The 57,671-nt window shown below is 68.4% G+C and carries 45 protein-coding genes and 2 pseudogenes (1 of these 47 running past the window's edge); 25 read left to right on the forward strand and 22 right to left on the reverse strand.

Annotation, left to right across the window (positions count from 1 at the left end; translation table 11 throughout):
* Nucleotides 1–113: 113 nt before the first annotated feature.
* The 4 genes from C8D87_RS14890 (at nt 114) to C8D87_RS48865 (ending at nt 3,119) form a co-directional block, all read left to right on the forward strand.
* Complete coding sequence (locus C8D87_RS14890; protein WP_267899870.1) at nt 114–683, forward strand: sensor histidine kinase; 570 nt, start codon at nt 114–116, stop codon at nt 681–683.
* The gene (locus tag C8D87_RS14895) at nt 680–1,333 is read left to right on the forward strand and encodes a response regulator (RefSeq protein ID WP_112227098.1); all 654 of its coding nucleotides are present in this window, start codon (nt 680–682) and stop codon (nt 1,331–1,333) included. The genes C8D87_RS14890 and C8D87_RS14895 overlap by 4 nt, the downstream gene beginning before the upstream one ends.
* 62 nt (nt 1,334–1,395) lie before the next feature.
* A complete protein-coding gene (locus tag C8D87_RS14900) occupies nt 1,396–2,100 on the forward strand; it encodes an alpha/beta hydrolase (RefSeq protein ID WP_112227099.1) in 705 nt (234 codons plus the stop codon).
* Nucleotides 2,097–3,119: an acyltransferase family protein gene (locus C8D87_RS48865; protein ID WP_325049672.1), complete on the forward strand. Its 1,023-nt coding sequence runs from the start codon at nt 2,097–2,099 to the stop codon at nt 3,117–3,119. The genes C8D87_RS14900 and C8D87_RS48865 overlap by 4 nt, the downstream gene beginning before the upstream one ends.
* 1,363 nt (nt 3,120–4,482) lie before the next feature.
* On the opposite strand, the pseudogene C8D87_RS48870 reads toward C8D87_RS48865, so the two are convergent.
* Nucleotides 4,483–4,947, reverse strand: a pseudogene (locus tag C8D87_RS48870) (hypothetical protein); the annotation flags it as partial.
* Between the two features lie 60 nt (nt 4,948–5,007).
* Nucleotides 5,008–5,580, reverse strand: a complete 573-nt coding sequence (locus tag C8D87_RS14910) for an SACE_7040 family transcriptional regulator (protein ID WP_109639318.1) — start codon at nt 5,578–5,580, stop codon at nt 5,008–5,010.
* A 165-nt stretch (nt 5,581–5,745) separates the two neighbouring features.
* Between C8D87_RS14910 and C8D87_RS14915 the strand changes: the two genes are divergently transcribed.
* The 4 genes from C8D87_RS14915 to C8D87_RS14930 all read left to right on the forward strand — a co-directional run bounded on the left by C8D87_RS14915 (nt 5,746) and on the right by C8D87_RS14930 (nt 11,329).
* Nucleotides 5,746–6,531, forward strand: coding sequence for an SGNH/GDSL hydrolase family protein (locus tag C8D87_RS14915; protein ID WP_112227101.1), 786 nt, complete (start codon nt 5,746–5,748; stop codon nt 6,529–6,531).
* Nucleotides 6,532–6,666: 135 nt separating this feature from the next.
* The gene (locus C8D87_RS14920) at nt 6,667–8,256 is read left to right on the forward strand and encodes a carboxyl transferase domain-containing protein (RefSeq protein WP_109639320.1); all 1,590 of its coding nucleotides are present in this window, start codon (nt 6,667–6,669) and stop codon (nt 8,254–8,256) included.
* Nucleotides 8,257–8,258: 2 nt separating this feature from the next.
* Nucleotides 8,259–10,172, forward strand: a complete 1,914-nt coding sequence (locus tag C8D87_RS14925; RefSeq protein WP_109639379.1) for an acetyl/propionyl/methylcrotonyl-CoA carboxylase subunit alpha — start codon at nt 8,259–8,261, stop codon at nt 10,170–10,172.
* A 5-nt stretch (nt 10,173–10,177) separates the two neighbouring features.
* Entirely contained in the window at nt 10,178–11,329 is a 1,152-nt protein-coding gene (locus C8D87_RS14930) for an acyl-CoA dehydrogenase family protein (RefSeq protein ID WP_109639380.1), read from the forward strand.
* A 35-nt stretch (nt 11,330–11,364) separates the two neighbouring features.
* On the opposite strand, the gene C8D87_RS14935 is transcribed toward C8D87_RS14930, so the two are convergent.
* Together C8D87_RS14935 and C8D87_RS14940 are read right to left on the reverse strand one after the other, a co-directional pair.
* A complete protein-coding gene (locus C8D87_RS14935) occupies nt 11,365–11,838 on the reverse strand; it encodes a hypothetical protein (protein WP_109639321.1) in 474 nt (157 codons plus the stop codon).
* 102 nt (nt 11,839–11,940) lie between these two features.
* Nucleotides 11,941–13,476 (reverse strand): acyl-CoA dehydrogenase family protein, encoded by a 1,536-nt coding sequence (locus C8D87_RS14940; RefSeq protein WP_112227102.1) that lies wholly within the window; start codon nt 13,474–13,476, stop codon nt 11,941–11,943.
* Between the two features lie 170 nt (nt 13,477–13,646).
* On the opposite strand from C8D87_RS14940, the gene C8D87_RS14945 reads away from it, so the two are divergent.
* Both C8D87_RS14945 and C8D87_RS14950 read left to right on the forward strand, forming a co-directional pair.
* The gene (locus tag C8D87_RS14945; protein ID WP_109639381.1) at nt 13,647–14,897 is read left to right on the forward strand and encodes an FAD-binding oxidoreductase; all 1,251 of its coding nucleotides are present in this window, start codon (nt 13,647–13,649) and stop codon (nt 14,895–14,897) included.
* Nucleotides 14,898–16,130 carry a class I SAM-dependent methyltransferase gene (locus C8D87_RS14950; protein WP_112227103.1) on the forward strand — a complete coding sequence of 411 codons (1,233 nt, stop codon included), beginning with the start codon at nt 14,898–14,900 and terminating at the stop codon, nt 16,128–16,130. It begins immediately after the preceding gene.
* 95 nt (nt 16,131–16,225) lie between these two features.
* Here C8D87_RS14950 and C8D87_RS14955 read toward each other — a convergent pair whose 3' ends face one another.
* From C8D87_RS14955 to C8D87_RS14975, 5 genes are all read right to left on the reverse strand, one after another.
* Nucleotides 16,226–17,581 (reverse strand): M20/M25/M40 family metallo-hydrolase, encoded by a 1,356-nt coding sequence (locus C8D87_RS14955; RefSeq protein WP_112227104.1) that lies wholly within the window; start codon nt 17,579–17,581, stop codon nt 16,226–16,228.
* 39 nt (nt 17,582–17,620) lie between these two features.
* Entirely contained in the window at nt 17,621–18,457 is an 837-nt protein-coding gene (locus C8D87_RS14960; RefSeq protein WP_112227105.1) for a S1C family serine protease, read from the reverse strand.
* Nucleotides 18,458–18,523: 66 nt separating this feature from the next.
* On the reverse strand, nt 18,524–20,563 hold the full coding sequence (locus C8D87_RS14965; protein ID WP_112227106.1) for a putative bifunctional diguanylate cyclase/phosphodiesterase: 2,040 nt from the start codon (nt 20,561–20,563) through the stop codon (nt 18,524–18,526).
* Nucleotides 20,564–20,832: 269 nt separating this feature from the next.
* Nucleotides 20,833–21,633 carry a S1 family peptidase gene (locus tag C8D87_RS14970; RefSeq protein WP_112227107.1) on the reverse strand — a complete coding sequence of 267 codons (801 nt, stop codon included), beginning with the start codon at nt 21,631–21,633 and terminating at the stop codon, nt 20,833–20,835.
* Between the two features lie 77 nt (nt 21,634–21,710).
* Nucleotides 21,711–23,366 (reverse strand): FAD-binding dehydrogenase, encoded by a 1,656-nt coding sequence (locus C8D87_RS14975; protein ID WP_112227108.1) that lies wholly within the window; start codon nt 23,364–23,366, stop codon nt 21,711–21,713.
* Between the two features lie 74 nt (nt 23,367–23,440).
* Between C8D87_RS14975 and C8D87_RS14980 the strand changes: the two genes are divergently transcribed.
* Nucleotides 23,441–23,866, forward strand: a complete 426-nt coding sequence (locus tag C8D87_RS14980) for a cupin domain-containing protein (protein WP_109641815.1) — start codon at nt 23,441–23,443, stop codon at nt 23,864–23,866.
* A 265-nt stretch (nt 23,867–24,131) separates the two neighbouring features.
* On the forward strand, nt 24,132–24,575 hold the full coding sequence (locus tag C8D87_RS14985; RefSeq protein ID WP_233440236.1) for a DUF6098 family protein: 444 nt from the start codon (nt 24,132–24,134) through the stop codon (nt 24,573–24,575).
* Here the strand turns inward: C8D87_RS14985 and C8D87_RS14990 are convergent.
* On the reverse strand, nt 24,559–25,254 hold the full coding sequence (locus tag C8D87_RS14990) for a hypothetical protein (protein ID WP_109641819.1): 696 nt from the start codon (nt 25,252–25,254) through the stop codon (nt 24,559–24,561). The genes C8D87_RS14985 and C8D87_RS14990 overlap by 17 nt on opposite strands.
* 381 nt (nt 25,255–25,635) lie before the next feature.
* On the opposite strand from C8D87_RS14990, the gene C8D87_RS14995 reads away from it, so the two are divergent.
* Both C8D87_RS14995 and C8D87_RS15000 read left to right on the forward strand, forming a co-directional pair.
* Entirely contained in the window at nt 25,636–26,109 is a 474-nt protein-coding gene (locus C8D87_RS14995; RefSeq protein WP_146231879.1) for a PH domain-containing protein, read from the forward strand.
* A 251-nt stretch (nt 26,110–26,360) separates the two neighbouring features.
* A complete protein-coding gene (locus C8D87_RS15000; protein WP_233440238.1) occupies nt 26,361–29,600 on the forward strand; it encodes a S8 family serine peptidase in 3,240 nt (1,079 codons plus the stop codon).
* Nucleotides 29,601–29,653: 53 nt separating this feature from the next.
* On the opposite strand, the gene C8D87_RS15005 is transcribed toward C8D87_RS15000, so the two are convergent.
* From C8D87_RS15005 to C8D87_RS15015, 3 genes are all read right to left on the reverse strand, one after another.
* Nucleotides 29,654–29,929, reverse strand: coding sequence for a hypothetical protein (locus tag C8D87_RS15005; RefSeq protein ID WP_146231880.1), 276 nt, complete (start codon nt 29,927–29,929; stop codon nt 29,654–29,656).
* A 100-nt stretch (nt 29,930–30,029) separates the two neighbouring features.
* Nucleotides 30,030–31,376 carry an MFS transporter gene (locus C8D87_RS15010; RefSeq protein ID WP_112227109.1) on the reverse strand — a complete coding sequence of 449 codons (1,347 nt, stop codon included), beginning with the start codon at nt 31,374–31,376 and terminating at the stop codon, nt 30,030–30,032.
* Nucleotides 31,373–32,053, reverse strand: coding sequence for an alpha/beta fold hydrolase (locus C8D87_RS15015; protein ID WP_170166432.1), 681 nt, complete (start codon nt 32,051–32,053; stop codon nt 31,373–31,375). The genes C8D87_RS15010 and C8D87_RS15015 overlap by 4 nt, the downstream gene beginning before the upstream one ends.
* Nucleotides 32,054–32,095: 42 nt before the next feature.
* On the opposite strand from C8D87_RS15015, the gene C8D87_RS15020 reads away from it, so the two are divergent.
* Nucleotides 32,096–32,443: a MerR family transcriptional regulator gene (locus C8D87_RS15020; RefSeq protein WP_109641831.1), complete on the forward strand. Its 348-nt coding sequence runs from the start codon at nt 32,096–32,098 to the stop codon at nt 32,441–32,443.
* Here C8D87_RS15020 and C8D87_RS15025 read toward each other — a convergent pair.
* Complete coding sequence (locus C8D87_RS15025) at nt 32,436–33,515, reverse strand: mechanosensitive ion channel family protein (RefSeq protein WP_233442105.1); 1,080 nt, start codon at nt 33,513–33,515, stop codon at nt 32,436–32,438. The genes C8D87_RS15020 and C8D87_RS15025 overlap by 8 nt on opposite strands.
* Nucleotides 33,516–33,614: 99 nt before the next feature.
* Between C8D87_RS15025 and C8D87_RS48560 the strand changes: the two genes are divergently transcribed.
* Nucleotides 33,615–33,740: a hypothetical protein gene (locus tag C8D87_RS48560; RefSeq protein ID WP_267899862.1), complete on the forward strand. Its 126-nt coding sequence runs from the start codon at nt 33,615–33,617 to the stop codon at nt 33,738–33,740.
* Nucleotides 33,741–33,771: 31 nt separating this feature from the next.
* Here C8D87_RS48560 and C8D87_RS15030 read toward each other — a convergent pair whose 3' ends face one another.
* The 5 genes from C8D87_RS15030 to C8D87_RS15050 all read right to left on the reverse strand — a co-directional run bounded on the left by C8D87_RS15030 (nt 33,772) and on the right by C8D87_RS15050 (nt 42,316).
* Nucleotides 33,772–34,968 (reverse strand): M1 family metallopeptidase, encoded by a 1,197-nt coding sequence (locus tag C8D87_RS15030; RefSeq protein WP_109641995.1) that lies wholly within the window; start codon nt 34,966–34,968, stop codon nt 33,772–33,774.
* Nucleotides 34,965–38,702, reverse strand: coding sequence for a Pls/PosA family non-ribosomal peptide synthetase (locus tag C8D87_RS15035; RefSeq protein WP_233442106.1), 3,738 nt, complete (start codon nt 38,700–38,702; stop codon nt 34,965–34,967). The genes C8D87_RS15030 and C8D87_RS15035 overlap by 4 nt, the downstream gene beginning before the upstream one ends.
* 100 nt (nt 38,703–38,802) lie before the next feature.
* Entirely contained in the window at nt 38,803–40,422 is a 1,620-nt protein-coding gene (locus C8D87_RS15040) for a DUF4153 domain-containing protein (protein ID WP_112227112.1), read from the reverse strand.
* Between the two features lie 224 nt (nt 40,423–40,646).
* Complete coding sequence (locus C8D87_RS15045; RefSeq protein ID WP_109641997.1) at nt 40,647–41,618, reverse strand: HAMP domain-containing sensor histidine kinase; 972 nt, start codon at nt 41,616–41,618, stop codon at nt 40,647–40,649.
* Between the two features lie 23 nt (nt 41,619–41,641).
* Complete coding sequence (locus C8D87_RS15050; protein ID WP_112227113.1) at nt 41,642–42,316, reverse strand: response regulator transcription factor; 675 nt, start codon at nt 42,314–42,316, stop codon at nt 41,642–41,644.
* An 86-nt stretch (nt 42,317–42,402) separates the two neighbouring features.
* Between C8D87_RS15050 and recD2 the strand changes: the two genes are divergently transcribed.
* Nucleotides 42,403–44,583 (forward strand): SF1B family DNA helicase RecD2, encoded by a 2,181-nt coding sequence (gene recD2 / locus C8D87_RS15055; RefSeq protein WP_109641999.1) that lies wholly within the window; start codon nt 42,403–42,405, stop codon nt 44,581–44,583.
* 303 nt (nt 44,584–44,886) lie between these two features.
* Here recD2 and C8D87_RS49145 read toward each other — a convergent pair whose 3' ends face one another.
* A complete protein-coding gene (locus tag C8D87_RS49145; protein WP_112227115.1) occupies nt 44,887–45,342 on the reverse strand; it encodes an alpha/beta fold hydrolase in 456 nt (151 codons plus the stop codon).
* Nucleotides 45,343–45,682: 340 nt separating this feature from the next.
* Between C8D87_RS49145 and C8D87_RS15070 the strand changes: the two genes are divergently transcribed.
* The 6 genes and pseudogenes from C8D87_RS15070 to C8D87_RS15095 all read left to right on the forward strand — a co-directional run bounded on the left by C8D87_RS15070 (nt 45,683) and on the right by C8D87_RS15095 (nt 51,800).
* Nucleotides 45,683–46,963, forward strand: a complete 1,281-nt coding sequence (locus C8D87_RS15070; RefSeq protein ID WP_112227116.1) for a M14 family zinc carboxypeptidase — start codon at nt 45,683–45,685, stop codon at nt 46,961–46,963.
* Nucleotides 46,964–47,091: 128 nt separating this feature from the next.
* Nucleotides 47,092–47,783 (forward strand): annotated as a pseudogene (locus C8D87_RS15075) (serine hydrolase domain-containing protein).
* A gap of 154 nt (nt 47,784–47,937) precedes the next feature.
* On the forward strand, nt 47,938–48,291 hold the full coding sequence (locus C8D87_RS45110) for a hypothetical protein (protein WP_146771714.1): 354 nt from the start codon (nt 47,938–47,940) through the stop codon (nt 48,289–48,291).
* Nucleotides 48,291–49,370 carry a serine hydrolase domain-containing protein gene (locus tag C8D87_RS15085; protein WP_112227118.1) on the forward strand — a complete coding sequence of 360 codons (1,080 nt, stop codon included), beginning with the start codon at nt 48,291–48,293 and terminating at the stop codon, nt 49,368–49,370. The genes C8D87_RS45110 and C8D87_RS15085 overlap by 1 nt, the downstream gene beginning before the upstream one ends.
* 77 nt (nt 49,371–49,447) lie before the next feature.
* Nucleotides 49,448–50,536 carry a serine hydrolase domain-containing protein gene (locus C8D87_RS15090; protein WP_170155343.1) on the forward strand — a complete coding sequence of 363 codons (1,089 nt, stop codon included), beginning with the start codon at nt 49,448–49,450 and terminating at the stop codon, nt 50,534–50,536.
* A 193-nt stretch (nt 50,537–50,729) separates the two neighbouring features.
* Nucleotides 50,730–51,800 (forward strand): serine hydrolase domain-containing protein, encoded by a 1,071-nt coding sequence (locus C8D87_RS15095; protein ID WP_112227119.1) that lies wholly within the window; start codon nt 50,730–50,732, stop codon nt 51,798–51,800.
* Nucleotides 51,801–51,852: 52 nt separating this feature from the next.
* Here C8D87_RS15095 and C8D87_RS15100 read toward each other — a convergent pair whose 3' ends face one another.
* Nucleotides 51,853–53,469, reverse strand: coding sequence for a glycosyl hydrolase family 18 protein (locus tag C8D87_RS15100; protein ID WP_112227120.1), 1,617 nt, complete (start codon nt 53,467–53,469; stop codon nt 51,853–51,855).
* 317 nt (nt 53,470–53,786) lie between these two features.
* Nucleotides 53,787–56,192: an ATP-binding protein gene (locus C8D87_RS15105; protein WP_112227121.1), complete on the reverse strand. Its 2,406-nt coding sequence runs from the start codon at nt 56,190–56,192 to the stop codon at nt 53,787–53,789.
* A 204-nt stretch (nt 56,193–56,396) separates the two neighbouring features.
* On the opposite strand from C8D87_RS15105, the gene C8D87_RS15110 reads away from it, so the two are divergent.
* Both C8D87_RS15110 and C8D87_RS15115 read left to right on the forward strand, forming a co-directional pair.
* Nucleotides 56,397–57,110 (forward strand): response regulator, encoded by a 714-nt coding sequence (locus tag C8D87_RS15110; RefSeq protein ID WP_109642002.1) that lies wholly within the window; start codon nt 56,397–56,399, stop codon nt 57,108–57,110.
* 139 nt (nt 57,111–57,249) lie between these two features.
* Nucleotides 57,250–57,671 carry the 5' end (the start) of a DNA-3-methyladenine glycosylase family protein gene (locus C8D87_RS15115; protein ID WP_233442108.1) on the forward strand. 439 nt of this gene lie beyond the right edge of the window, so the window shows 422 of its 861 coding nt (coding positions 1–422); the start codon lies at nt 57,250–57,252; its stop codon lies off the right edge, out of view.

The following is a 57,671-nucleotide window of genomic DNA, read 5'->3' on the forward strand; positions in this document are numbered from 1 at the left end:
AAGCTCGGGATGCGCAGTCCCAGCGACTACGAGAATTCACTCCGAGCGGCTGCCTGAATCTCTTACGCCCCGTCCACCGTTCGGGGTGAACCTCACTCGAGGAACGTGCCCGCATCGCGCGCGAGATGCACGACGTCGTGGCGCACCACATGTCGATGGTGGTGGTCAGGTGTGAGACCGCGCCCTACCGCCTAAAGGGACTGAACGAGGAAGCCGAGCAGGAGTTCGCGGAACTCGGCCAGGCGGCGCGCGAGGCCATCACCGACATGCAACGCCTGCTGGGCGTGCTGCGGACCAACGGCCAGGAGCTGGAACGTGAGCCGCAGCCGGGCATCAGCCGCATTCCCGAGCTGGCGAGGCCCGGTGACGAGGCTGAGGTCGACGTGGACGACGTGCCGGAGGCGGTCGGGCTCACCGCGTACCGGATCGTGCAGGAGGCGCTCACGAACGCCACCAGGCACGCGCCCGGCTCGAAGGCGTCCGTCCACGTGCACAGGAACGACGACCAGCTCGACGTGCTGGTGATCAACACCGCCGGGGGACCGTCGATGGGCGGTGGCAGCGGGCAGGGCCTGGTGGGCATGCGGGAACGGGTGGCGGTGCACGGTGGCACGCTGACCGTGAAGTCCACCGAGGACGGCGGGTTCATGGTGCGGGCGAGGATTCCGTTGGGGGACAAGTGATCAGGGTGGTCGTGGTCGACGACCAGGAGATGGTGCGCGAGGGGTTCTCCGCGCTGCTCGACTCGCAGGAGGACATCGAGGTCGTCGGTGCCGCGGGCAACGGCGTCGAGGGTGTCGCACTCGCGCGCAACGTCAAACCGGACGTCGTGCTGATGGACGTCCGGATGCCCGAGATGGACGGTCTCACGGCGACGCGGTTGTTGCTGGACGGCGCGGTGTCCACGAAGGTTCTCGTGCTGACCACGTTCGACCTGGACGACTACGTCTACGAGGCGTTGCAGGCCGGCGCGAGCGGGTTCCTGCTCAAGCACGCGCCCTCCCGTGAACTGCTCAACGCCGTCCGCGTTGTGGCGGCGGGAGAAGCGCTGCTGGCGCCGTCCATCACCAAGCGGCTGATCGAGGACTTCGTGAAGGCCCGCCGCGCCGACCGCGTCCGGCCGGCCCGGCTCGAGGTGCTGACCGAACGCGAGACCGAGATCCTCGTGCTGATCGCGCAGGGCCTGTCGAACACCGAGATCGCCGCGCACCTCGTGCTCGCCGAGCAGACGGTCAAGACGCACGTGAGCCGCGTGCTCACCAAACTCGGTCTCCGCGACCGCGCCCAGGCCGTGATCGCGGCTTACGAGAGCGGGCTCGTGGTACCGGGGTAGCAACGGCAAGACAGCACGCCGGAGGGACGATCTCGCAGGTGTCGTCTTCCTAGTTTCGGTTCATGCGCCGAGCCGTCCTGTTCCTCCTGCTGATCGCCGTTCCGTCGGTCACGCCGTCGATCGCTCAGTGGCGTGCCGACGTCGCCCGCCGGGTCGCGATCGTCGGTGATCTCGCCACCGCGCGCGACGTCGTGATCGTCGTGCCCGGGTCCGATGTGGACGTCGACAGGTTCGACCGCACCGTCGGGAAGATGGCGACCAACCTGTACGAGCAGGCGCACCGCGACGACCTCGCGGTGATCGCCTGGCTCGGATACCGGACGCCGCAGGGGCTCGGGGTCGACGCCGCGACCGGTGGGCTGGCCCGAACGGGCGCGGCCGCGCTGGTGGAGTTCGTGCGCGCTTTGCACATCAACGCGCGCATCCACGTCTTCGGGCACAGCTACGGCTCGGTCGTCGTCGGACTTGCGGCGCACGAGCTCGACGTGGCCGACATCGTGTTCACCGGAAGTCCTGGTGTGCGGGCGAAGTCCGTTGCGGAGCTGGGGACCAAGGCCGAGGTGTGGGCGATCAGGTCCAGCGGCGACTGGATGCGGTTCGTCCCCGGCATCAGGCTCGGCGACCTCGGCCACGGCACCGACCCGGCGGGCGCCGGCTTCGGCGCCACGGTGCTGCGGTTCGAGGGCGGGAAACACGACACCTATTACGAACCCGGGAGCGATACGCTTATGGCGCTCGTCCGGATTGCTTCGGGGGAGAGGCCGTGAGAAATCCATTTGTCGACACCGTGCGTGCGATCGCCGTCGTCACGGTGGTGCTCGGCCACTGGCTCGTGACCGCGCTCGTGGACACACCGACGGGCATGTACATAGACAGCCCGCTCAAGCACTTGCCCGAGCTGACACCGGTGTCGTGGGTGCTGCAAACGCTGGGCTTGTTCTTCTTCGTGGGCGGCTACGCGGCCGCTCGCTCGCAGACACCCTTCCTCGTCAGGCTGAAGCAGCTCGCGGTACCAACGCTGCTGATGCTCGGCGCGTGGGCGGCTGTGCTCTTCGGACTGTCGATGCGCGGTGTCGACCAGGGCACGGCCTACAACATCGGTTACCTGGTCACGACACCGCTGTGGTTCATCATCGTCCACCTGGTCCTGCTGGCGCTGAAACCGTTGGTGCGCAAGCTGGACGAGTACTCGTGGGGTGTGCTCGTCCCGGTCGCGCTGGTGCTGGTGCTCCCGTACGCGGTGTGGTGGGCGGCCTGGCAGCTCGGCCACTCGCTGGCGCGCAGGAGGATCCCCGGTCCGCCACTGCTCGTCCTGGGCGTGCTCGGGTACGCGTTGCTGACGAGGTACGGCGGCTATCCGCTGTCGGCGGTCGGCATTCCGGGCGCGACCGTCTCCAACCTGAACCCGCCGAACTACGCGACCCTCGCGCTCGCGTTCGCCCAGATCGGCCTGGTGCTCACGATCGCGCCGTGGCTCACCCGGCTCGGCACGGCGAAACCCGTGCGGTGGCTGAACGAGCGAGCGCTCGGGATCTTCCTGGCGCACCAGAGCGCGCTGATCACCGTGACGCTGGCGCTCAGCGCGTGGGGCCCGCTGCCGGGGCTGCAGCAGCCACCAGATCATCCGGGCTGGGTGTGGCAACGACTGCTGTGGCTGCCGGTGTGCGCGGCTGTGACCTGGGGATGGCTCCGAGCACTGCGAGGCCGATCGCCGCGGCGTGCAGCACCACCACCGGAGGAGTCGGTTCCAGCGCCAGCATCGGCGGAACGCACGCCAGCGCCGTGAGCAGCCACGGCAACCGGGTGTCGCAGCTGCCGGTGCGGGCCGTGTGGATCAGGTACCAGCCGAGCAGGAGGTGGATGACGTTCTGCAGCGGGTCCACCGGCAGCAGCACCAGCGTCCCGTCGCCGAGGAACCCGCTCACCACGAAGCCGAGCACGCCGAGCGTTCCGAACACCACACCCATCGCGGTCGCGAGCCGGGTGCGGTGCGACTCGTGCGAGAGCCGCGGGAACTTGACCATGCGCGACTCGAACCGGTGGAACAGCAGGACGAGCGGCACGAGCAGGAACACCAGCCAGATCGGCGCGTGCGACAGCCCGAGCAACCCGACGACCGCTCCGACCCCGCCCAGATAGGCGAGGTACACCGTCATCGGTGCCCGGCGCGCGAAGTTCACGACGTGCCACGAACGGCCTTCCAGCCACGTGGTGACTCGCCCGCGGGCGAGCAGCGCCAGGCACACCTGCGCCACCCCGAGCACCATCATCGAGCGGGGGTAGTCGCTGAAGAACACGAGCGCGGGCAACGTGATCGCGCCGAGCGCCGCCAGCACCCGCCGGGAGACCTTCTGCAGCGTGCCGTCGGCGTAGAAGAACCCGAGCTGCTGCATCAGCAACGCGCCGACGATCAGGTTCGCGTACCCGCCGGTCTTCCAGTCCGTCGAGGTGCGCGCGACCTCGACGACGAGCGTCACCAGCATCAGCACGAACGGCGTGGTGCGGCGGAAGTGCTCGTGCAGCCACGCGGCGGCGGGCGTGGCGGCCACCGCGAGCAGGTAGACGCCGAGGAACCACAACGGGTGCGTGATCAGGCGGCTGTACGCGTCGACCTTGACGTCCAACAGGTTCAACGCGGCGAACAGCACGACCCACAGCAGCACGAACGCGAGCACCGGCCGCAGCAGCCACGACGTCCGGCTCGACACCCAGCAGCCGAAGCCGCCCTCGTGCGCCTGCCACGACCGCAGGTTCGCGTGCCCGCCCGCGAAGAAGAACAACGGCACCGCCTGCAACGTCCACAACCACGGCGTGCCGACACCTCTGAGGTGCGCGAGCGTCGCGACGGTCTCGCCGAGGACGAGCAGCCCCGTGCTGAAGAGCCGCAGGAAGGTCGCGTACCGATCCTGCTGGACGTGTGCCAGCACCAGGGGCAACGAGTTCGCGCTCGCGGACACGTCGTCGCGGCGGCGGCCGTGCAGGCGCGCCAGCAGCAGGAACACCACTACCGCACTGCCGAACGCCCACGCGACCACGGGTTCGTGGCCCGGCGGTCCCCACCGCTGGCGCCACGAGTTGAACTTCAGCCCCATCGCGTAGGTCTCTGCGACCGCGTGACAGGTCTGCTCGGCACCGCGGGGGTTCACCCGGCACTGCGCGTGCAGGTCCTTCGCCAGCCTGTCGTCCAGCTCCCTGCGCGCGTCCGGCCCGAGCGGATCACCCTTGTGCTCGGCATAGCGCAACAGGTCGTAGCCCAGGTCGTGCGCACGGCACGCGGCGCTGAAGTCCCACTCGGTGTCGCCGGCGGGTCCCGAGCAACCACCGGAGGCGTCGACCACCCGCAGCGTCCCGTCCGCCACCCGCACCGTCTTGGGATCACGACCCGTCTGCTGGGCGAAGTCCAACGGCAGGTCGAGCTGCGGGTCGTGGGTCGCCGACGGCTTGATGAACGCGTTGACGGCGTTGAACGCGGCCGCCACGTCACCGCTGGGCGGCACGCCGTTGTCGTCGCTCGCCGGACGTGACGCGATCACTCCGCACACGAACACCGCGAGCGTGATCACCGTGAACCGGAACCAGGCCGGGAGCCGGAGGAGGAGTTTGCGCGCACCCATTGTCGCGACAGGTTACGGAACGGTCTCGGCCGTTCGCCAGTTCGCCAGGTCAGCCGTCGTCTAGGAGGTCACGACGGCCGGCGTGAGCGATGCCAGCGCCATGCGAGACAACAGGGCGGCCATCTGGTCGCGGTCGAGATGCGCGCTGTGCGGCGTCGAGTTGATCAACCCGAACACCGCGTGCGCCGCAGCCCGCGCGGTCGGCTCGTCGAAGTCCGGCACGGTCCGCCGGATCGTCTCCACCCACACCTCGACGTAGCGCCGCTGCAGAGCGCGCACCCGCCTCCGGTCGGGGTCGGTGAGGTTGGCGAGGTTGCGCATCTGCACGGTGATCAGCGCCGGGTCGTCCAGCGCGAAGTCGACGTGCCAGCCGATCAGCGCCTGCAACGCCTCGTCGGGGCTCGACGCCGCGTCCACGCGCGCCTGGCCGCCGTCCAGCAGCCGTTCGGAGATCGACGTCAGCATCTCGCCGAGCATCGCGTCCTTGCTCCGGAAGTGCCGGTACAGGGCGGGGCCTGAGATGCCGACGGCGGCGCCGATGTCGTCGATGCCCACGCCGTGGAAGCCGTGCCGCGCGAAGAGCTCGGCCGCGGCGGTGAGGATCTGGTCCCGACGTGAGGGTTTCTCAGCCACACGGGGAGGTTAGCAGCCGTTTACCTAGTCGTCCGATGGGTGGAATTTCCGCAGGTAGCAAGCCTCGGTTGTTGACTCTTGACCAATGCTTCACACGGGTCTTACCCATGGGTAACCATTGGCGTGCAATGCATCACATCCCTGCGGCCCCTTCGGGAGTCTTCGATGCGTCCTGCTCACCTCATCGCCTCAGTGGTCACCGCCGCTGCGGCCGTCATCGCGCTCGCCAATCCCGCGAGCGCCGCTGCTGTCAACTACGTCGCCCTCGGCGACTCGTACGCGTCCGGGCTGGGCACAGGCTCGTACGACGGTGCGAGCGGCAGCTGCAAGCGAGGTCCGCTCGCCTATCCGGCCCTGTGGGCGGCGGCGACAGCGCCCGCGAGCTTCAGGTCCCTCGCCTGCTCGGGAGCGCGCACGGGTGACGTCATCAACCAGGCCGCGGCGGTGACGACGTCGACGAACCTCGTCACGGTGCAGGTCGGCGGCAACGACGCGGGCTTCACCGATGTGATCACGACCTGCACGTTCGGGTCGGACCAGGACTGCGTCAACCGGGTGAACCAGTCGAAGGCCTACATCGCGAACACCCTTCCCGGCCTGCTCAACAACGTCTACGGCACGGTCAGGTCGAAGTCCCCGTCGGCGCGCGTGGTCGTGCTCGGCTACCCGCGCATCTACAAGGTGCCCGGCACGTGCAACGTGGGTCTGAGCGACACGAAGCGGGCCGCGATCAACTCCGGTTCGGACGCGCTGCACAACACCATCAGCGCGCGGGCCGCGGCGGCCGGGTTCAGCTACATCGACGTGCGCGGGGCGTTCACCGGGCACGAGATCTGCTCGTCGAGTTGGTGGCTCAACAGCCTGAGCTGGCCGGTCGACGAGTCGTACCACCCGAACCGCGCTGGCCACCAGAGCGGTTACCTGCCCGCATTGCGGGCGGTCATCGGCTAGATTCCGGAACGTGAGAGTGCCTTATCTGGTCCTTGACCTGCGGTCTGGTCACTCTCGAGCCGTTCCTGTGGACCGCTAGGTTAGCGGGCGCTAACATGGCTTTGTTAACGCCCGCTAACCTGAGGTCAGGGGAGCATGGACGCACCTGTCCTGCGCAGCGCCGCCGAGCCGTCGGACCGCTACGCCAAGGAGCACACCGCGCTCGTCGACGAGCTGCGCGGCAAGCTCGCCACCGCCGCTCTCGGCGGTCCTGAGAAGGCACGTCAGCGTCACGTCGACCGCGGCAAGCTGCTGCCGCGCGAGCGGGTGGACACGCTGGTCGACCCCGGCTCTCCGTTCCTGGAGCTGTCGCCGCTGGCCGCGAACGGCATGTACGGCGACGAGGCACCGGCCGCGGGCATCATCACCGGCGTCGGGCGGGTCTCCGGCCGTGAGTGCGTGATCGTCGCGAACGACGCCACGGTCAAGGGCGGCACCTACTACCCGATCACGGTCAAGAAGCACCTGCGCGCGCAGGAAGTCGCGCTGCAGAACAACCTGCCGTGCATCTACCTGGTCGACTCCGGCGGCGCGTTCCTGCCCAAGCAGGACGACGTGTTCCCGGACCGTGAGCACTTCGGCCGGATCTTCTACAACCAGGCCACGATGTCGGCGCGCGGGATCCCGCAGATCGCCGCCGTGCTCGGGTCGTGCACCGCGGGTGGCGCGTACGTGCCGGCGATGAGCGACGAGGCGATCATCGTCCGGAACCAGGGCACGATCTTCCTCGGCGGCCCGCCGCTGGTGAAGGCCGCGACCGGTGAGGTCGTCTCAGCTGAAGACCTGGGTGGCGGTGACCTGCACTCGCGCACCTCCGGCGTCACCGACCACCTCGCGGAGAACGACGCGCACGCGCTGCGGATGGTCCGCTCGATCGTCTCGACGCTCGGGCCGCGCGTGCAGCGCCCCTGGGACGTCGCGCCGGTCGAGGCACCGGTCGTCGACTCCGACCTGTACGGCGTCGTGCCGACGGACTCCCGGACGCCCTACGACGTGCGTGAGGTGATCGCGCGGATCGTGGACGGCTCGAAGTTCCAGGAGTTCAAGAAGGAGTACGGGCAGACGCTGGTCACCGGCTTCGCCCGCATCCACGGGCACCCGGTCGGGATCATCGCCAACAACGGCATCCTGTTCGGCGAGTCCGCGGTGAAGGGTGCGCATTTCATCCAGCTGTGCGACAAGCGTTCCGTGCCGCTGGTGTTCCTGCAGAACATCACCGGGTTCATGGTCGGCCGCGAGTACGAGGCGGGTGGCATCGCCAAGCACGGCGCCAAGATGGTCACCGCGGTGGCCTGTGCGCGCGTCCCCAAGTTCACCGTGATCATCGGTGGCTCGTTCGGTGCCGGCAACTACTCGATGTGCGGCCGGGCGTACTCGCCGCGGTTCCTGTGGATGTGGCCGAACGCGCGCATTTCCGTGATGGGCGGCGAGCAGGCGGCATCGGTGCTGGCGACGGTCCGCCGCGACCAGCTCGGCGACGAGTGGTCGGCGGAGGACGAGGAGGCGTTCAAGGCGCCGATCCGCCAGCAGTACGAGGACCAGGGCAACCCGTACTACTCGACCGCGCGGCTGTGGGACGACGGCGTGATCGACCCGCGCGACACCCGCATGGTGCTCGGGCTGGCGTTGTCCGCCGCGGCGAACGCCCCCATCGACGATGTTTCCTACGGCGTCTTCCGGATGTGATCATGTTCGACAGCGTTCTGGTGGCGAACCGCGGGGAGATCGCGGTTCGGGTGATCCGCGCGTTGCGGTCGCTCGGGATCCGTTCCGTCGCCGTGTACTCCGACGCGGACGCCGATGCGTTGCACGTCCGGCTGGCCGACGAGGCCGTGCGGATCGGGCCCGCGGCGGCTCGCGAGAGCTACCTGTCCATCGAGAAGATCGTCGCTGCCGCCGTTTCCACCGGGGCGCAGGCGATCCACCCCGGTTACGGCTTCCTCGCCGAGAACACGGCGTTCGCGGCGGCTTGTGACGCTGCCGGCGTGGTGTTCGTCGGTCCGCCCGCGGCGGCCATCGACGCGATGGGCGACAAGATCCGCGCGAAGCTGACGGTGTCGGCGGCGGGAGTTCCCGTGGTGCCGGGCCGCACTCGCGAGGGGATGTCCGACGACGAGATCGTCGACGCGGCTCTGGAGATCGGTTTTCCCGTGCTGCTCAAGCCTTCCGCCGGTGGTGGTGGCAAGGGCATGCGGCTGGTGCACGAGGAACCGGCGCTGCGCGAGGCGATCGAGTCGGCGCGGCGTGAGGCGCGCGGGTCTTTCGGTGACGACACGCTGCTGATCGAACGGTTCATCACGAACCCGCGCCACATCGAGATCCAGGTGCTCGCCGACTCCCACGGCAACGTGATCCACCTCGGTGAGCGCGAGTGCAGCCTGCAGCGGCGGCACCAGAAGATCATCGAAGAGGCGCCGTCGCCGTTCCTCACGCCGGAGGTGCGCGAGGCGATGGGGTCCGCGGCGGTCGACGCGGCCCGCTCGGTCGGGTACGTCGGTGCGGGCACCGTCGAGTTCATCGTGGACGGGGCGTCCGGCGACTACTTCTTCATGGAGATGAACACCCGGCTGCAGGTCGAGCACCCCGTGACCGAGATGGTCACCGGCGTCGACCTCGTCGAGTGGCAGCTCCGCGTCGCCGCGGGCGAGGTGCTGGACCTCTCCGTGGAGCTGACCGGGCACTCGGTCGAGGCACGGGTCTACGCGGAGGACCCGGCGCGCGGCTTCCTGCCGACCGGTGGCCGGGTGCTGGCGTTGCGCGAGCCGACCGACGTCCGCGTGGACTCCGGTCTGTACGAGGGACTTGTCGTCGGTTCGGACTACGACCCGATGCTCGCCAAGGTGATCGCGCACGGCCGCACCCGCGAGGAAGCGTTGCGGCGCCTGGATCACGCGCTGGGGCAGATGGTGCTGCTCGGCGTCACGACGAACATCCCGTTCCTGCGGGCACTCCTGCGCGATCCGGACGTTCGTTCCGGCGCGCTGGACACCGGCCTGGTCGAGCGGAAACTGGACTCGTTGACCACGGCCGAGATTCCGGACGACGTGTACGTGGCGGCCGGTCTGGAACGGTCGATGGAACCACGTGGCGACGACCCGTGGGACCAGCTGTCCGGGTGGCGCGTCGGCGAGCACGCGTGGACGACGTGGCGGATCAACGACGTCGACGTGCGGGTTCGAGGGGACGAAGTCGTTGTGGGAGCGGGAGAACCGGTCCGTGCGCGGGCTCGCCGGGAAGGCGCCGACCTGCTCGTCGGATCGCGCCGGTACGCGATCGCGCGCGACGGAGACGTGCTGTGGCTCGGTCACGACGGCGCCTCCTGGGCGTTGACCGAGGCCGAGTTCCTGGTCGGCGCCTCCGGTGGCGCGGCGGCCTCCGGTGGTCCGGTGAAGTCGCCGATGCCCGGCACCGTTCTGGTGGTGCGGGCGTCGCAGGGCGACGAGGTGACCGCCGGTCAAGCGTTGTTCGTGGTCGAGGCCATGAAGATGGAGCACACCGTCACCGCACCCGTCGACGGCGTGCTCGCGGAAGTGAACGTGCAAGCAGGCCAGCAGGTCGCACTCGACCAGGTGCTGGCTCTCGTCGTCTCTCACGAGGAGTGACACCGATGTTGGACTTCAGGCTCCCGAGCGAGTACGAGGACCTGCGCAAGACCGTCGAGGAGTTCGCTCGCGACGAGGTGGCCCCGGTCATCGGCGACTACTACGAGCGGTGCGAGTTCCCTTACCCGATCGTGGCGAAGATGGGCGCGATGGGCCTGCTCGGCCTGCCGTTCCCCGAAGAGCACGGCGGCATGGGTGGCGACTACTTCGCGCTGTGCGTGACGCTGGAGGAGCTCGCGCGCGTCGACTCGTCCGTCGCGATCACGGTGGAGGCGGCGACCTCGCTGGGCGCGATGCCGATCTACCGCTTCGGCACCGACGAGCAGAAGGCCGAGTGGCTGCCGTCGCTCACCTCCGGGCAGAAGCTGGGCGCGTTCGGCCTGACCGAACCGGGCAGCGGTTCGGACGCGGGTGCGCTGGCCACGACGGCCCGCCTCGAGGGCGACGAGTGGGTCATCAACGGCACCAAGGCGTTCATCACGAACTCCGGCACGGACATCACCGGCCTGGTGACGGTCGCCGCGGTCACCGGCACACTGCCGGACGGCCGCAAGGAGATCTCCTCGATCATCGTCCCGTCCGGCACCCCGGGCTTCACGGTGTCGAAGAAGTACTCCAAGGTCGGCTGGTGCGCCTCGGACACCCGTGAACTGTCCTTCCAGGACTGCCGTGTGCCCGCCGCGAACCTGCTCGGCACGCGCGGCCGCGGTTTCGCCCAGTTCCTGCGGACGCTGGACGAGGGCCGCGTCGCCATCGCCGCGCTGTCCGTCGGCCTCGCCCAGGGCTGTGTCGACGAGTCGATCCGCTACGCCCACGAGCGCGAGACGTTCGGGGCGAAGATCGGCACGTACCAGGCGATCCAGTTCAAGATCGCCGAGATGGAGGCCCGCGTGCACACCGCGCGGCTGGCCTACTACGAGGCTGCGTCCCGGATGCTGCGCGGTGAGCCGTTCAAGAAGCAGGCCGCGATCGCCAAGCTGGTGTCGTCCGAAGCGGCGATGGACAACGCCCGTGACGCGACGCAGATCTTCGGCGGCTACGGCTTCATGAACGAGTACCCGGTCGGCCGCTTCTACCGCGACGCCAAGATCCTGGAGATCGGCGAGGGCACCTCCGAGGTGCAGAAGATGCTGATCGCCCGCGAGCTCGGCCTGTAGCCGGAGCGGGGGCCGCCGGAGCGGCCCCCACCCGGTCAGATGTTCAGGTAGACGCGGGAGAAGGTGCCCGCGACGTTGTGCGTGGTCGAGCCGGACACGACCGTGACCTCGTCGTAGGACATGCTCACCAGCACGACGTGCTGACCCTTGGGGCACGTCAGGGTCGGCGCCGGCGGGGTGATCGTCAGCTGGCCGCTGACCTCGCCGAGCAGGCTGACCTTGAACTTGCCCGTGGCGGACAGCGCGCTCACGACCTGTGTCTTCTTGGGGTCGGACGGGAAGTTGCCGCCGTGGTTCTGGCACGCGTACACGGCGGTCATCTTGGCCGCGGTCTGCACCGTCACGGAGGCGCCGACGTTCGGGAAGCCACCGATCCGGAAGCTCACGGTCAGGGCACCGGCATCACTCGGTGCGGACGCCGTGGCGGTCAGCACCACGGCAGCCGAGGCCGGGGTCGCGGAGACGAACGCCAGTGCGGCCGCGGCGAGCACGGCCAGGATCTTGCGCATGGGAAGGGGACTCCTGCTCAGGGGGGATCGTTGCGCCATTCGGCCCAGCGATCCTAGAGATGTGCGGAGTCGTTCCCGGTCAATCCGTGATCACCAGATCGGTTAGATCTTGGGGACCGCCCGGTCGATGATCGCGGCGAAGTCGGTGGACCTGGGCAGCGTGCCGAACGCGACTCCCCAGTCCCCGCCGAGCCGTGAGCCCAGGAACGCGTCCGCGACCGCGGGATGCCCGTGCTTGACCAGCAGGGCACCCTGCAGGATCAGCGCCATCTTCTCGACGACCCGGCGTGCCTGGGACTCGTCCACATCGGACAACGTCGTGCCGAGCTCGTTGAGCGCCTTGTCGATCCGCGCGTCGACGCCCGTGACGACGGCCAGGAACTCCTGCACCGACTCGGGTTCCTTCTTCATCGCGCGCAGGACGTCCAACGCTGCGACGTTGCCGGAACCCTCCCAGATCGACATCAGCGGCGACTCGCGGAACAGCCGCGGCATGCCGCTGTCCTCGATGTAACCGTTGCCGCCCAGGCACTCCAACGCCTCGGCCGCGTGCACCGGGCCCCGCTTGCACACCCAGTACTTGGTGACGGCGAGCCCGAGCCTCGGCCGGTGCTGCGCCAGCCACATCGCGGCCGTGGTCGCGGCCTCGGACTCGATCGCGAGGTCCGCCAGCACGTTGCGCATCGCCGGCTGGTCGACGAGGTACTTCCCGAACGCCTTGCGGTGCGCGGCGTGGTGGGCCGCCTGCCGGAGCCCGGCGCGCATGCCCGCCGCCGACCCGAGCACGCAGTCGAGGCGCGTCATGTTGACCATCTCGATGATCGTCCGGACACCGCGGCCCTCGTCGCCGACGCGGAGTGCGAAGGCCTCGTCGTACTCGATCTCGGCGGAGGCGTTGGACCTGTTACCCAGCTTGTCCTTCAGCCGCTGCAGGAAGAACCGGTTGCGCGTGCCGTCCGGCAGCACCCGCGGCACCAGGAAGCACGTGAGCCCGCCGGGGGCCTGCGCCAGCGTCAGGAACACATCGGACATCGGCGCCGAGGTGAACCACTTGTGGCCGGTGAGGACATAGCCGTCGCCGACCGGCTTGGCGACCGTGGTGTTCGCGCGGACGTCCGATCCGCCCTGCTTCTCGGTCATCGACATGCCGGCGATCAGGCCCCGTTTCGTGAGGGGTGCCTTGAGGCCGAAGTCGTAGTCGCGGGCCGTCAGCAGCGGTTCGTAGACCTTCGCCAGTTCCGGCGCCACGCGCAAAGCGGGCACGGCCGCGTAAGTCATCGAAATCGGGCAGCCGTGGCCCGCCTCGACCTGCGACCACACGTAGAACCGGGCCGCGCGCTCGAGGTGACCACCGTCGACATATGCGTGCAACCCGTGTGTAACCGCGACGTTCATCAGGTCGTGCCACGCAGGGTGGAACTCAACCTCGTCGATCCGGTGGCCGTACCGGTCGTGCGTGCGCAGGACGGGTGGGTAGGTGTTCGCGAGCCTCCCGCGCTCCTGCCACTCGTCGCTGCCCGCGAGCCTGCCGAGTTCGTGCAGGTCGGCGTTGTCGACCCAGCTGAGCAGCGCTGGATCGTCCGCCACGTCGTGACCGCTCAGCGGCGGGACCTGGTTGGTCACCTCGTGCGTAGCCATGCCTCGCACGCTACTACTCGGTAGTAACTTTGGGCAGGGTGCGACGAAAGATCGCTGGCCCATTCGGGCTTTTGGGCGTGCCAACGGCGCTGACGAGGAATAACGTCGTTCTGGTGAGTGACCATGGGCACAGCACGGCCGTTGCTGCGTTGACCGCGCAGTACGCCGCGATGCGCGAAGGTGCGCCAGTGCGGCTCGCGAAGAAGACGTCGAACCTGTTCAGGTTCCGCGCCGATCAGTCGGGCGGGCTGGACGTCGGCAGGTTCGACCGGGTGCTGGCGGTGGACCCGGTCGGACGCACCGCGCAGGTGCAGGGCATGACCACCTACGAGAATCTCGTCGCCGCGACACTGCGCCACGGCTTGATGCCGCTGGTCGTGCCGCAGCTCAAAACCATCACGATCGGCGGCGCCGTCGCCGGTCTGGGCATCGAGTCCACGTCCTTCCGCAACGGACTGCCGCACGAGTCCGTGCGCGAGCTGGAGATCCTCACCGGCGACGGCGAGGTCGTGGTCTCCAAACCGGACGACGACCTGTTCCGCGCGTTCCCCAACTCCTACGGGACCCTGGGCTACGCGCTGCGGCTGGAGATCGAGCTGGAGCCGGTGCGCCAGTACGTCCGGCTGCGGCACGTGCCCTTCGGCTCCTTCGCCGAATGCGCCGCCGTCATCGAGGAGGTGTGTTCGGACGGTTCGGCGGACTTCGTCGACGGCACGGTGTTCTCCCGCGGCGAGATGTACCTGACGTTGGGCCACTACGTCGACATCGCGCCGTACACGTCCGACTACACCGGCAACCAGATCTACTACCGGTCCATCCAAAAGCGCCGCACGGACCACCTCACGATCCACGACTACCTGTGGCGCTGGGACACCGACTGGTTCTGGTGCTCCCGCGCGTTCGGAGCGCAGAACCCGGTGGTCCGCCGCCTGTGGCCGAAGCGCTACCTGCGCTCGGACGTGTACCGCAAGCTGGTGGCCAAGCACCGGCAGCTGCGACCGCGGGTCGACGTCGAACCGGTGATCCAGGACGTGGAGATCCCGGTCGGCGCGCTGCCGGACTTCCTCGACTTCTTCGACCGCGAGATCGGCATCTCGCCGGTGTGGCTGTGCCCGGTTCGGCTGCGCGACAACACGGGCTGGCCGCTGTACCCGATGAACCCGGACGTGCTGTACGTCAACGTCGGGTTCTGGTCGGAGGTCCCGGTGCGGCCGGGAGAACGCATGGGTGACCGCAACCGGCTGATCGAGCGCGAGGTGGCGCGGCTGGGCGGCCACAAGTCGCTGTACTCGGACTCCTACTACAGCGAGGACGAGTTCTGGCGGCACTACAACGGTTCGCAGTACCGGGCCGTGAAGTCCCGGTACGACCAGACGAACCGACTGCCTGATCTGTACGCCAAGTGTGTCAGGGGACGATGAATGCGGTTGGCCTCCATTTTCCAGAGCATCACGGGTGGCAGCGACGTTCGCTTCCAGGCCTACGACGGCAGTACCGCCGGCCCTTCGGCCGCGCCGGTGTCCATCGACATCAAGACCCCGGAAGCCCTGTCCTACCTGGCCTCGGCACCAGGTGAGCTCGGCCTTGCCCGTGCCTACGTGACCGGTCATCTGGAGATCCTCGGCGACGTGCACGCCGGTCTCTCCAGGCTCTCCGAGTTCTCCCTGCGGGAGCTCCCGTGGCTGCAACGCGTGGAACTGCTCCGCTTCCTGGGCAGGATCCGCTTGTCGCACAAGGTGTCTCCGCCTCCACAGGAGACCCGCCTGCGCGGCCTGCGTCACTCCAAGACCCGTGACCAGGCCGCCATCGCCCACCACTACGACGTGTCGAACCAGTTCTACGAGTGGATCCTCGGCCCGTCGATGGCCTACACCTGCGCGGTGTACCCGTCACCCGAGTCCACTTTGGAGGAGGCCCAGTTCGAGAAGCACGACCTGGTGGCGCGCAAGCTCGGCCTGAAGCCCGGCATGAGGCTGCTGGACGTGGGCTGCGGCTGGGGCGGCATGGTCATGCACGCGGCCCGCGAGTACGGCGTGCGCGCCATCGGCGTCACGTTGTCCCGCAACCAGGCCGAGTGGGCTCAGAAGGCCATCGTCGAGGCAGGACTGTCGGACCTGGCCGAGGTGCGCCACCTCGACTACCGCGACGTGCGGGAGACGGGCTTCGACGCGGTGTCGTCGATCGGCCTCACCGAGCACATCGGCAAGGCCAAGCTGCCCGGCTACTTCGCGTCCCTGTACCGGAAGCTGAAGCCGGGCGGACGGTTGCTGAACCACTGCATCACGCGACCGAACAACAAGGAGCGCTCGCTGTCCGGGCCGTTCATCAACCGGTACGTGTTCCCGGACGGTGAGCTGGTCGGGCCGGGGTACATCGTGTCGCAGATGCACGACACCGGGTTCGAGGTGCGGCACGAGGAGAACCTGCGTGAGCACTACTCGCTGACCCTGGCGGCCTGGGGGCGCAACCTGGAGTCGCACTGGGAGGAGGCCGTCGAGGAGGTCGGGGAGGCTCGGGCGCGGGTGTGGCGGTTGTACCTGGCGGCGTCGCGGCTCGGGTTCGACCGCAACAACATCCAGCTGCACCAGGTGCTCGGGGTGCGGCTGGATGGCACGAGGTCGCACATGCCGTTGAGGCCGACCTGGCTGTCCTGACGAGTGGCGGGCGGCGGATGCGCCGCCCGCCCAGGCCGTGTCCTGTACATCCCGTTCGACTATCGCGGACGAGACTTGCAGAACACGGCGTAGCCCTACGGTGCCGGCACGGGGAACGCCACCGGGCTGCGCCGCCCGTTCGCCGCGATCGCCCGCACCCCGAAGAACACGTTGTCCTTGGACAGGTCGACGGTGCGGGCGCCGACCGGCCCGAGCGGAATCCGGTGCGTCCAGTCCGCCGCGTCGGTGGGCCTCCACATCACCTCGTACCCGGCTGCCGCCGGATCGACGTCCCAGACCAGGTCCGTCTCGTTCGTGAGCCGATTGGTCCTGATGCGCACGTTCCGCGGTGTCCCCGGCGCGGTGGCTAGGGACCACAGGACGGCGGCGTTCACCCGAGCCACCCGCGTCATGTACCCGAAGTCGCAGAACTCGGGCAGGTCGCCGTACTGCACCCCGTTCTCCACCCGGACGTCCTGGTGCTGGTGCGCGTAGTCCTCGTGCGGCTCGGTGAACCGCGCGGCGGGGAATCCCCGCTCCAGGAACGGGATGTGGTCACCTCCCCGCAGGTACCGGTCGCGCCGGTGGATCACCTCGACCTTCATCCCGGTGCCCGCGAGGTCCGTGACGAACCGCGCGAGCTGTCTGCTCGGCGAGTCGTTCTCCCCGCCGACCGACCGCCGGATCGCAGCCTGTTCAGGGGTTTCAGAGGTGGGTACGCCTTCCGCGAACAACCGCACGACGTCTCTCGCGCCGGCGGGAGCGGCACCGACGATGTCGTTGGTGAACATCCCCTGCACCCCGGTCAGCTTCGACGCCAGGTGCGCCGCGCCGTACAACCCCTGCTCCTCACCGGCGACCGCGGCGAAGATGATCGTCGCGTCCACGTCCCGCGTCGCGAGGACCCGCGCGATCTCCACGACCGCCGCCACGCCGGACGCGTCGTCGTCGGCTCCTGGAGCGTCTTTCACGGCGTCCAGCGGGTCGGACGCACGCGAGTCGTAGTGCCCGGACACCACGTAGATCCTCGACGGGTCCTTCGAGCCTCTCAGCGTCGCCAGGACGTTGGTGATGGTCGTGGCCACCGGAATTCGCGGTGACGGCGGTTGTACGAACGACTGCAGCTCCACGGCCAGCTCGCCGGGGTAGGAGCGCAGCTCCTGGAAGATCCAGTCCCGCGCGGCCCCGATACCGCGCACCGGATCGGTCTGGCTGGACAGGGTGTGGCGGGTGCCGAACGACACCAGCTTGCGCACCGACGCCTCGATCCGCCGCTGGTCGATCTCGGTCAGGACGCGCCGCAGCTCGCGGTCGGGTCGCTGCGGGGTGGTGCGGCGGCCGGGGCCGGTCGGCCACTCGGGTGCCGCCGCTGCAGGTGCACTGGTCGGGGTAACGGCCGCGACCGCGGGGCTCATCGCCGCCGCGGTCATGAACTGTCGTCGACTGGGCATCACCCCGGTCTAGACCTGATGGGCCGGTCCGCACAAGCCTCAGCCGAGGCTGCCGACGATCTGCTTGGCCGTGTTGGACGGGATCGCGAACCCGATTCCGACGCTCCCGGCCTCACCGCTGCTCGACGCCGGCGAGTAGATCGCCGAGTTGATCCCGATCAGCTCACCGGCCGCGTTCACGAGCGCACCACCGGAGTTGCCTGGGTTGATCGACGCGTCGGTCTGGATCGCCTGGTACGAAACGGAAGAGGCGCGTCGCCCCTCGCCGGGCACGGTCACCTTGCGGTCCAGCGCCGAGACGATGCCGGTGGTCACGGTGCCCTGCAGGCCCGACGGCGAGCCGATCGCCATCACCGCGTCACCGACCTTCACGGAGTCCGAGTCCGCCCACTTGATCGGGGTGAGCCCGGAGACGCCCGACGCCTTGATCACGGCGAGGTCCGACGACGGGTCGGTGGAGACGACGGTGGCCGGCACCTCGCGGCCGTCGTTCAGCTTCACGGTGAGCTGGCCGCCGGAGGACGCCACGACGTGGTTGTTGGTGAGGATCTGGCCGTCCTGGGACAGGATCACGCCGGAGCCGACGCCGTTCGCGAAGTTCACCTGCACCACCGACGGCAGCACCTTCGAGGCGACGGACGTCCAGTCCACAGTGGACTGGTTCACGACCGTCTGCGCCGACACGGAACTGGCAGCAGAAGGCGTGGCGTCCGGCGAGGCGATGACCGCGCCGGTCACACCTCCGAACAACCCCGCGACGAGTGCCGCCGCGGTGAGCATCGGTGCCGTGCGGCGCCAGAACTTCGGCGCCGGCGCAACGGCTGGCTGCGGTTCCACCAGTGACCCGCTCATCGCGGGGAAGCTCTGCTCGGTCATGACTCCACGATGGACCGCCATCATGTGAGCAACCTGTGGGAAAAGCCAAAGAATCCCTGATAAGAACTAGCTGAGAAGAAGCGCGGAGACGTCCGCGGCCGTCAGCGGTGGCCCGAAGTGCGCCCCCTGGCCGCCCGTGACGCCCAGCGAAGCCAGTCGCGCGGCCTCTGTCGCGGTGCGCACGTCCTCGGCGTAGAGCGGCAGCCGCAGGATCGACGCCCACTTCAGCAGCGCCACCGACGCGGTCTCGTCCACCCGGTTCGCGCCCTCGTCCAGGCCGTGCACGACCGCGCCGGTGAACTTCACGCCGGTCAGCGGCAGCAGGCGCAGCCGGTCGACGCCGACGTTGCCGCCGTTCATCTGGTCCAGCACGAGCCCGATGCCGCGCTCGGCCAGGATGGTCAGCTCTTCCAGCTGCTCGTCGGTCAGCAACGCGGGCAGGTGCTCGTGCAGCTCGAAGCGCAGGGAGGACGGGGGCAGCCCCGTGCGGTCCAGCACGCGCGCGACCTCGGCGACGAGCTCGGGTTCCCGGCACAGCCGCGGCGGCAGGTCGATCGAGAGAGCCGGCGTCCGCGAACCCAGCTCCGCGTACCACTCACTCGCCTGCGCGCACGCCTCCGTGAGCGCCCAGTACATCAGGCGGACGATCATGCCGTTGTCCGAGGACTGGTCCATGAACGTGTCCGGGCACAGCACACCGCGTTCCGGGTGGTTCCAGACGATCTTCGCCTCGAGTGCCAGCACCGAACCGTCCGCCAGCGAGTGGACCGGCGCGTAGTCGACCCGGAACTGGCCCTCCTCCAGCGCGCCCGGGATCGACGCGGCCAGCGCGTACCGCTCCTTGTCGCGCAGGTCCCGTTCCTTGTCGTACAACGCCCACTGCGCCTTGCCGTCGCGCTTGGCCCACCCGACCGTGACGTCCGCCGCCCGCAACAGATCCACCGCGTCGCCGCCACGTGCCGCCCGCGCCACGATGCCCACGCTCGTCGTCACGCCGACGCCGTTCGCACCGATCCAGATCGGCTCCTCGAGCTGCCTGGTGAACTCCTCGACCAGTGCGATCACGCCCCGCACGTCGCGCGGGTCCTTGATCAGCACGCCGAACTCGTCCTCACCGATGCGCGCGACCTTGCCGACGCTTTCCGTGAACACCGTCCGCAGCCGTGTCGCGACGTGCATGAGCACCCGGTTGCCCGCCTCGTGCCCGAACGCGTCGTTCACGCCGCGGAACCCGTCGATGTCGACCTGCACCAGCGCGAGCGTCTCCGGCCCCTTGGAACCGACCGCGCCCTCGATCCAGCCGAGGAACTGCGTCCGGTTCGGCAGGCCCGTCTGCATGTCGTTGAGGCTCTGGCGAACGAGTTGCGACTGCAGCGCGCGCATCTCGTTCATGTCCTCGATCATCGTGACGAAGTACGGCGGCGAGTCCGCGTTCTCCCGCACCAGGGAGATCGCCATGTGCGTCTGGATCGTCTCGCCGTCGCTGCGGATCATCCGCGCCTCGACCCTCAGGTGGTCGAGATCGGAGTCGATCAGCCGTTGCCCGGCCTTCCGCAACGCCTCGCGGTCGTCGGGATGCGCGAGATCGCGGCCGGTGACCTTCCGCATGTCCTCGCGCTTGTAGTCGAGCATCGTCAGCAACGCCTCGTTGACGTCGATGATCTGACCTTCGAGGTCGACCACCACGATCGGGAACGCCGAACTCTGGAAGATCGCCCGGAACTTGGCCTCGCTGGCCCGGACCGCGCTCTCGGCCCGGCGCATCGCGTTGATCGCGGCCGTGCGGCTGATCTCCTGCTGATCGAGCGTGCGGTCGCGCATCGCCTCGGCGTACCCGGCGGCGAGCGCGGCGAGCTGAGCCGGCGAGACCTGCGTGTGCTCACCGAGATGGGTGAGCGTCTGCTCCAGCGTCGAGGAGGAGACGAAGTCGTTCTCGACCATGGACCGGCCGATCTGCCGAGCATCGTCGGCACCGCCGATGAGCAGCTGCTCGACGTACCCGCCGAGCAGTGCCTCGAGCTTCGCGCGAGTGAGGTTCGCGAGAAGGGTGCTGGAGATCGCCGCCGCCCAGTGAACGGCGTGCTCGCGGCTGTCGACCATGTTCATTCAGCTCAGGTGGCCATTCGTGGGGACCGGGGTGATCTGCTGATCGATCGTCGGACGCCAATCGATACGCCTGCGTGACCCACTTCCGCCGGGTTCGGTCGAACGGGTGACAGCTCCGCGCGGTACCACCACCGGGTGTGGGTCCAGCAGACAAGCTTACTGATCAAGACTTGCCTGTCCAACCGAACCCGGACTCACGGTCGTGAATCATGGGATCGGCCATGAATTCACTCGTTCGAACCAACGAATGGCCTACCGGACGCGAGCGGTCAGCGCGCGATCTCCTTCGCGACCCACGAGTTGATGGCGTCGACCCGCGCGTAGATCGCCGGGTGGTTCGGCCGCGCGCAGCCGTCACCCTTCGACACGAGGCCGACCAGCTTGCCGCCCGCCACGAACGGGCCACCGGAGTCGCCGTTGCACGCGTCGATGCCGCCCTTCATCACCCCGGCGCACATCATCGACCGGTTCTCGTAGAAGTCGTTGCCCTCGTCGTCCTTGCCCCAGAAGACGCGGCACGTCTCGTCTTCGAGGATCGGGATGGAGGCCTTCATCAGGTAACCGTTGGTGCTGCCGCCCTCCTTGACCGCGCCCCATCCCAGCACTGTGGCGGACCTGCCCGGTGCGTACAGGTGACGGTCGGCCGCGCCGGCCGTCCTGATCGGCTTCTGCTTCAGCGCGCGGTCGAGCGTCAGCACCGCCGAGTCGAAGGAGATGCCGTCGTACTTCGGGTTGATGACGATCTTCGTGAGCTTCGCGACGACGCCCTCTCCGGTGCTGTGGACGTTCTCGCGTCCCGCCACGACCACCCGCTTGTGCAACGGGATCGGCTTCGGCCCGGTCACGCCCTCGTCCACGCAGTGCGCAGCTGTGAGGATCTTGTTCGGCGCGACCACAACGCCGGTGCACCGGGGATCGCGCGTGTCGGCGGCCGGTGCCAGGTACACCGCGAACGGGTTGTCCTCAATGGACGCTCGGGTGCCGCCCACCACCTGGGCCGACGGGTCCGCGACCGCCGTACCCGTCATCAGCACGAGCAGGGCGGCCGTGATTCCACCTCGTAACAGCATTCGCCGTTCCTTCCGCAGAGAACTTCGATACGCGGCAAGGAACGGCGAATGCTCCGTCTCAGTTCGACAAGCGCAACTTAAGAAACGGCGTCGGCCGCCGAACGCCCGGCCACCCGGCCGGAGTACAGGCAGCCGCCGAGGAAAGTTCCTTCCAGTGCGCGGTATCCGTGCACGCCGCCACCACCGAACCCGGCGGCCTCACCGGCGGCGTAAAGCCCCGGCAACACCTCGCCGGACGTGTCGAGCACCCGCGACGACAGGTCGGTGTGCAGGCCTCCCAACGTCTTCCGCGTGATCACCGACAACCGGACGGCGATCAGCGGCCCGGCCTTGGGATCGAGCAACCGGTGCGGCTCGACGACGCGGATCAGCTTGTCGGTCAGGAAGTGGCGGGCCGAGCGGATCGCGTTGACCTGCATGTCCTTGCTGAGGCCCGCAGTCACCTGGCGGTCGCGTTCGATGATCGTCTTTTCCAGCGCGGCGGCGTCGATGCGGTCGTCGCCGGTCAGCGCGTTCATGCCGCGCGCCAGGTCCGCGACCGTCCCCGCCTGGATGAACTCCTTGGACCTCTGGGCGAACGCCTCCACCGGCGCGACCGCACCCGGCAGCGCGCGCTTCAGCACCGCGCGGGTGTCCTTGCCCGTCAGATCCGGGTTCTGCTCGGAGCCCGACAGCGCGAACTCCTTGCCGATGATCCTCTTGTTCAGCACGAACCACGAGTGCTCGTCGCCGCGCACGGTGATGTGCTGCAACGCTCCCAGCGCGTCGAAGCCGGGGAACAGCGGGATCGGCAGGCGGTTGCCGTCCGCGTCGAGCCACAGCGGCGACGGGCCCGGCAGGATGCGGATGCCGTGCCGCGACCACACCGGCGCGTAGTTCGCGATGCCCTCGGGGTAGTGCCACATGCGGTCGGCGTTGATGATCGAGGCGCCCGCCTTCTGCGCCACCTCCATCATGTGCCCGTCCACGAAGTCCGGCACGCCGGCCAGCATGAACTTGGGCGGCTTGCCCATGCGCTCGGGCCAGTTCCGGCGAACCAGGTCGTGGTTGCCGCCGATGCCGCCGGACGTGACGATCACGGCCTGGGCGCTGAGGGAGAAGTCTCCGGTGACCGTGCGGGAGCTCGGTTCGGCGCGAGCGACCGACGACGGCTCCAGAACCTCACCGGAAACGCCGTCGCACACGCCGTTGGTGACGTTGAGGCCGGTGACCCGGTGCCGGAACTTCAGCGTGACGAGGCCCTTCGCCACGCCCTCGCGCACGCGGCGCTCGAACGGCGCGACCACACCGGGCCCGGTACCCCAGGTGACGTGGAACCGCGGCACCGAGTTGCCGTGCCCGTCGGCGAGATAGCCGCCGCGCTCGGCCCACTGCACGAACGGGAACCAGCGCACCCCCATGTTGTGGAGCCAGGAGCGTTTCTCCCCGGCGGCGAAGTCCACGTACGCCTGCGCCCACAGCCGGGGCCAGTGGTCGCTCTCCCGGTCGAACGCCGCCGAGCCCATCCAGTCCTGCAGTGCCAGGTCGTGCGAGTCCTTGACCCGAAGCCTGCGTTGCTCGGGGGTGTCCACCATGAACAACCCGCCGAACGACCACCAGGCCTGGCCGCCGAGGGACGCCTCCGGCTCCTGGTCCAGGAGAATGACCTTGCGGCCCGCGTCCGCGAGCTCTGCGGTCGCGACGAGACCTGCGAGGCCCGCGCCGACGACGATGACATCCGCGTCATGTGCCATCGGGCGAGCATAGATCCACTGCTGGTCACGCACGAGACCTGAATCAAGTTCACTTTCTGGGGAGAGTTGAGACGATGACCTTCCGACCGGCTTCTGAGGTGGGTTTCAGCACCAGGACCACCAGGTTCGTGGCACCCGGATCGGTGACGAACGGCGAGTTCGGCCTGTTCGAGTGGCGGATGGACGCACGCCAGCCCGGCGCCCGGCCGCACTTCCACAAGACCTTCTCCGAGTCGTTCTACGTGCTCGAAGGCGAGATCACGCTGTTCGACGGCGACGAATGGATCAAGGGTGGCGAGGGCGACTTCCTCTACGTCCCGCCGAACCGGCCCCACGCGTTCCGCAACGACAGCGACGCGCCGGTTCGCATGCTGATCCTGTTCTCGCCCGGTATCGCCCGCGAGAACTTCTTCCTGGAGGTGGGGAAGGCCAAGGGGCTGAGCCCGGAGGAGCTGGAGGCGTTCTACGCCCGTCACGACCAGTACAACCTGCCTGGCTGAGGGTGCCGCCGACCGCCACTACCGGTGAGGGGGGTTTCCGGTGTGCCGGTCGACGGCGGGTTGACCGCTGCGCGAGCGCACAACGCCTGCGGAAGGACTTTTCCAGCCTGGGGGTGCCGGATCGTCCTGGCGCGGGCTCCAGCGCCAGCGGCCAACCACATTGTTGAACGTACAACCGGAGCGTGGTGTTCCGGTCGGCTTTCACTGTGACAGGACTCAAATCCTTCAGGTTGCCTTCAGGTTCAACCGGGGTATGTCACCAGGTGTGACGGATGAGCTGCCCACGATCACAGATCTCGCCGAGCTGGTCGGCCTTCTGGGTGACGACGTCTACGTGCGCTGGTCGAAAGGCCCGGACGCGGACGCCGCCTCGACGTCGCGCGACTCGCTGACCGGCGTGGAGCTGCCAGGACTTTCCGCGAGCCCGCTGCGCGTCGAGCCGTGGTGGGGAGACCGCTCGCGCAAGCTCTGGGTGGCCCGCCGTCTCTTCGACTACCGCCACCTGCGCGACCTGCGTGGCCCGGACGTCCGCGCGTGGGTGCTCCGCGGCGCCGAGGTGGGCCGCGGCCCGGACAACGAGCCCCTGGTCCGCTGCCTCGAAGCGCTGGCCTGGGTGGCTGACTCCGCGTTGAGCGAGTGCGAGGACCTGGTCCACGCCCAGCACTCCGACGAGTGGGGCCCGCTGGACCGCTCTAGCTCAGATCGCTGAGCTTGCGTTCCGCGGCCTTGCGCGCCTTCTCCGCGGCCGCCGTGACCCGCTTGGCGTCCTCCAACCGCTCCGCCGCCCTGTCGAACGCCCGCTGCGCCGCCAGCTGGTCCGCCTGAGCCTCCCCGAGAGCCTGCTCGGCCTCGTCCAGCGCCTGCTGCGCCTCCGCCCGCTTCCGCTCCTGCCGCTCACGCCGCTTGCGGGCCAGCGCGTCCTCGCCGTCGCCCTCCTCCTGCACGGGCTCCGGCACCGGCACGGCGAACCCGAACCCGGAGTACTCCAGCGCCTTCGTGAGGTGCCCTGCCCGCACCTGCTCGGCGGACTCCGGGTCGGCCATCGCGGCGGTCAGCGTGTTCCGCACCTGCGTGACGGCGTCGTCCGCGAGCGGCCCGGTCAGCTCCAGCGTGCGGTAGACGAGGGATTCGAGGAGCTCCTTGCGCTTGCGGCCGAGCTCCCGCATGGTCAGCTGCGCCGTGGAGAGGCTCAGCGCCTCCTCCAGGTCCTTCGGCGCGTCTCTCACCAGCCGGTTCACCGCCCAGGCGCCGACGGTCGGCTTGCGCAGGTCGGCGATGGCCCTGGCGAGGTCCTTGTCGCCGGCCTGCTTGGCCGCGGTGTTGCGGGCCGCGGTGAACTCCTTCGGGGGCAGCCCGTAGAGCTCGTCGGCGACCGGCTTGAGGTCCATGGGCGCAAGGTAGCGCCTGATCAGCGATCAGTCTCGCTGAATCCGCTCAAGCGCCGCTGCCGTGCATGCGCGGCTGCGACCTGCGTCTTGCCCAACCCGCGCTGTCCGGTCACCACACGGACCGGCTCACTCAACAACGCGAGCGCGGCAGGCGTTTGGAAGTTGGGCGGCTCATGCGGGATGAGCCCCGTGACCACCTGATGCGCAGGCACGGCAGGCAGGCCCAGGTATTCCGCCCGCAAGGGAATGCCACCGTCCTGGTTTCGCGCCGAACAATGCCGAGCGCCCGAATCAGGTAAACAGGATGGGGAGATGCACACCAGGTGGAGATGGGTTCTCTTCGGGCTCGGCGCGGGCGTCGCCGCCGGCGGACCGATCGCGATGGCGGGCGGCCCGTGGTACGGCTACGTCTTCGGCGGCCTGTGGTCCCTGATGGGCGGCACGGTCGCGTGGCGCAGCTTCCGGATGGGCACGAAACTGACCGCTGAAGGCATCACGTCGAACAGCCTCGACCGGCAAACCGTCATCGAGTGGTGCGACGTCAGAACGATCGAGCCCGCACGCCGGCGCAACCTGATCTTCTTCCACACCATCGCCCCCGCCGTGCGCCTCCACACGGGCAAGGAAACGCTGACGGAGCTCAGCCTGCTCTCGGTCAAAAAGGACTCCGTGCCCGAGCGAACCGCGAGCCAGGTCGAGGAACTCCGGCGTGCGCTGGCCGGGCACCGCATTAACTGCCCCGCCTGCGGAGCGCAGCCGAAACCGCTCGCGACCAGCCAGAGCATCGCCCAGCGCCTGCGGTCGAGATTGCGTTCCCTCATGCGTGGAAATAGCGATCAGTCCATCGTCCGCTGACATGATCCCGTTACAGGTCAACAACGTTCACCGTTGACGCAGGTCTTGACATTCCCCTCTATCAGCTCTTGACTGGAGGGCAACCGCTCGTTCCACGCCTAAAGTGAAACGCGCAGCATTAATGCGGTGCCTGGACAATCCGCTGAACAGTCCAATGTGGATCTGGAGAATGCTCCAGGAAGACGATTGCCCCTCGGCAGGCGAAGAGATGTGCTTCGTGCACTCTTTACCCCACGAAGGGCATTTGCGCCGTGAAGAACTGGAGACGCCGCACCGGAACGGTCTTGTTGACCGCGGTGCTGGGTACTGCCGGGCTCGGCTTCGCCGCCACTCCCGCCATCGCGCAGAACACAGCGCAGCAGGACGCGCCGGCCGCCGACAAGCAGCTGGACAAGAAGGACCGCGAGCTCGTCGACGAGGCCGCCCGTCAGGGCAAGCCGACCGTCGACCTGCTGGTCGCCGCCGAGGACGGCAAGACCGACGCCGCGGTCAGCGAACTGAAGGCGCTCGGCGCCACGGTCCAGAAGACCGAGAAGGACGTCGACTACGTCAAGGTCACCATCCCGCGCGACAACGCGGAGAAGGCTGCCAAGCTGAAGTCGGTCAGCACGGTGGACGTCGACGGCCTCGTCGTCCTCGACGACCCGCGTCCGCAGGGCATGGAGCAGCCGGCTCCGCAGAAGGCTCCGGACGCCAAGACGGCGCGCACCAACCCGTACATGCCGACGCAGGACACGCAGGCGGCGCAGTTCGCCCTCGCGCACCCGCAGTGGGACGGCCGCGGCACCACGATCGCCGTGATCGACTCCGGCATCGACCTCGACCACCCCGCGCTGCAGACCACCAGCACCGGTGAGCGCAAGATCGTCGACTGGTTCACGGCCAACAACCCGACGTCCGGCGACGGCAGCTGGGTCACCATGACCAAGACCGGCCGCACCGGCAAGTTCGTCGAGGGTGGCAAGGAGTGGACCGCCCCGGCGACCGGTGGCCCCTACTCGTTCGGTCTCTTCCGCGAGATCGCGGGTGACCTCGGCGGTGCCGGCAGCGAGACCGGCGGCGACATCAACCGCGACGGCGACCGCGCCGACTCGTGGGGTGTCATCCAGGACATCCAGACGAAGGAAGTCTTCGTCGACACCGACGGTGACGGCGACTTCACCAACAACCCGCGGATGATCGACTACAAGGTCAAGAAGGACGTCGGCTACTTCGGTGCCGACAACCCCGCGACCCCCGTCGTCGACCGCATGGCGTTCGTCGTGCAGACGGACAAGTCGATCTACGACGCCGGCGGCACCCCGTACGTCAGCCTCGGCATCTCCGGCGGTGCGCACGGCACCCACGTCGCGGGCATCACCGCGGCGCACAAGATGTTCGGCGGCAAGATGGCCGGTGCCGCGCCCGGTGCGAAGCTGATGGCCATCAAGGCCTGCCTCTCCACGCCGTCCTGCACCAGCTCCGGCCTGATCGACGGTGTCCTCTACGCCGCGCGCAACGGCGCTGACGTCGTCAACATCTCCATCGGTGGCCTCCCGGCCCTCAACGACGGCAACAACGCCCGTGCGGAGCTCTACAACCGCACGATCGACGAGTACAACGTCCAGCTCTTCATCTCGGCCGGCAACTCGGGTGCGGGCGCGAACACCGTCGGCGACCCGTCGGTCGCGACGAACGCGGTGAGCGTCGGTTCGTCCATCACCAGCGCGACCTGGCTCTCCAACTACGGTTCGACGACCGCGCAGAAGCAGAACCTGCACGGCTTCTCGTCGCGCGGCCCGCGTGAGGACGGCGGCTTCAAGCCGAACATCGTCGCGCCGGGTTCGGCGATCTCGACCACGCCGCGCTGGCAGCAGCCCGGCCCGGTGGCGGGCACGTACGCCCTTCCCGCCGGCTACGCGATGTTCAACGGCACCTCGATGGCCGCCCCGCAGGCGACCGGTGCCGCCGCACTGCTCGTGAGCGCGTACAAGGCCACGCACGACGGCCAGAAGCCGACCAGCGCCGAACTGCGCTACGCGATCCAGCGCAGTGCCAAGTGGGTGGACACCCTCAGTGCCTACGAGCAGGGCGCTGGTCTGTTCAACACCAACGCCGCGTGGACGTTGCTGGACCAGCACGGTGTGCCGAACAAGGTCACCACGTCGGTCCCGGTCAGCACTGTCCTCAGTGGAGGGCTCGCCACCCCGAACGTCGGTGTCGGCATCCACGACCGCGAAGGTGTGACCGCAGGCCAGGAGTACACCCGCACCTACACGCTGACCCGTACCACCGGTCACGACCACCTCGAGACCTGGAAGGTCTCCTGGAAGGGCAACGACGGCACGTTCAAGGCCGCCAAGACCGTCGACCTGCCGCTGAACACGCCGGTGCAGTTCCCGGTGAAGATCAAGGCCGGTACCGCGGGCGTGCACAGCGCCGTTCTGCAGCTGGACGACGTCGAGACGCCCGGTGTCGACGTGCAGACCCTGAACACCGTGTTCGCGGCGGAGAACTTCAACGCCGCCAACAAGTTCTCGGTCACCAAGTCCGGCACGATCGCGCGCAACCAGTCGACCAGCCTCTTCGTGAACGTGCCCAAGGGCACGACCGCGCTGAAGGTCGACATGGCCGCCGGTGGCGCCGAGGCAGGCAAGGGGCAGGTCCGCTTCCTGCGCTTCACCCCGCAGGGCGTACCGCTCGACGTCACCAGTTCGACCAACTGCTACAACCCGGATGCGGGCGCCGGCTGCTCCGGTGGCACCCCCACCAGCCGTACGGTGACCAGCCCGATGCCCGGTGTCTGGGAGATCGTGGTCGAGGCGCGCCGCACCTCCGACGCCGCTGAGGCGCCGTACTCGGTGACCGCGTCCGTGCTCGGCACGTCGATCAGCCCGAACCCGGACGTCGTCCCGTCGGCCGCACTGGGCACCCCGCTCGACCGCAGCTACACCGTGACGAACACGCAGGCCGCGTTCAACGGACGGCTCGTGGCCGGTCCGGTCGGCAGCGCCACGACGGGCCGCCTGTCGATCGCCAACCTGGAGACCAAGTTCTTCGACATCCAGGTTCCGGCGGGTGCGTCGCGGATCACGACGACGATCGGCAACCCGTCCGACGCCGGTGCCGACCTCGACCTGTTCCTGCTCAACTGCACGTCGGGCAGCTGCGTGGTCGCCGGTCAGTCGGCTGACGGTGACTCCGAGGAGTCCGTCACCGTCAACGCTCCCGCCGCGGGTCTGTGGCGCGTCCAGGTGGACGGCTACGCAGTGCCCACGGGCACCACGCAGTACGACTACATCGACGTCTACACCGCCGCCGGCCTCGGCACGCTGACCGTGACCGACAGCAATGCCGACCGCGCCGCCGGTGCCTCCTGGACCGTGGCGGGCGTCATCACCCCGCAGGGCCAGCCGGGTGCGGGCCGCGTGTTGCGCGGTGAGCTCGAGGTGCGCACGGCGGACGAGAACGTCGTCGGCCGTGGCGCCGTGATCGTCCAGTCGGTCAGCTGAAGCTCCACTGATTGACGCAGAAAGCCCCAGGGTCCACGAGATCCTGGGGCTTTCTACGGTTCAGGGAGCTTGTTGCCGAGCGGCTCGTCCAAGTCCACTTTGGACACGCCGGTGATGAGACGTGCGTCTTCCACCTTGTCCACCGGCATCTCGGCCCGCAGGTAACCGATTCTGGGATCCCGCGACTCGATGGTCGCGCCCAGCTTCGTCAGTGCCTGCTCGACCTCCTCGTCGCGTCCCGGCTGCACGGAGATCATCAGTGGCACGGTGAGGTGGCCGTCGCGCTTCGCCTGCTCGATCCGGTTCCTGTCCGGTTTCGCTGAAGACACGGTCGGGACCTCCGCGTACGGCACGGCTGGAGACCCGTTCGTACCACAGCTTCCGAGAGCCAGCGCGCAAAACGCGACGGCGAGCGGTCTTCTCATGCGCCTAGGACGGAACGCGCTCCGCGAGCGGTTGCATCCTCGTTTCCGGCACGTTGAACATCATGATGACGGTGGCCACGACCACCACGCCCCCGATCACCGCGAACGTCCAGGTCAGCCCCAGATGTGGCCACAGCAGCGCACCGAACAGCACGGGCACGAACCCGGCCCCGATCCGGCTGACCGTCGAGGCCCAGCCGAACCCGCTGGCCCGCAGGTGCGTCGGGTACAGCTCGGGCGCGAACGCGTACAGCGCCGGAATCGCGATCTGCACCAGCATCCCGAACAACGTGATCCACGCCTTGGCCGCCACGTCGATGTCGAGCTGCAACGCGAACAGGACCAGCGCCAGGGCCGCGAGCGGCGCGCTGATCGCGATCACCCACTTGCGCCCGAACACGTCCACCAGCCACGCGCTGACCAACGCGCTCACGATGCCCACCGCCACGGTGAGCGTCGTGACCATGAACGCCGCGTACGTCCCGTACCCCTGCGCCTTCAGGATGCTCGGCAGCCACGTGACAGCGCCGTAGTACAGCAGGAACACCGCGAGGAACAGCACCCACAGCGCCGCCGTCCGCCTCGGGTCGAACCGCCAGATGTCCTTGAGCTGCGTGAACATCGCCTTGGGGGAGAGGCTCTGGGTCTGCTGGAGCTCCGGGAGCCTCCACTCCTCCCGCGGCGCGCCGGTTTTCGCGACGAGCTGGTCGATGACGCGTTTGGCCTCGTCGGGTTTGCCCTTGGCGACGAGGAACATCGGCGACTCCGGCACACCGCGCCGGATCCAGAACAGCAGCAACGCGGGCAGCACCATCGTGAGCATCAGCAGCCGCCAGCTGCCCAGCTCGGCGAGGTAGGCCGCCGTGAGCCCGCACAACGTGGCTCCCAGCGGCCAGAACCCGTCCATCGCCGCCAGCACCCGCCCGCGCACCCTGGCGGGCGTGAACTCGCCGACCAGCGCGAAGTCCACCGGGATGCACCCGCCGAGCCCCACCCCGGCGAGGAACCGGAACACGCAGAACGTCACGAAGTCCGGCGACGCGGCCCCGGCCACCGTGAAGACCGAGAACATGAGGATCGTCAGGCTGAACGCCTTCTTGCGCCCGATGATGTCGGCGACCGCACCCCACGCGAACGCGCCGACGGCCATCCCGATCAGGTTGGCCGTGCCGACCCACCCGCGTTCGCCGAGCGTCAGGTTCCACTCGGCGCTGACCAGCGGAATCAGGAACGCGTTGAGCGTGACGTCCCACGCGTCGAACAGGAACCCGAGCCCGCCGATGATGAAGATCGTCCCTTGGGCGCGCCACCGCCACGGCAGGCCCTGGACGACCTGGTCCCCGGTCCTCATGTACTCAGTGTGCTGGATCCATTGCGGATGGTCGCGGCGAGGAGCTCCGGGTTCGTGACGTGCGCGATGTGACCTTCGCCTTCGAGCGTGACCAGGGTGCCCCCGGTGTCGCGCACGACATCCCGTGCGGCGGGCCCGAAGATGTGGTCGGTGTGCTCGCCGACGATGACCGTCACCGGTACCTGCAACTTCGGTGGCTGGTACCGGAAGCTTTCGACCGTCGCCAGCTCGCGCGACGTCGTCTCGAGCAACTCCTGCGCCTTCAGCCATCCCTCCGGATCGGTGTCGCGGAACTGCTGCTCACCCGCGATCTCAGTGACCATGATCTCCAGCGCCAGATCCCGGTCGCCCCTGCTCAACGCATGCCTGAAGCTCGCGACCTTCGCACTGTCGACGTGGAGCGCCGGCTCGTACAGCACGAGCGCTTCGAGGTCGTCGCGCTCCTGAGCCGCCAGCAACGCGATGAGTCCGCCGTAGCTGTGCCCGACGAGGGTCGCGTTCTTGTGCTGGTCCAGGACTTCGTGCAGGTCCTCGACCTCGGTGCGCAGGCTGTGGTCGTCGGGCAGCGGCACCCCGCTGCGCCCTCGCCTCTCCGGTACCGCGGCAGGCTCCAGCAGGGCTTTGACCTGGTCCCAGTCCGCCGCCACGCTCTGCGCGCCATGAATGATCACGTTCATGTTCTGGAACGTAAGGCTTGACATCAGTGTCAAGGTCAAGTCGTGCTGATCGGTGAACTGGCCGCCGCGTGCGGCGTCTCTGCCCGCTCTGTCCGCTACTACGAGCAGTGCGGCCTGCTGACGTCCACGCGCTCCTCGAACGGCTACCGCACGTACTCGCAGTCCGACGTCGAGACCGTCCGACGCATCAAGGCTCTGTTGAACGTGGGCCTGCCCATCGCGACCATCGCCCAGCTGCTCCCGTGTGTACTGGACGCCTCGCCACGCCTGGACCCGTGCACGAACCTCATCGCGACCCTGCGCGCCGAGGTGGACCGCCTCGACGCGCAGGCCGCCGAGATCGCCCGCTGCCGCAGCCTGATCACGGGCATCCTGGAACGCTCTACTTAGGCCCCGCAAACGCTTGCTCCCGCTGCGCCCCGTCCAGGCTCTCCCCGAACACCCGCGCGTCGGTGTGCTGGTCGCTGGCTGGCTGCTGCCGCTTGACCCCGGTGACAGCGCGAGTCCTGACCTGCGGCAACGCGCCGCCGTGCTGCCGCTGTACCCAATCCACCAGGTGCTCACGAACCAAACAACGGAGATCCCACAACTTCCCGGCATCAGCCGCACTGACCAACGCCCGCAACCGCACGAACCCCTGGGTTGCGTCCGTCACCTGCAACACGGACACCCGCCCGTCCCACAGGTCACTGCCCTCCAACATGGACCGCATCTCCTGCCGCATCGCCTCGACCGGCACGGTCCAGTCCAGATCGAGCTCAACGGTCCCCAGCAACGCCGACTGCGTGCGCGTCCAGTTCTGGAAGGGAGTCTTCAGGAAGTACGAGGTCGGCAGCACCAGCCGCCGGTCGTCCCACAGGTGCAGCACCACGTACGTCAGCGTGATGTCCTCGACGCGTCCCCACTCACCTTCAACCACCACAACGTCGTCCAGCCGCACCGCGTCGCTGAACGCGATCTGCAGCCCCGCGATCAGGTTGCCCAGCAACGACTGCGCCGAGAACGCCGCCACCGCACCGATGACCGCGGCCGAGGCCAGCACGGTCGATCCGACCGCCCGCGCCCCCGGGAACGTCATCAGGATCGCCCCGACCGCCAGCACCCCGATGACCACGAGCACCAGTCGCCGGACCAGCGTGATCTGCGTGTGCACGCGCCTGGCGTGCCGGTTGTCCGTGACGTCGGTGCGAATGCGCGACAACGAAACGTCCACCAGGGTGCTGATCAGCGCGGCCAGCAACCAGGCACCTGCCAGGATCAACGCGATTCCCAGTGTGTGCAGGGCGATCGGCGCGTCGATCGGGTAGACGCTCAGGCTTATCTGGGCCGCCAGCAGCGCTCCGAACATCTGGCCGGGCCGGTACATCTTGCCGCTGTGGGTGAAGCGGCGCACCAGCCGGTGAATCACCTCCACCGCCAGTAACGCGAAGGCCACTGAGCAGCCGAGCACGACGAACAGCACGTCTTTGTCCTCCTCCCGTATCGAGGCCGGATACCCGCTGTCTGGTGGGCGGCACACCATGAGCCCGCTCACGTGAGAGGCTCGCGGAGGTGAGAGCAGGTGGAAGTCCGGGCGGGAACGGCTGTCGTGCTGGTCGAGATTCCGGACGGCAGGCACGATCTTCCGCTGGGAGGGCTGATCTCCTTCCGGACACCGGAAGTTCAGCTCCATCCGTGCAACCCGTAGTCCAGGAGCGGAGGCCCGGCCGGCGAGTCGGCTAGAGCGGTAGCGCGGGCTCGAACAGCCAGCGGGTGAGCAGGTCGCGGTGCCCGGCCAGCGCGAGGAAGTCCTCCGTGGTCACCACACCGTGCCGGTTCCGCGCACACCACTCCCGCAGCAACGCGAAGAACGAGTCGTCACCCATCTCACGACGCAGAGCGTGCAACGTCAAAGCCCCGCGCTTGTACACCCGGTCATCGAACCAGTCGGCCCGCGCCGGCCGCCCGATCACCAGGTCCTGCGGCAACCGCGCAAGCAGATCCCGAGCCCCAGCAGCACAAGCGTCGGCAGAGCGGCCACCGGAAGCCTCGGACCACAACCACTCCGAGTAGCAGGCAAAGCCCTCGTTGAGCCAGATGTGCTCCCACGACGCGATTCCGACGGAGTTGCCGAACCACTGATGCGCCAACTCGTGCGCCACCAACCGTTCCGAGCCCCGCCGCCCGTCCACGTGGTTGGACCCGAACGTCGACAACGCCTGGGCCTCAACGGGAACGTCGAGCTCGTCGTCGGTCACCACGACCGAGTACTTCGCGAACGGGTAGGGGCCGAACAGCGACGAGAACACGTCGATCATCTGGTTCTGCCGCGCGAAGTCGTGCGCCACGAGCCGGCGAAGCCGAGCCGGTGCCCACACGCCGGGCAGCGCCTCGACGTACTGTCCGATCTGGACGGTCGCCAGGTAGGTGGCCATCGGTGCGGCCATCGAATACGTCCACCGCGTGGTGCTGCCGGACACCTTGCCGTCCACCAGCACCCCGTTGCACACGACCACATAAGACGAAGGCGCGGTCACGTCCAGCAGGTACGAGGCCTTCGACGAGGGCTCGTCCAGGCACGGGAACCAGGACGGCGCGCCGATCGGTTGCGAGGCCACCAGCGAGCCGTCGGTGAGCTGGTCCCAGCCGAGGTCGCCCCACTCCGGTGTGGACACCGGCACGGGCGTTCCCGAGTAGCGGACCTCGACCGAGAACGACCCGCGCACGGCCGCGCGAACGTTCAGCACGCCACCCGCGTGCGCGTACCGCGCCGGTTTGCCGTTCACCAGCACCTTCGAGATCCGCAAAGGGCCGAAGGACAACGAGAACGACGAGAGCGACGTGCAGGAAGCCTGCAGCACCGCACGCCCGGAGAGGCGTGCGGAGTGCGGCTTGTAGTCAAGCTCTAGTGCGTAGTGATGTACCGAGAAGCTCATGTCCACGCGGAGATCGGGTTGCCCAGCCAACGGGTTCCCGACGGTACATCCTCTCCGCGCATGACGAGCGAGGCGGGTCCGATCGTGGTGTTGGCGCCGACGGACGCGCCCGGCAGAACGATGCCGTGCGGACCCAAAGTAGCGCCGGAGCCCAGGGAAACGCGGTCCATGCGCAGGATCCGGTCGTGGAACAGGTGCGTCTGGACCACACAGCCGCGGTTGACCGACGCGCCGGCGCCCAGGGACACCAGGTCGGCCTCGGGCAGCCAGTACGACTCGCACCACACGCCACGACCGACGGACGCGCCCAGCGCGCGCAGCCACCAGTTCATGATCGGCGTACCGCCGGAGAAGCCGACCAGCCACGGCACGGCGAGCACCTCGACGAACGTGTCCGCCAGCTCGTTGCGCCAGACGAAAGCCGACCACAGCGGGTACTCACGCACGCGGAAGCGGCCCACGAGCGTCCACTTGGCGATCACGGCGACCAGGCAGGCCGCGACACCGGCGCCCAGCAGCACGACGCCGGACCACCAGAGCCCGAACTCCTTCAAGGCGAAGAGCACGAGCACGACCAGCGCGACGTTGAGCATGACAGGGACGAACCGGCACAGCTCCACCAGAGCCCGCGCCCACATCAAGCGAACAGGCGGGTCGAACGTGCGGGACTGGTCGGACACCTCGGCGGCACGCGGCAGCTTCATCGGGGGCATGCCCAGGTACGAAGAACCGGCCTTGGCGCGCTTCGGGGCCGCGGACAGCACGCCGACGAGGCCGCCCTTGGGCACGTTGCGGCCGGGGGCGGTCATGCCGGAGTTGCCCAGGAACGCGCGCTTGCCCACGCGGGCCGTGGCGATGCGCAGCCAGCCGCCGCCGAGCTCGTACGACGCGACCATCGTGTCGTCGGCCAGGAACGCGCCGTCGCCCACGCGGGTCATGCGGGGGAGTGCGACCACGGTGGACGCTTCGACGCGGCGGCCCACCTTCATGCCCAGCAGGCGCAGCCACACCGGGGTGAACAGCGAGGCGTACAGCGGGAACAGCGCAGAGCGGGCGATGTTCATGAGGCGCTCGGTGGTCCACGCCTGCCACGCGACGCGGCTGTGCACGGGGTAGTGGCCCTCGCGCATGCCGATGCCCAGCAGTCGTACGAACACCAGGACGAGCAGCGCGTAGGAGCCGAACCAGATCGAGGAAGCGACCGGGACGTCCCACAGCGCCGACGTCAGGGAAACCGGGCGGCGCAGCACGTACAGCACGGCGGGAGCGGCCGCCAGCAACGGCAGCGCGCCCAGCAGGCCGGAGGACACGCCGTACATGAAGTTCCAGAGGTACGAGCGCGAAGGACGGCGTGACGGGAACGAGCGCGCCGCCTTGCCCTCGCGGATCGCGGGTACGCCTGCCCAGCGCTGGCCCGTCGGAACGGAGCCGGCGACACCCGAACCAGGGGCGACCTCGGCGCGCTTGCCGACGCGGGCGCCGGGGAACAGCGTGCTGCGGGCACCGACCGTCGCGCCCGCGCCGATGCGGATCCGGCCCAGCACCAGTCGGTCGCCGTCCAGCCACCAGCCGGACAGGTCGACCTCGGGCTCGACGGCGGCGCCGCGGCCGACCTTCAGCATGCCGGTGACCGGCGGCAGCGAGTGCAGGTCGACGCCAGGGCCGATCTTCGCGCCCAGCGCCCGCGCGTAGTGCGTCACCCACGAGCCGGACAGCTCCGTGGCGCGCGACATCTGCGCCAGCATCTCGGCGGTCCACAGTCGCATGTGGATGGAGCCGCCGCGGGGGTACTCGCCCGGCTTCACCCCGCGCAGCAGCAGTCGCGCGCCACCGGCGGAGACAGCCAGCCTGCCGAGGGGAGAGATGAACACCGCCCACCCGGCGGCAACCCACCACCAGGACACGGAAGTCCAGCCCAGCACGTTCGAAAGGGCCGTCAGTGCGACGACCCACCGCGCGCCGGCGATGGTCAGCAACGGGATCATCAGCAACGTCTGCAGAACGCCCGTCCAGCGCGGCGTCGGAGCGACCTCGCGCACCTCGGCCGTCGCGCCGTACGATTCCAGGCGGCGCGCGAGCTTGTGCAGCGTCGTGTTCTGATAGATGTCCGACACGGAAGTGCTCGGGTAGCGCGTGCGGACCAGCGAGACGAGCTGCGCCGCGGACAACGAGCTGCCGCCGGACGCGAAGAAGTCCGCGTCCTCGGAAGCCGGACCGGAACCCAGCACGGCCGCCCACTGCTCGGCCAGCCAGCCCTCCAGGCCCGAGAACACCACGCCGGCGGTGTCCATCGACTCCAGCGGCCACGGGAGCGCTGCCCGGTCGACCTTGCCGGACGTGCGCGTCGGCAGCGTGTCGACCACGGCGATCAACGGCACCAGGGCCGCAGGAAGCTCGGCACGCAGCTGGTCGACGGCCGCGGCCTGGTCGAACTCGCCGTCGATCACGACGTAGCCGACGAGGATCTGGTTGCCGCCACGCGTGGTGCGCACGGCAGCGGCCGCACCGGCCACGCCGTCCAGCGCCTGCAGCGCCGCGTCGACCTCGCCCAGTTCGATGCGCCTGCCGCCGAGCTTGATCTGCTCGTCCGCCCGGCCGAGGAACACCAGGCCCTCCGGCTCGGCGCGAACCAGGTCGCCGCTGCGGTACGCGCGGTCCCAGCCCATGGAGGGCAGTGGCGCGTACTTCTCGGAGTCCTTGGCCAAATCCAGATAGCGCGCCAGGCCGACGCCACCGATCACCAGCTCGCCCGCCGAACCCATCGGCACGACCTCACCGGCCGCGTCGACGACGACGAGCTCCCAGCCGTCCAGCGGCAAGCCGATGCGCACGGGACCGGAACCGGTCATCCGCGCGGCACAGGCGACGACGGTCGCTTCCGTGGGGCCGTAGGTGTTCCAGACCTCGCGACCGTCCACGGCGAGGCGCTCGGCCAGTTCCGGCGGGCACGCCTCGCCGCCGAAGATCAGCAGGCGCACGTCGTCCAGCGCCTCGACCGGCCACAGCGCGGCCAGCGTCGGAACCGTCGAGACGACGGTGATCTCCTGCTCGACCAGCCACGGGCCGAGGTCCATGCCGGTGCGCACCAGCGAACGCGGCGCGGGCACCAGGCACGCGCCGTACCGCCACGCGAGCCACATCTCCTCGCAGGAGGCGTCGAACGCGACGGAAAGTCCCGCCAGCACACGGTCTTCGGGGCCGATCGGCTCGTCCTGCAGGAAGAGCCGCGCCTCGGCGTCGACGAACGCGGCAGCGCTCCGGTGCGTCACGGCAACACCCTTGGGCTTGCCGGTGGAGCCGGAGGTGAAGATGATCCACGCGTCGTCGTCCAGCGACGGTTCGCCCGGCATGCCGAGCGGAGTGCCGTGCAGCACAAGGGATCGGCCCTCGCCGAGCACGGCGGACACGCCCGCCTCTCCGAACACGAGCTCCGCTCGTTCGTCCGGGTCCTCGAAGTCGACGGGCACGTAGGCCGCACCCGCCGCGAGGGCCGCCAGGATCGAGACGTAGAGGTCGACGGTCCCGGACGGCACGCGAATGCCGACCCGGTCGCCGACCCCGACACCTTCGGCGGCGAGCTTTTCCTTGAGTTCCAGCACTTCCGTGATGAGCGCGCGGTACGTGAGGGCGGTCGTGCCGTCGTCGACGGCCAGCGCGTTCGGGTGCTGTTCGGCACTCGCGCGCAGGATGTCCAGGAGTGTGCGCGGTGTGGGCGCCTCGCCTGCCGTGAACATCGATCGAAGAACAACGGGTTCGGCCGCAATGGTCACGACAGCGTCACTTCTCACCCTCTCGGCAACTGGTGGACCCGCAACTTTACCTCCAGTTAACGGACTACCTCTCTCCGGAGTACGACGACTCACAGGTGACATCAGTCACCGCAACGCTTTCGAGTGATTTGCGAGCGTTGTGCCGTGCCAGGTTCCACTCCCGCCAGTCCTGCTCGACGTTGCCGCGATTCTTCAGCCACCGCAAGGAACACGAGCGCTGCGGCTCTGGCAGCCTGACGAGCGCGGGCACCGCGTCCTCCGACAACCGCGACAGGTAAACGGTGTCGATCTTCTTCGTCGCGTCGAACCTGCTCACGTTGTAGTCGGCCACCACCTGCTCGGGGTTCATCACCACGACCGCGAGGAAGAACGCCGTGCCCGTCCCGACGATCGCCTTGGGCAACCAGTTGGCGCGCAACGTGATGCCGCTCCCGATCACCATCAGGTAGACGACGGCGAGCCAGACCTCGCACGAGGAGACCAAAAGCCTCAGCACGGTCCACCCGTACGCCTGCTGGTAGAACCACATGCGGCTCAACGCACTCGCCACGATCACCAGCGTCAGCACCGCGAGCGACCCGAGCAGGATCCGCAGCCACAACTGTTCCCGCGCGGTCTTCCTCGCCGCGAACCGCGCCACGCCGGCGATGACCCCGAGCGTCAGGATCGAGACCCACAGCAGCTGCCAGAACCCGGACCGCGCGTACTCGGCGAACGTGACACCCGCCGTCTCCATCACGTACTTCTCGCCACCGAACAGAACCGCGAGCTGCGTGCCGACGAACCCGGCGAACAGCACCACGAGCACACCGACCGGCAGCGCGTAGTCCTTGACCCGCAACGTGCCCGGCTTGCTCTCCGCGTCCTCGTTGATGCTCGGGGGCGCCGTCACGAGGTAGCACGCACCGACAGCGCCGAACGCCGCTACGCCGCCGAAGAACGCCATCCGCACGTACCCGCCGATTTCGAGTTCGGGCACCAGGCTCTCGAGGAACTTCCCGAACGCCTGGTCGGCCCCGGCGAGCAACGACCCGAAGATGAGCAGCAACACCAGCGCCACGCCGACCGAGATGAACGGCCTGATGCCGACCGGCCCGCGCTTGCTGAAGCCCTTCGCGACCCACGGAATCGACCGCAGCCCCGCAAGCCCGATGCCGAGCGCGCCGAAGACCAGCCCGCGGACGGTCCTGCCGCCCGCCATGGCGATCGAACCGCACATCATCGACGCCAGCACGCACAGCGGGAAGACCCACTCGGCGGCCCGCAGGAAGCCCATCGCCAGGAACGCCAGCGCGGCCGCCAGCCAGAGCGCGCGTTCGATGGACGGCTTGCCCGCGTAGAACAGGACGCCGCCGACGCCGAACAGCGCCGCGAGGAACCAGCCGATGCCGTTGTTCGGCGGGGCGAGGAAAGCGCCGGCCAGGCCCGCGACGAGTCCGACGACGAGGACCTTGTGCGGTGCGCCGGTCGTGGGCGGCTTCCACCAGGGCATGAACGGGACGCCGGGCGCGGGCGGGACGACGAACGGACCGGCGGCCGGGCCGGCGGTGGGGTAGCGGGGCGCGCTCTGCCAAGGGGAGGGCGGGGGCAGGGTGGCGGTGGCGACCGGCGTGGGCTTCTCGGCCGGCGCGGGTTCGGCGATCTTCTCCGGTTCCGCGATCTTCTCCGGTTCCGTCACCTCCACAGGCTCCGACACCTTCTCGGCAGGTTCCTCGTCCTCCCGCGACCCACCGGAAACGGGCCGATACCCCACCTTCCGGAAGTGCCGATACCGCCGCCGAGCAGCACCCCCGTCCCCAGCAGACGGCGAGTCAGGCGATTGCGTCGAGTCAGTCATGTCTCTCTCCCAAGCCCGAAAAAGGGCGCGCTCAACCGTCACGCCACGACGTGACGCGAACAAGAACCAAGTCAGCGAGGCAAAGTCACCCGGATGCACGACCCGGGATCCACCACGGCGATCGTCCCGCCGTGCAGGTCCACCACCCACCGGGCGATGGCGAGACCGAGCCCGGTCCCACCACCGCCCGCCCTCTCCCCTCGGGTGAACCTCTCGAAGATCCGGGAGCGGTCAGCCGGAGCGATCCCCGGCCCCTCGTCCCGGACCTCCAGAACGACAGCACCCCCGGAAACACCGCCCGACACGGACACCAACCCCCCGATGGGTCCGTGCCGCGCAGCGTTGTCCACCAGGTTCACCAGCACCTGGTGCAGCCGCTCCCCGTCGGCGAAAACCGTCAGGTCCCCCGGCACGTCGATCGAGAACGACGCAGAAGGTGCCGCCACCGCCGCCTCGGCCACCACATCGGCGACCAGGGAGGACACCGACAGGGTCTCCCGGTTCAGCGACAGCACCCCGGCGTCGATCTTCGACAGGTCCAGCAGCTCGGTGACCAGCCTGCCCAGCCGTTCGGTCTGCGCGAGAGCGGTCTTCATGGTCGCCGCGTCGGCCACGGCCACCCCGTCGACCACGTTCTCCAGCACGGCCTGCAACGCCGAGATCGGCGTCCGCAGCTCGTGCGACACGTTCGCGATCAGCTCCCGCCGCTGCTGGTCGGCGGCGGCGAGATCGGCGGCCATCACCGTGAACGCCTCGGCCAGCTGCCCGACCTCGTCGGACGACGTCGCGCGGACCGACCGCGAGTAGTCCCCGGAGGCCATCGACCGGGCCGCTGAGGTCATCTCCCGCAACGGCGAAGTCATGCCGTGCGCCAGCAACTGCGACGTCAGCAGTCCCAGCACCAGTGCGATCAACGTCGTCCGCGGCGGCAACCACCCCGTCACGTAACGGAAGTACGCGAACGACACACACCCCGACACCACGATGACGATCCCGAGCTTGAGCTTGATCGACCGCACCGAGTCCAGCGGACGCGGCAGCATGTCCAGCCAGCCCAGCACCTTCTTCACCGGGGCACCTCCAGTGCGTACCCCACGCCGTGCACCGTCCGGATCAGGTCGGCACCGAGCTTGCGCCGCAACGCCTTCACGTGGCTGTCGACCGTCCGCGACGAAGCCCCCTCGTGCCACCCGCACGCCTCCGCCAGCAACCGCTCCCGCGCCTGCACGGCAGAAGGCCGCTCGGCCAGGAACACCAGCAGGTCGTACTCGGTCGGCGTCAAATGAGCCTCCACCCCTGAACGGGAGACCCTCCGAGCCGCCAGATCGATCACCAGGTCCCCGAGCTCCAGCGACCGCGACGTGGTCGCCCGCGACACCCGGCGCAGCAGCACGTGCACCCGTGCCGCCAGCTCACGCATCGAGAACGGCTTCGTCAGGTAGTCGTCCGCCCCCACGGCGAGACCGACCAGCAGATCGGTCTCGTCCCCCCGGGCGGTCAGCATCAGCACCGGCACCGAACGCGACGCCTGGATCCGGCGGCACACCTCCAGCCCGTCGAACCCCGGCAGCATCACGTCGAGAACGACCAGGTCAGGCACGACGGAAGCGGCCATGGCGACCCCGGAAGGCCCGTCATGAGCCACCGACACCACGAACCCCTCGGCCCGCAGCCGCGCGGCCACGGACTCGGCGATCGTGATGTCGTCCTCCACGACGAGCACCCGGCGCTGACCTGTCATGGCGGTGACTTTATGTGCATGTCGTGGAGGACGCCGGGACAAGTTGTGAAGATCGTGTGCAGAAGCCGCAGGGTAAGTTCCAGGGCATGAACGTCCTCGAAGCGGTCCTGGAGAGGATCACCTACGCCAACGAGGACAACGGCTACACGGTCGCCAAGGTCGACACCGGCCGCGGTGACCTCGTCACGGTCGTCGGCGCGCTGCTCGGTGCCCAGCCCGGCGAGTCCATCCGCATGCGCGGCCGCTGGGGCTCCCACCCGCAGTACGGCAAGCAGTTCCACGTCGACGACTACACGACGATCCTGCCCGCGACGATCCAGGGCATCCGCCGCTACCTGGGCTCCGGCCTGATCAAGGGCATCGGTCCCGTGCTCGCGGACAAGATCGTCACCCACTTCGGCGTCAACGCGCTGGACGTCATCGAGAACGAGCCGGAGCGGCTCATCGAGGTCCCCAAGCTGGGTCCAAAGCGGACCAAGCTGATCGCGGAGGCGTGGGAGGAGCAGAAGGCCATCAAGGAGGTCATGGTCTTCCTCCAGGGCGTCGGCGTCTCCACGAGCCTCGCCGTCCGCATCTACAAGCAGTACACGGACAAGGCGATCGAGGTCGTCAAGGAGGAGCCCTACCGCCTGGCGAACGACGTCTGGGGCATCGGCTTCAAGACGGCCGACGTCATCGCGAAGGCCGTCGGCATCCCTCACGACAGTCCACAACGCGTGAAGGCCGGTCTGCAGTACACGCTCTCCGAGGCCACCACCGACGGCAACTGCTATCTGCCGGAACAGTCCCTCATCGCGGACGCCATCAAGATCCTCCAGGTCGACGCGGGCCTGGTCATCGACTGCCTCGCGGAGCTCGTCGAGGAAGAAGGCGTTGTCCGCGAAGAGCTCCCGGACGACGAGATCGCCATCTACCTGATCCCGTTCCACCGCGCGGAGATCTCGTTGGCGTCACAGCTCAAACGCCTGTTGCACGCCGACAACGACCGCATGCCGAGCTTCGCCGGCGTCGACTGGGACAAGGCCTTCGCCTGGCTCGGCACCGAGCTCGAACAGCACCAGGCGGCGGCGGTCAAGCTCGCGCTGACCGAGAAGGTCGCGGTGCTCACCGGCGGACCCGGCTGTGGCAAGAGCTTCACCGTCCGTTCGATCGTGCGCCTGGCCCAGGCGAAGCGCGCCAAGATCGTCCTGGCCGCGCCGACCGGGCGTGCCGCCAAGCGCCTCACCGAACTGACCGGCCACGAGGCCCGCACCGTCCACCGCCTGCTGGAGCTCAGACCGGGCGGCGACGCGGCGTACGACCGCGACCACCCGCTCGACGCCGACCTGGTCGTCGTGGACGAGGCTTCGATGCTGGACCTGTTGCTGGCCAACAAACTCGTGAAGGCGGTCCCGCCCGGCGCGCACCTCCTGCTCGTGGGCGACGTCGACCAGTTGCCGTCGGTCGGCGCGGGCGAAGTGCTCAGAGACGTGCTGGCGCAGGGAAGCCCGGTCCCGAACGTCCGCCTCACGCACATCTTCCGCCAGGCGCAGGAGTCCGGCGTCGTCACGAACGCCCACCGCATCAACAGCGGTGACTATCCAGTCGTGCAAGGACTTCCGGACTTCTTCCTCTTCAGCACCGACGACGCGGAAGAGGCGGCGGCGACGACGGTCGACGTCGTGGCGAACCGCATCCCGCGCAAGTTCCGGCTCGACCCGCGCAAGGACATCCAGGTCCTCGCCCCGATGCACCGCGGACCGGCCGGCGCGGGCGCGTTGAACACCGTGCTGCAGGAAGCCCTCACGCCGTCACGCGACAACCTGCCCGAGAAACGCTTCGGCGGCAGGGTGTTCAAGGTCGGCGACAAGGTCACGCAGATCCGCAACAACTACGACAAGGGCAAGAACGGCGTCTTCAACGGCACGCTGGGCGTTGTCATCGCACTGGACCCGGTCGAGCAGAAGCTGACCATCCGCACCGATGAGGACGAGGACGTCGATTACGACTTCTCCGAACTGGACGAGCTCAGCCACGCGTACGCCATGACCATCCACCGCTCGCAGGGCAGCGAGTACCCGTGCGTGGTCATCCCGATCACGACCAGCGCGTGGATGATGCTGCAGCGCAACCTGCTCTACACCGCCGTCACGCGCGCCAAGAAGCTCGTCGTGCTGGTGGGAAGCAAGCGAGCCATCGGCCAGGCCGTCAGAACTGTCGGGGCGGGCCGCCGCCACACGGCGTTGGCCCACCGCCTCAGAACTGCACCGACGTCAGACAGTCCGTGATCAGCCGCGCCCACGGCATCGCGGACTCCAGCGCGATCGCGTGCCCACACGCGATGTCGGTGTACTTCGAACCCGGAATCAGGTCCGAGACCTCCTTGCCGAGGTCGTGCGGCAACAGCTGGTCACCGGACGCGCCGATCACCAGCGTCGGCTGCGTGACCTGCGGCAGCACGTCGGACAGGTCGATCTTCAGGATCAGGTCGACGTGCGCGGGCGACCCGGTCGGCACGCTCGCCCCGATCAGCTCGGCGAAGCCCTCCGCCTGCGCCGGGGTGAGCCGGGCCAGGTACTCCTTGCTGCACATCACCGAAAGGATGAACCGCGACAGCACCTCACGAGACCCGTCCAGCAACGACTTCCACCGGTCGATCTTCGCCCTGGTCGCGGCGTCGATCTTCCGAACGGCGTGCTCAGCACCAGCCCGCGCACCCGGTCGGGGTGCCGCACCGCCGCCGTGACGGCGACCGCGCAACCCATCGAGCAGCCGCAGACGAAGAACGACTCGTGCCCGGCCCCGACCGCGAGGTCCACGAGGTCGTCGGCGCGTTTCTCCAGGTCGAGCGGGCCACCGGCCTTCGGTGAGCCGCCGGAGCCTGGCAGGTCCGGCGCGATGACGGTGAAGTACTGCGTGAGGGTCCCGAGGATCGGGCCGTAGTTGGCCTGGACGCTGCCGCCGCGCCGTGCACGAGCAGCAGGGCAGGGCCGGTGCCCTTGACGACGGTGGGCAGGCCGGTCATGGGGATCCCCGAGTTTCGTCAGTCCATGCTGCGGACGATGGTCGGCTCCAACCCCTCGTCGTCGTCAGTGAGGGAACCGCGCCAGGGGAACAGGAGGGAGATCTCGGCGACGTTGTCGTTGTAGAGATGATCCATGGCTTGTACTCCCGTTGTCTTCCCAGGACTTGTCTGCGGACCTCGCTGTTCGTCGAGTCGGTTTCGGCCTGCCAGCACAACAACCGCTGCGACGCTGGTGGAAACCCTATTGATTTTCGTCACACCGCGCCAAGTGGCGGTTTCCCCGTCCCAGGAACCGGACGGTAATCATCCGGTCGGTCGAACGGACTGGCGCGACTCCTCCGGACAGCCGATCATCGTTGATCATGCGCACCGCCCTGGCCCTGCTCGCCTGTCTCGGCCTTCTCCTGAGCCCGTCACCAGCCCCCGCTGAAGGCCCGCCGGCGACGTTCGTGCTGCGTGTGCCCGCTCCGCTCGGTTCGGAAGCCCAACGGTTGCTCGGTCTCGGCTACGACGTGCTGGAGCAACGCGACGGCGCGGATCTGTTTGTGGTCGGTGGCGCGCACACCGCCGATAAACTCCGTTCGGATGGTTTCCGGCCGGCTGTTGAGACGGTGATGCCTCCGTCTCAATGGGCTCCGCGCTCTCTCGGTGATTCGACCTACTACGGCGGCTACCGGACGGTTACCGCGCATATCGCCCATCTCGACGAGGTGGCGAAAGCCCATCCGAATCTCGCCACTGTCGTCGACTACGGCGACTCCTGGCGCAAGACGCAGGGCGCCGGTGGATATGACCTGAAAGCCATCTGCATCACGCAGAAACGCCCAGATGACTGCGCATTGACACCCACCGCACCTAAACCGCGTCTGTTCGTAATGGGACAACTCCACGCGCGCGAGATCACCACGGGCGACATGGCGTGGCGCTTCATCGACGACCTGGTCAGCGGTTCGGACCTCGCCGCGCTGCTCGGTTCCGTCGAGGTCTGGGTCGTGCCGATCGCGAACCCGGACGGCGTCGAGATCGTCGAGTCCGGTGGCGACTCACCCGTCCTGCAGCGCAAGAACGCCAACGGCACCTGCAGCAACGGCCAGCGCGGCGTCGACCTCAACCGCAACGCGGGCTCGCACTGGGGCGAGGTCGGCACGTCCACGAACAAGTGCAGCGAGGTCTACCGCGGCCCGCGAGCCGACTCCGAGGTGGAGACCCAGGCGCTGCAGTCGTTGTGGCGCAAGCTCTACCGCGACACCCGTGCGCCCGGCGACACGGCAGCGGCCTCGGCCGACACCACCGGCGCTGTCGTCTCCATGCACAGCTACGGGAACTACGTGCTCTTCCCGTGGGGCTGGAGCACGCAGAAGACCGGCAACGACGCTGCTCTGCGCAGGATGGCGCAGGACATGGCAGCGGTGTCCGGGTTCCGGGCAGGGCAGCCCGGTGAGCTGCTCTACAACGCGTCCGGCGCCACCGACGACTGGGTGTACGAGGACCTGGGCGTGCCCAGCTTCGTGTGGGAGATCGGTGCCGGCTCCGGCACGTGCGGCGGCTTCTTCCCGGCCTACTCGTGCCAGCAGGAAGTGCATTGGCCGAAAGTGCGGTCCATGCTCGTTTCGGCCATGAAAGCAACGAAGAAGCCCTATTGACGCATTGCGAAGACATGGGGACTCGCTTACTGGCAACCCCCGCCGCTTTCAGCCTGCTCTTCACCGGCACCGCGGTCGCCGACGACCAGCGGATCGACCGCAAGATCGTCCAGGAAGGGCTGGACGAGATGACGACGAAGGGCACCCAGGGCGTGCAACTGCGCGTGCACGCGGGGCGCGATCGTTTCACCGTCCGGTCCGGCACCGCCGAGCCGGACGGCAGGCCGGTTCCGCTGAACGGCCGGTTCCGCGCGGGCAGCATCGCCAAGACCTTCACCGCGACCGTCGTCCTGCAGCTCGCCGGTGAGGGCGCGGTGTCGCTCGACGCTCCCGTCGACCGCTACCTGCCGGGTCTGGTCGACCAGCGGATCACCGTCCGCCAGCTGCTCCAGATGACCAGCGGCCTGTACAGCTACACGGACTCCATCAGGTTCGATCCGCAGGGCTTCGAGCCGATCAGGTTCAGGAGCTGGGCGCCCGCGGAACTGGTCGCGATCCCGACCGGCAAGCCTCTCCAGGCCGAGCCCGGCACCAAGTACGAGTACAACAACACCAACTACGTGGTCCTGGCCTGTTGATCGAGAAGATCACCGGCCGTGCCTGGGAGAGGTCCGTTGAGCAGCGCATCCTGAAGCCGTTGCACCTCAACGAGACCACGTTCGAACCAGCCCAACAGGCCGAGCTGACGAGGACGACGGCCGTGAGCCCCGGCTACGGCCTCGGTCTGTTCGTGGAGAAACGGCCCTGCGGCGCCACGATCCTCGGCCACCCGGCAACGTTCCCGGCTTCGCCAGCTTCGCCCGCACCACCGCTGACCTGAAGCGGCGCGCCGAGTTCTCCGCCACGGCCTCGACCGCGCAGGGCGACCCGACGGCTGCGTACTGGAAGGTCATCAACGAGGTGTTCTGCTGAGCGGGACGTCTAAGGGTCATCCCTGACGCCAAAGCTCGGCAGTGTCGGCATTGTGGATCCCCATGGGGATTCGACTCGAGGCAGCGTTGGTGTGGCGACCCCGATGGTCGCCACCACCGGCGGAACGGCACTCGCGGACACCGTCGACCGCAAGATCGTCCAGCAAGTCCCCGGACGAGGCCGTCGGGGCCGGTGCCCAGGGCGTGCAGGTCCGCGCGCACGCGGACAGCGACCACTTCACCGGCCGCTCCGGCAAAGCCGAGCTGGAGGGCAACCGTCCGGTGCCGCACAACGGCCGGCACCGCGTGGGCAGCCTCGACCGGAAGAACCGCGTGCAGTTCTCCGCCACCGCGTCGGTCACCCTGGCCAACCCGACCCCGGCCTTCAACAAGGTCATCAACGAGGTGTTCTGCTGATGAGGACCCGATTCACCGCGACCGTGATCGCGGCTGCCCTGCTGGTCGCCACCGCAGGTCCCGCGGTCGCCGGCACCGTTGACCGCGCAGTCGTTCAGCAAGGCCTGGACGAGGTCGTGCGGGCCGGACTGCTGGGCGTCCAGCTCCGCGTCACGCACGACCGCGAGCACTTCACCGCCCGCTCCGGCAAAGCCGAGCTGAACACGGCCAGACCCGTCCCGCTCAACGGCAGGTTCCGGGCGGGCAGCATCACGAAGACGTTCGTGGCGACAGTGGTGCTGCAGCTCGCGGGCGAGTCCCGCGCCGAGCTGGACGCTCCCGTCGACCGCTACCTCCCCGGTCTGGTCGACCAGCGGATCACCGTCCGCCAGCTGCTCCAGCACACCAGCGGCCTCTACGACCACAACGACGCGCTCCCGTTCGACCCGGCCGGCTTCGAGCAGATCCGCTACAAGCACTGGGAACCGGAAGAACTCGTCGCTCTCTCGACCAGCAGGCCGTTGGAATTCGAACCCGGCACGAGACGGGAGTACTCCAACACCAACTACGTCGTCGCGGGCCTGCTGGTCGAGAAGATCACCGGCAGGCCGCTCGAGCGGGTCGTCGAGCACCGCATCCTGAAGCCGTTGCACCTCAACGACACTTTGCTGCCCATCGACGACGACCGGATCCACGGCCCGCACGCCCACGGCTACTGGGCGATCGACGGCAAGGCCGTGGACATCACCCGGTTCAACCCGTCCGTCTTCTGGGCGGAGGGCAACCTCGTGTCCACCACGAAGGACCTCGACACCTTCTTCGCCGCGCTCGCCGGTGGCAGGCTGCTGAAGCCCGCCCAGCAGCGGGAGCTCACCAGGACCACGGCCATCAGCCCCGGCTACGGCCTCGGGGTGACCGTCCAGGTCCTCCCGTGCGGCACGACGGTCTGGGGGCACGACGGTTTCGTGCCCGGCTTCGGCTCACTGGCGCTGACCACGCCGGACACGAGGAAACGTGCCGTGCTGAACGTCAACACCTCGGCGGGGGAGGGCGATCCCTCCGCCGGTGTGGAGAAGATCCTCGGCGAGGTCTTCTGTTAGGAGCAGGGGACATCCCTGAGACAGCTTCAGACCTGGGGCCGATGCGCTCTCAGCCCGGCGGCGGCAGGGTGGCTGCCATGGGGATTCGATTGGTAGCCACAGTCACCACCGCAAGTCTGCTGGCCCTGACCACCGCGGGTGTCGCGTCCGCCGACACGAGCGCCGACCGCAAGGTCATCCAGCAGGCCATGGACCAGCTCACGACGAGCGGGGGAGCTCTCGGCCTGCAGGCGCGCGTGACGGACGGGCGGCAGCGCTTCACCGCCCGTTCCGGCAAGGCCGAGCTCGACAGCGACCGGCCCGTGCCGCTCGACGGCAGGTTCCGCGTCGGCAGCATCACCAAGACGTTCGTGTCGACGGTCGTGCTGCAGCTCGCGGGCGAGGGCAAGGTCGACCTGGACGCCCCCGTCGAGAACTACCTGCCCGGCCTGATCGACAAGCAGATCACCGTGCGGCAGATCCTGCAGCACACCAGCGGTCTCTACAACTACACCAACGACCTGCCGCGCGACCCGGCCGAGTTCGAGAAGATCCGGTTCAAGCACTGGGAGCCGAAGGAGCTGGTCGCCATGGCCACCAGCAAGCCGCTCGACTTCCCGCCCGGCACGAAGTGGAACTACTCCAACACCAACTACATCGTCGCGGGCCTGCTGGTCGAGAAGCTGACCGGCAAGCCGTACGAGAAGGCCGTGGAGCAGCGGATCCTGAAGCCGTTGCGCCTCAACGACACCGAGGTGCCCGGCGACAACCCGAACATCAAGGGCCCGCACGCACACGGCTACTGGGCGGTGAACGGCAAGCCGTCCGACATCACCCGCATCAACCCGTCCGTCGCGTGGGCCGCCGGTGAGATGACCTCCACGACCCGCGATCTCGACACCTTCATCGTGGCGTTGTCGACCGGCAAGCTGCTCAAGCCCGCGCAGCAGAAGGAAATCAGCAAGACGACGGACGTCAGCCCGAACTACGGCCTCGGCCTGGGCGTGCAGACCCTGCCGTGCGGCACGAAGGTCTGGGGTCACGGCGGCGGCATCCCCGGTTACTCGACGGAGCTGCTGAGCACGCCGGACACCAAGAAGCGCCTGGAGCTCTCGGCCACCAGCTCGCCGACGCCCGGTGACCCGAGCGAGCCCTACACCAAGATCCTGAACGAGGTCTTCTGCTGAGCATGAAGCTGGTGGCCGCACTCACCGCGGCCACCCTGCTCGCCACGGCCGGTGTCGCTTCCGCGGCACCGGCCGTGGCACGTTCCGCTCGGGCTTCGTCTCGCTGCTGGAGAAGGTGTTCTGTCAGGACCAGGGGTCCCTTAAGGACGATCCACGAAGCGGCCGCACGTCTTGAGCGGCCATCGTGTCGGGCATGGGGATCACAGCCATTCTGACCGCGGCGAGCCTGTTCGCCGCCTCGGCAGCACCGGCTCCGGCCGTCGACCGCCAGGTCGTCGAGCAGGCGCTGGACCAGCTCACCTCGGTCGGGGGAGTGCTCGGCGTCCAGATGCGCATCACGGACGGACGGCAGCAGTTCACCGCCCGTTCGGGTGCCGCCGAACTCGACACGACCAAACCGGTACCGCACAACGGAAAGTTCCGCATCGGCAGCGTGACGAAACCGTTCGTCTCGACGGTCGTGCTGCAGCTCGTCGGCGAGGGCAAGGCCGAGCTGGACGCGCCCATTGCCCGCTACCTGCCAGACCTGTTGCCGCACAAGGAGATCACCGTGCGGCAGGTCCTGCAGCACACCAGCGGCCTCTTCAGCTACACGCGAGCGCTGCCGCTGAGTCCCGACGGGTTCGAGCCGATCCGCGACAAGCACTGGGAGGCGAGCGAGCTCGTCGCGATCGCCGCGGAGCGGCCGCTCAACTTCCCGCCGGGCACGAAGTGGGAGTACTCCAACACCAACTACATCGTCGCGGGAATGCTGATCGAGAAGCTGACCGGCAAGACGTACCCGGAGGCGATCGAGCAGCGGATCCTCAAGCCGTTGCGGCTCAACGACACCTATTTGCCCGGTGACGACCAGGACATCAGGGGCCCGCACGCCCACGCCTACTGGACCGCGAACGGCAAGCCGTCCGACATCACCCACATCAACCCGTCGGTGGCGGGCGCGTCCGGTGAGATGGTGTCGACGACTCGCGACCTCGACACGTTCATCGTCGCGTTGACGAGCGGCAAGCTGCTCAAGCCCGCCCAGCAGGCCGAACTCACCAGGACCACGGACGTCAGCCGGGGTTACGGCCTTGGCCTCGAGATCATGACCGTGTGCGGCACGAAGGTCTGGGGCCACGGAGGCGGAATCCCCGGCTTCTCGTCGGAGCTGCTCACCACGTCGGACAACCGGCGCCGCCTGGTGATGTCGGCGACGACCGCGCCGGTCAGCGGCACCCCGCGTCCCGCGCTCGACAAGCTGCTCAACGCGACCTTCTGCTGAAAACAAAAGGGGAGCTGGGTTGACCCAGCTCCCCTCCCGGCGTTGTGAAGAACTACCCGAGGGCGTTCCTCATCGCTGTGATCAACTCTCCGTTCGCGGTGTCACCCGTGAGCTCCCAGAAGAACGCGCCGCCGAGGCCCTGCCCACGTGCCCAGGAGATCTTGCTCGCGATCGTCTGCGGGGTGTCGTAGCTCCACCACTGGCCGTTGCAGAACGCGTAGGCCGTGCCGGCGATGGTGCCGGTGGCGGGGCACTTGGTCTTCAGGACCTTGTAGTCCTCGATGCCCTGCTCGTGCGTGCCAGGAGCCGGACCGGTCGCCGTGCCGCCGGGAGCCGCCTGCGTGACGCCCTGCCAGCCGCGGCCGTAGAAGCCGATGCCGAGCAGCAGCTTGGACGCCGGAACGCTCTTCGAACGCAGCTTGGAGATCGCGGCCTCGGCGTTGAAGCCGGCGGTCGGGATGCCGTTGTACGACGTCAACGGCGAGTGCGGAGCCGTCGGGCCCTGAGCCGCCCACGCACCGAAGTAGTCGTACGTCATGACGTTGTACCAGTCGAGGTACTGCGCCGCGCCGCCGTAGTCAGCCGCGTCGATCTTGCCGCCGTTGGAGCCGTCAGCGGTGATCGCCGAGGTGACGAGGTAGTTCGAGCCGAAGCGGGCACGCAGCGCCTGCATCAGGTTCTTGTACGCCGAGAAGCCGCTGGTGTCGCAGGACAGACCACAGGCGTTCGGGTACTCCCAGTCGATGTCGATGCCGTCGAACAGGCTCGCCCAGCGCGGGTCCTCGAGCAGCTTGTAGCAGGACTCGGCGAACGCGGCCGCCGCCGCCGGGCTGCTCGCGGCCTGACCGAAGCCACCGGACCAGGTCCAGCCACCGAACGAGTAGAGAACCTTGATGTGCGGGTACTTCTTCTTCAGCTTCATCAGCTGGTTGAAGTTGCCGCGCACCGGCTGGTCCCACGTGTCGGCAACGCCGTCAACACTCTCCGCCGCCGTCATCGCCTTCTCGATGGCGGGGAAGGCCTCACCGATGGTGCACTGCCCGTTCGACACGTTGCCGAACGCGTAGTTGATGTGCGTCAGCTTGCTGGCGGAACCCGAGGTGTCGATGTTCTTCACCTGGTAGTTGCGCGCCGGGTAGACACCCCACTCCGCGAAGTAACCCAGGTTGATCTTCCCGGGAGGCGGTGGCGGACCAGTCGTGGTCGTCGTGGTGGTCGTAGTAGTGGTAGTCGTCGTGGTGGTGGTCGTCGGGTTCGTCCCGCCGGCCTCACACGAGCCACCGTTCAACTTGCAGTTCGTAGGCGCGCCGAACGTACCCGTGTACGCGCCGTTGAAGCCGAAGCTCACCGACTGTCCGACACCGACGTTGCCGTTCCAGGTGTTCTTGACCGTGACGACCTGACCGGACGTGGTGTACGAACCGTCCCAGAGCGAGGTCACGCGGTGGTTGGCCGGCATCGTGAACTCGACAGTCCACGAGGTCAGGGCCGTCGTGCTGTTGTTCGTGATCGTGTACTTGCCCTCGAAGCCCGTTCCCCAGTCCGAACCCTTGGAGAACGTGGCGGAAACGCCACCGGCACCGCTAGCAGCGGGGACGACGACGATACCGAGGACCATCGCGGCGACGGCCGCGAAGAGAGCAGCTAGATGCCATCGGAACTTGGACATCGGTCTCCTCAATCGCAGGGGGTACCGGAACGATGTGGTTTAGACCACTCAACGGTCAAGGTCTAGACCTCTGCCGTCACTCGAACGGAGTAGTCCGAAAACGATTCCAGGATGGTGGTTGTCCAGTTTCGGTCTACTTGGTTAACCGTTGGAGTGGTTCCGGGCCCGACGTCTCTTGCGGTTGAGCTTCGGCGGGGCGACTGCACAAAGAGGACGGTCGGCCGAACTTCGTTCCATGCCAAAGTGTTTCTGTGGCGTGAGGTGAGAGTTCGTTGACGGCCTTCCGTACTGTCAACTGTGAGTAAACGTTTGCAGCGTCAGCCGATCGCCCGCTCTGCACCCCAGGCCGCGATGTCCTCCCGGCTCTGCAGACCCAGCTTCTCCCGCAACCGCTGCAACCGCGAGGCCACCGTCCGCACCGACACCCCGAGCCGGTTCGCGATCTGTTGATTCGTCAGCCCGGACGCCAACAGCGCGATCACCCGCCGCTCGTGGTCATCCAACGAGTCATGCGCCGCCTCGACCCGATCCAGCCACACCTCGTCCTGGATGAACGCCTCAGTCTCCGCAGCGGTCAACGGCGTAGCAGCAGCCTGCGCGCGCGCAACGGGCAATATAAGTCGTGCAGTCCGCATGGCCCCGGCGACCTTCTCCGCCCAGAACGGATCCGGCACCACCCCGACCGACCGTCGCAACGCCCGCCCGGTCGCCTCGAGTCGTAGCGCGCGCTCGGCCTGACCACGCATCAATGCCACGACGGCCAGCCCCTCCAAGGCGTCCGGTGCGGACAACGGGTTGATCCCGTCCATCCGCAACGCCTCCTGGAAGGCGTGCGTGGCCTCGTCCAGATCGCCCTGCACCAACGCCACGACACCGCGCATGTTCAAAGCCGAAGCGATACGCGCAGGCGCGCCTGACGCGCGCGAGATCGGCAGCGCCTTCATGACAGCCTTCTCGGCCCGTTCGTGCTTACCGAGAGACAACGCCGTACGTGCCAAGTCCACCAAACACGTCGCGCGGGCGAGAGGCTCACCCAGCAGCTCGGCAACCCTCAGGCACTCGGTGGTGTTCTCGTCGGACGCCTCCCACTCGCCGGACGACTGCTGCACGGCCGCCAACGTGCTGCGGCAACTCATCGCCAGCGCCGGATGCCCGAGCGAGCCCGCCAAGCGGGAGGCCTCGCCGGACAACTCGACCGCCTCGGCGCGGTCACCCTGCTCGGCGGCGAACCGGGCGGCGTGGTTCAGGGCGACGCACCGGTAGTCGTCCCGAGTGGACGGACGCCGCAACGCATCCCGCAGCAGCGCGCGGGCCTGCCCGAGCCGGCCGCGCCGGGCCGCGCAGTCGGCCAGTGCGGAAGTCAGCAGCAGCAACCGCTCATCCGCACGTTCTGCCGCCCACTCGACCGTCCCCAGCAGGCTGTCCACGTGGTTGTCGAGCTTGTCCTGCACCTCGAACGGCACCGACAGCGGCGCGGTGATCAGCACGTCCGACAGGTCGGTGAACCAGCGGGCCAAGGCCTCGAAGGCGACATCCAGCTCGCCCGCCGCGACCAGCTTCTCCCGCGCGTGCAACCGAACCGTCTCCAGCTGCCGGAACCGGGTCGTGCCGGGCACCGCCGTCAGCAACGACTTGGCCTGCAGCCGGGACAACACGTCCAGCACCGGTTCCGCCGACCGCTCGGAAGAACAGACCTCGGTGGCCGCGGCCAGATCGAAGCCACCGTCGAAGACGGACAGCCGCCGCAACGCGAACTGCTCGTCGGGCTCCAGGAGCTGATAGCTCCAGTCGATCGCCTCGCGCAGCGACCGCTGGCGTGAAGGCGACTTCCGGCACCCCAGCGTCAGCAGTTCGAGCGGCTCGTCCATCCGGTCGCAGATGTCGGCGACGGGCAGCAACTGCACCCACCGGGCCGCCAGCTCGATCGCGAGCGGCATGCCCTCCAGCCGCGCACACAGCAGGGCGACCGCGGCGGTGTTCGAAGGGGTCAACCGGAAGTCGGGCTTGCGCTCGCGGGCCCGGTCGACGAACAGCTTCACCGCCTCCGAGCGCGGTGCCGCCGTCGTGACGAGGTCTCGGTCGGTGGAAGGAACCGGCAAGCCCTCGACCTGGAAGCTCACCTCGCCGGTGATCCACAGCGCCTCGCGGGAGGTCGCCAGCACACGCACGCCGGGGCAGCGGTTCAGCAACAGGTCGGCGAGTTCGGCGCACGTGTCGAGAAGGTGTTCGCAGTTGTCGAGAACCACGACCACCTTCATGTTCACGAGCGTTTCCAGGATCGTGTCGCGCAACGGCTCGTCGCCCTGTTCGACGCCCAGCGCCACAGCGACCGCCGGCATGACGTCCTGAGGCGAACGAACCTCACCGAGTTCGACGAGGAGAACCCGGTCCGTGCGCCCGCGCCGCAACCGGCCGGCGGCCTCCAGCGCGAGCCGCGTCTTACCCGCACCCGCACTGCCCAGGAGCGTAACGAGACGGTGCCTGCGCATCAGCTGGTCGAGCTTCGAGAGCTCCTGCTGGCGGCCGATGAACGTGTCGCGTGCCGCGGGCAGGTTCGAGAGCACGCGCAGGTTCTGCCTGCTCACCGGCGCCACCACGGGAACCGCGGCGCGGCGGCGATAGGCCCTTTGGCGGCAGGCGTTGGAGCAGTAGGACCTGCGCTGCTCGGAGGTGGAGGGAGGCAGCGTGCCGGCGCACAGGGCACAACGTCCGGTGCTGGTCATGAAGTCCTCTCCTCCAGCCGTAACGGCAGGCCGTTGCCGTCTCGGGCCGACAAAGACGCAGGTCGAGCATGGTGACCTGCCGGGTGCAACCCGTTACACCTCTGTGTGCGCGAGACGGTTCGCAACGTGCTCGTTATGCCTGCCTTCCTGAGATCCTCGTTCGGGAACAAACTGGCGACTGGTCCGGTCTGACAGGGAGTGCGCATGACGTTGACAACCAGCACCTCGTGGGCGAGCACAGGTCTGCAACTGGTGGACAAGCCGCGCACGATCACCGTGGGCATCGCCGACGACGAGGTTCTGATCCGCACCGGAGTCCGCGGTGTGCTGGAACGGTCCGGCAACGTCGCGGTGGTCGGCGAGGCCGGCGACGGCGGCGGTGCGGTCGAGCTCGCGCGGCGCCACCGCCCGCAGGTGTTGCTGATGGACGCGGCGATGCCGGGCATGGAAGGGCTCGGGGCGGTGCGCCTGGTGCGCAGGCACGTCCCGGGAACGCAGGTGATCATGCTGTGCACGCCGCAGACAGAGGAGCTGTTGTTCCCGGCGTTGCGGGCGGGCGCGGCGGGTTTCCTGTTCAAGAACGGCGAACCCGACGCTCTGGTGAACGCCGTGCGCGTGGTCGCCGCGGGAGAGGCGATCCTGTCGCCGTCCGCGACGCGTGCTCTGGTCGACCACTTCACGGGCGCCGACTCGGAACGCCGGGACGCCGCGCGCAGCCGCATCAGCCTGCTCACTCGGCGGGAGCAGGAGGTGCTGGTGTACCTGGCGCAGGGCATGGCGAACGCACGCATCGCAAGGCTCATGTACCTCTCAGAAGGGGCGATCAAGGCCCACGTCAGCCGACTGCTGACGAAACTGCGGTGCGACAACCGCGTCCAAGCCGCTCTCATCGCACGCGACGCCGCCCTTCCCTGCTGAAACCCGACACTGCAACGGCGCAGGAGTCAGACTAGCCAGGAGAGATCGCGTCGCGAAGCAGGTCACCCGGTTGGCCCCGTCCAATGTGATGTCCTTTTTTCGCCAGCGTCTTGGTTGGAACGGCGTCATGCTTGTGTGCATGCGCTTGGAAAGGTTCACGGAACGCTTGCCGTTCAAGGCACCTCTTTGCCCTGACAACCTTTTCGGTCACCTGATCGCCACCGCTGTTCCCGGTGTCGAGGAGTGGCGGGACGGCGTGTACCGGCGCTCCCTGCGGCTGCCTTTCGGTTGCGGGACAGCGGCTTTGCGGCCCTTGACCGATCACGTCGAGTGCACTGTGGAGCTGTCCGACGCGCGGGATTTGACTACTGCTCTAGACCTTTGCCGCTTCCTGCTCGACCTCGACGTCAATCCGGTCGAGGTGGACGACGCGTTGTCCACCGACCCCTTGTTGGCACAACTGGTGATGAGCGCACCTGGTCGCCGTGTGCCGCGCACGGTCGACGGCGCGGAGTTCGCCATCAGAGCCGTTCTGGGCCAGCAGGTCTCGACCAAGGCCGC

The organism is Lentzea atacamensis (assembly GCF_003269295.1).
Classification (GTDB): Bacteria; Actinomycetota; Actinomycetes; order Mycobacteriales; family Pseudonocardiaceae; genus Lentzea; species Lentzea atacamensis.

What these genes read in the sequence shown, in the direction of transcription:
- C8D87_RS14900 (WP_112227099.1), top strand. Translation starts at nt 1,396, where the DNA reads ATGCGCCGAGCCGTCCTGTTCCTCCTGCTGATCGCCGTTCCGTCGGTC.
- C8D87_RS14915 (WP_112227101.1), top strand. Translation starts at nt 5,746, where the DNA reads ATGCGTCCTGCTCACCTCATCGCCTCAGTGGTCACCGCCGCTGCGGCC.
- C8D87_RS14920 (WP_109639320.1), top strand. Translation starts at nt 6,667, where the DNA reads ATGGACGCACCTGTCCTGCGCAGCGCCGCCGAGCCGTCGGACCGCTAC.
- C8D87_RS14925 (WP_109639379.1), top strand. Translation starts at nt 8,259, where the DNA reads ATGTTCGACAGCGTTCTGGTGGCGAACCGCGGGGAGATCGCGGTTCGG.
- C8D87_RS14930 (WP_109639380.1), top strand. Translation starts at nt 10,178, where the DNA reads ATGTTGGACTTCAGGCTCCCGAGCGAGTACGAGGACCTGCGCAAGACC.
- C8D87_RS14935 (WP_109639321.1), bottom strand. Translation starts at nt 11,838, where the DNA reads ATGCGCAAGATCCTGGCCGTGCTCGCCGCGGCCGCACTGGCGTTCGTC.
- C8D87_RS14940 (WP_112227102.1), bottom strand. Translation starts at nt 13,476, where the DNA reads ATGGCTACGCACGAGGTGACCAACCAGGTCCCGCCGCTGAGCGGTCAC.
- C8D87_RS14945 (WP_109639381.1), top strand. Translation starts at nt 13,647, where the DNA reads ATGCGCGAAGGTGCGCCAGTGCGGCTCGCGAAGAAGACGTCGAACCTG.
- C8D87_RS14950 (WP_112227103.1), top strand. Translation starts at nt 14,898, where the DNA reads ATGCGGTTGGCCTCCATTTTCCAGAGCATCACGGGTGGCAGCGACGTT.
- C8D87_RS14955 (WP_112227104.1), bottom strand. Translation starts at nt 17,581, where the DNA reads ATGCCCAGTCGACGACAGTTCATGACCGCGGCGGCGATGAGCCCCGCG.
- C8D87_RS14960 (WP_112227105.1), bottom strand. Translation starts at nt 18,457, where the DNA reads ATGACCGAGCAGAGCTTCCCCGCGATGAGCGGGTCACTGGTGGAACCG.
- C8D87_RS14965 (WP_112227106.1), bottom strand. Translation starts at nt 20,563, where the DNA reads ATGAACATGGTCGACAGCCGCGAGCACGCCGTTCACTGGGCGGCGGCG.
- C8D87_RS14970 (WP_112227107.1), bottom strand. Translation starts at nt 21,633, where the DNA reads ATGCTGTTACGAGGTGGAATCACGGCCGCCCTGCTCGTGCTGATGACG.
- C8D87_RS14975 (WP_112227108.1), bottom strand. Translation starts at nt 23,366, where the DNA reads ATGGCACATGACGCGGATGTCATCGTCGTCGGCGCGGGCCTCGCAGGT.
- C8D87_RS14980 (WP_109641815.1), top strand. Translation starts at nt 23,441, where the DNA reads ATGACCTTCCGACCGGCTTCTGAGGTGGGTTTCAGCACCAGGACCACC.
- C8D87_RS14990 (WP_109641819.1), bottom strand. Translation starts at nt 25,254, where the DNA reads ATGGACCTCAAGCCGGTCGCCGACGAGCTCTACGGGCTGCCCCCGAAG.
- C8D87_RS14995 (WP_146231879.1), top strand. Translation starts at nt 25,636, where the DNA reads ATGGCGGGCGGCCCGTGGTACGGCTACGTCTTCGGCGGCCTGTGGTCC.
- C8D87_RS15010 (WP_112227109.1), bottom strand. Translation starts at nt 31,376, where the DNA reads ATGAGGACCGGGGACCAGGTCGTCCAGGGCCTGCCGTGGCGGTGGCGC.
- C8D87_RS15015 (WP_170166432.1), bottom strand. Translation starts at nt 32,053, where the DNA reads ATGAACGTGATCATTCATGGCGCGCAGAGCGTGGCGGCGGACTGGGAC.
- C8D87_RS15030 (WP_109641995.1), bottom strand. Translation starts at nt 34,968, where the DNA reads ATGAGCTTCTCGGTACATCACTACGCACTAGAGCTTGACTACAAGCCG.
- C8D87_RS15035 (WP_233442106.1), bottom strand. Translation starts at nt 38,702, where the DNA reads ATGTTCACGGCAGGCGAGGCGCCCACACCGCGCACACTCCTGGACATC.
- C8D87_RS15045 (WP_109641997.1), bottom strand. Translation starts at nt 41,618, where the DNA reads ATGCTGCCGCGTCCGCTGGACTCGGTGCGGTCGATCAAGCTCAAGCTC.
- C8D87_RS15050 (WP_112227113.1), bottom strand. Translation starts at nt 42,316, where the DNA reads ATGACAGGTCAGCGCCGGGTGCTCGTCGTGGAGGACGACATCACGATC.
- recD2 (WP_109641999.1), top strand. Translation starts at nt 42,403, where the DNA reads ATGAACGTCCTCGAAGCGGTCCTGGAGAGGATCACCTACGCCAACGAG.
- C8D87_RS15070 (WP_112227116.1), top strand. Translation starts at nt 45,683, where the DNA reads ATGCGCACCGCCCTGGCCCTGCTCGCCTGTCTCGGCCTTCTCCTGAGC.
- C8D87_RS45110 (WP_146771714.1), top strand. Translation starts at nt 47,938, where the DNA reads ATGGGGATTCGACTCGAGGCAGCGTTGGTGTGGCGACCCCGATGGTCG.
- C8D87_RS15085 (WP_112227118.1), top strand. Translation starts at nt 48,291, where the DNA reads ATGAGGACCCGATTCACCGCGACCGTGATCGCGGCTGCCCTGCTGGTC.
- C8D87_RS15090 (WP_170155343.1), top strand. Translation starts at nt 49,448, where the DNA reads ATGGGGATTCGATTGGTAGCCACAGTCACCACCGCAAGTCTGCTGGCC.
- C8D87_RS15095 (WP_112227119.1), top strand. Translation starts at nt 50,730, where the DNA reads ATGGGGATCACAGCCATTCTGACCGCGGCGAGCCTGTTCGCCGCCTCG.
- C8D87_RS15100 (WP_112227120.1), bottom strand. Translation starts at nt 53,469, where the DNA reads ATGTCCAAGTTCCGATGGCATCTAGCTGCTCTCTTCGCGGCCGTCGCC.
- C8D87_RS15105 (WP_112227121.1), bottom strand. Translation starts at nt 56,192, where the DNA reads ATGACCAGCACCGGACGTTGTGCCCTGTGCGCCGGCACGCTGCCTCCC.
- C8D87_RS15110 (WP_109642002.1), top strand. Translation starts at nt 56,397, where the DNA reads ATGACGTTGACAACCAGCACCTCGTGGGCGAGCACAGGTCTGCAACTG.